We start from the raw sequence: 55,823 nt of genomic DNA on the forward strand, positions 1-55,823 counted from the left end.
CCACCTGGGCTTGATCCTGGCCGCGCATGCGGTGGTGCGCGGCGAAACGCGGATTATGGCGGAAATCCGGATGCCGGGCAAGCTGCGCCGATGCCCGGCACGCACATTACTGGCTCAGGTAGACGAAGCGGCCCTGTTTCACGATCCCCATCACGCTCGCGCGCTGATCGAGCCCCACATGATCCTTGTCGCTCGTGTTGACGACGCCGTTCGGTACGACCAGCTCATGCGCGCGTTCCAGCTCGCGGCGCAGCGCCGCGCGAAACGCCGGCGTGCCGGGCTGCGCGGCTTTCAGCGCGCGGCCGACCGCGTCGGCGAGGCGCGGGTACACGCCCGCCGCATCGCCCGCGAACTGCGTGACGGTGCCGGCGCCGTACTTCGCCTCGTACGCATCGACGAACGCGAGCGCGGCCTGGCGGGCCGGGTGGTCGGCCGGCAGCGTGCGCGCGACGACCACCGGCTGGGTCGGGAACAGCGTCCCGTCGACGTCCTTGCCGCCAAGCTTGATGAATTCCGGCGTCGCGATCCCGTGCGTCTGGTAGATCGGCCCCTTGTAGCCGCGCTCGATCAGCGTGCGCTGCGGCAGCACGGTCGGCGTGCCCGCGCCGGCGATCAGGATCGCGTCGGGCTTCGCCGCGATCAGCTTCAGCGCCTGGCCCGTGACGCTCGCGTCGGTGCGGTTGAAGCGCTCGGTCGCGATCACGCGGATCTTGCGCAGGTCCGCGAAGCGCGTGAATTCGTTGAGCCAGCTGTCGCCGTAGCTGTCCGCGAAGCCGATGAAGCCGACCGTCTTCACGCCGTGGTTGGCCATGTAGCGCGTCATCACGTCGGCCATCGCGCGGTCGCTCTGCGCCATCTTGAACGCCCAGGTCCGCGCGCCTTCCTGCGGCTCGACGATCGAGCCGGAGCCGACCAGCGTGATCATCGGCGTCTGCGCGGCGGCCACCGCGTCGAGCGCCGCGAGCGCGGCCGGCGTGATGTTCGGGCCGACCACGACGTCGACGTGATCCTCGTCGACCAGCTTGCGGATGTTGCGCACCGCGGCGCCCGGGTCGGATGCGTCGTCGAGCACCGTGACCTGCACGGGCTGTCCGGCAATCGTCTTCGGCCACATCAGAATCGCGTTCTTGCTCGTGATGCCGATCGCGGCGGCCGGGCCGGTCGACGACAGGTCGACGCCGACCTTCAGGTCGGCATGCGCGGCCGCGCAGGCCAGCACGAGGGCGGCGCCGGCGGCCTGGCGGGTGCGGCGCAACAGGGCGGGAAGCGTCATGCGGGAATCTCCATCTCCGTCGGGCAACGAAAAGGGGCGCAATGCGCGCCCCCGTGTTCATACCTGTCCGTCAAAGCTCGTACGATTCGGCTTCGCCCTTGAGCGCCTGCTCGATCAGCTTGCGGTTCAGCGTCGGCGACAGCAGTTCGACGAGCGTATACACATAGCTGCGCAGGTAGGCGCCCTGCTTGAGCGCGACGCGCGTCACGTTGCTGCCGAACAGGTGGCCGACCGGAATCAGCCGCAGGCCGCGGTCGCGCTCGGGGTTGAACGCGATGTCGGCCATGATGCCGACGCCGAGGCCGAGCTCGACATAGGTCTTGATCACGTCGGCGTCGATCGCCTCGAGCACGATGTCCGGCGACAGCCCGCGCAGCGCGAACGCATGGTTGATCTTCTTGCGGCCAGCGAACGCGTCGTCGTACGTGATCAGCGGGTACTGCGCGAGATCGTCCAGCGTGACCGGCTTGCGTTCGAGCAGCGGGTGGTCGGCCGGCACGACGGCCGCGTGGTGCCACTGGAAGCAGGGCAGCGACACGAGTTCCTTGTAGTCGGAGATCGCCTCGGTCGCGATCGCGAGATCGGCCTGGTCGTGGATCACCATCTCGGCCACCTGCGTCGGGCTGCCTTGCAGGATCGACAGGTGCACCTTCGGGAAGCGCTTCTTGAACTCGGCGATCGCGGCCGGCAGCGAGTAGCGGGCCTGCGTGTGGGTCGCCGCGATGGTCAGGTTGCCCTGGTCCTGCGCCGCATAATCCTTCCCGACCCTTTTGAGGCTTTCAACCTCCTGAAGAATCCGCTCGACCGACGCGAGGATGATCCGGCCCGGCTCGGTGAGCGAGCGCACGCGCTTGCCGTGCCGCGTGAAGATCTCGACGCCCAGCTCGTCCTCGAGCTCGATGATCGCCTTCGATACCCCCGGTTGCGACGTGTAGAGCGCCTTGGCGGCCTCGGTGAGGTTGAAATTCTGCCGGACGGCCTCGCGCACGAAGCGAAATTGGTGCAGGTTCATTTATAACCCTTCCGCATATCAACAGAATTTTTTAGTCGTTTGAAATATAAGGCGAGTTTATTACGATTCACCGGAGTTTTTCAAATATGGATATCTGTTTTCGTCATTAGCAATCCAGCCGGCAGCGGATGCGGCGGTGCGGCGGAACGGAGATTCGGGCGCGACGTGGCTAGGACGTCGCGCGGTCACCACGAAAACCCTGGGGTCCCCGAATGTATCAGTACGACCAATACGACCAGACGATCGTCGACGAGCGAGTCGCGCAGTACCGCGATCAGGTGCGCCGCCGGCTGTCGGGCGAGTTGAGCGAAGACGAATTCCGTCCGCTGCGTCTGCAGAACGGCCTGTACATGCAGCGCCACGCGTACATGCACCGCATTGCGATTCCGTACGGCAACCTGCGCAGCGACCAGCTCCGGATGCTGGCGCGCATCGCCCGCGAACACGACCGCGGCTACGGCCATTTCTCGACGCGCTCGAACATCCAGTTCAACTGGGTGCAGCTCGAAGAGACGCCCGAGATCCTCGCGAAGCTCGCGTCGGTGCAGATGCACGCGATCCAGACGTCGGGCAACTGCATCCGCAACATCACGGCCGACCAGTTCGCCGGCGTCGCGCAGGACGAAGAGATCGATCCGCGCCCGTGGGCCGAGATCCTGCGCCAGTGGTCGACGTTCCACCCCGAATTCGCGTGGCTGCCGCGCAAGTTCAAGATCGCGGTGTCGGGCTCGAAGCGTGACCGTGCGGCCGTGCAGATCCACGACCTCGGCGTGTACCTGAAGAAGAACGCGCAGGGCGAAGTGGTCGCGAGCATCCTCGCGGGCGGCGGCCTTGGCCGTACGCCGATCATCGGCGCGGTGATCAAGGAAGACCTGCCGTGGCAGCACCTGCTCACGTACTGCGAAGCCGTGCTGCGCGTGTACAACCGTTACGGCCGCCGCGACAACCTGTACAAGGCGCGGATCAAGATCCTCGTGAAGGCGCTGTCGCCGGCGAAGTTCGCGCAGCAGGTCGAGGAAGAATGGCAGCACCTGAAGGACGGCCCGTCGACGCTCACGCAGGCCGAGCTCGATCGCGTGTCGCAGTACTTCAAGCCGCCGGTCTACGAGAAGCTGGCCGACACCGACGCGTCGTTCGAACAGCACCTGCTCGAGAACAAGGCGTTCGCGCGCTGGGTCGAGCGTAACGTCGCGCCGCACAAGGTGCCGGGTTACGCAGCCGTCACGCTGTCGCTGAAGGATCACCGCGTGGCGCCGGGCGATGCGACCGACGCGCAGATGGATCTGGTCGCCGACTGGGCCGACGCGTACTCGTACGGCGAGCTGCGCGTGTCGCACGAGCAGAACCTGATTCTCGCGAACGTGAAGAAGCGCGACCTGTTCGCGCTGTGGGAAAAGGCGAAGGCGGCCGGTTTCGCGACGCCGAACATCGGCCTGCTGACCGACATCATCGCGTGCCCGGGCGGCGACTTCTGCTCGCTCGCGAACGCGAAGTCGATCCCGATCGCGCTGGCGATCCAGCAGCGTTTCGACGATCTCGACTACGTGTACGACCTCGGCGAACTGTCGCTGAACATTTCCGGTTGCATGAACTCGTGCGGTCACCACCACGTCGGCAACATCGGCATCCTCGGCGTCGACAAGGACGGCGCCGAGTGGTACCAGGTGTCGCTCGGCGGCGAGCAGGGCACGGGCCAGAACGGCGCGCGCCTCGGCCGCGTGATCGGGCCGTCGTTCTCGGCCGAGGAAGTGCCCGACGTGATCGCGAAGCTGATCGATACGTTCGTCGAGGCGCGCCTCGACGGCGAGCGCTTCGTCGACACGTACGACCGCATCGGCATCGCGCCGTTCAAGGAGCGCGTGTATGCGGCGCGCCAGGCAGTGAACGCGTAACCAACGGGGTAGAAGGAATTTGCAGATGGCTTCGATTATCAAGAACCGCGCAGTGATCGACGATGCATGGCAGGTCATGCGCGCGGCGGAAGACGGTGCGCTGCCCGCGGTCGACGCGTTGCCGGCCGGCAAGGTGCTGGTGCCGTTCGCGTTGTGGCAGGCCGAGCGTGCCGCGCTCGTCGCCGCGAAGACGAAGGACGAACTCGGCGTGTGGCTCGCGCCGGACAGCGAGCCGGCCGATCTCGTGGCCGACTTCGACGCGATCTCGCTGATCGCGGTGGATTTCCCGCGCTTCGCGGACGGCCGCGGCTATAGCATCGCGCGCCTGCTGCGCGAGCGTCATGGCTGGACCGGCGAGCTGCGCGCGATCGGCGACGTGCTGCGCGACCAGTTGCTGTACATGTCGCGTTGCGGCTTCGACGCGTTCGCGGTGCGTGCCGACAAGGACATCCACGACGCGCTGAATGCGTTCACCGAATTCACGCAGCGTTACCAGGGCGCATTCGACGAGCCGGCGCCGCTGTTCCGCCGCCGCGAGGCCGCGTCCGACGCCAAGGTGAGCGCATGAGCACCGCGACCGCCACCGCGCTGACGCCGGAACTCGCCGCGAAGGTCGAGCGCCTCGACGCGCTGCTCGCGCAGATCGGCGAGCGTCACGACAAGGTGAAGTTCGCGAGCAGCCTCGCCGCAGAAGACATGCTGCTCACCCACGCGATCCTGTCGAAGGGCGTGCCGATCGGCATCTTCTCGCTGAACACGGGCCGCCTGCACGCGGAAACGCTCGGCATGATCGACCGGGTGCGCGAGCGCTACGGCTACGAGATCGAGCAGTTCCATCCGCAGCAGGACGCGGTCGACCGGTACGTTGCCGAGCACGGCCTGAATGCGTTCTACGAGAGCGTCGAGCTGCGCAAGTCGTGCTGCCACATCCGCAAGGTCGAGCCGCTGAACCGTGCGCTGGCCGACGTCGGCGCGTGGGTGACGGGCCAGCGCCGCGAGCAGTCGGTCACGCGCGCGGAGCTGCACGAGGAAGAACAGGACGAAGCGCGCGGGATCGCGAAGTACAACCCGCTCGCCGACTGGACGGAAGCCGACGTGTGGGCGTACCTTAAGGCGTTTGACGTGCCGGTCAATCCGCTGCATGCGCGCGGCTACCCGAGCATCGGCTGCGAGCCGTGTACGCGTGCGATCCGCCCCGGCGAGGACAGCCGCGCGGGCCGCTGGTGGTGGGAGTCGCGCGACACGAAGGAATGCGGGCTGCACGTCACGACGATCACGCCGATTCCCGCGAATGCCGAAGCCGGCGCCGCGCACTGAAAGCCGACAAGAAACTGAATATTGCGTCGCCCGCGACAGCGGGCGGCACGAACCCAGAAGAGAAGGACTGAAATCATGAGCACGACGCTCGAGCAATCCGCCTTTGCCCCGCCCACCGGCGCCGACAGCCGCATGGGCCACCTCGACTGGCTCGAAGCCGAGTCGATCCACATCCTGCGCGAACTGGTTGCCGAATGCAGCAAGCCGGCACTGCTGTTCTCGGGCGGCAAGGACTCGGTCGTCGTGCTGCACCTCGCGCTGAAGGCGTTCGGCCTCGGCGCGAACCGCAAGACGACGCTGCCGTTCCCGCTCGTGCACATCGACACGGGCCACAACTACGAGGAAGTGATCGACTTCCGCGACCGTCGTGCGCAAGAGCTCGGCGCCGAGCTGGTGGTCGGCCATGTCGAGGATTCGATCAAGCGCGGCACGGTCGTGCTGCGCCGCGAAACCGATTCGCGCAACGCCGCGCAGGCCGTCACGCTGCTGGAAACGATCGAGCAGCACGGTTACACGGCGCTGATCGGCGGCGCGCGCCGCGACGAAGAGAAGGCGCGCGCGAAGGAGCGCATCTTCTCGTTCCGTGACGAATTCGGCCAGTGGGACCCGAAGGCGCAGCGCCCGGAGCTGTGGAGCCTGTACAACGCCCGCCTGCACAAGGGCGAGCACCTGCGCGTGTTCCCGATCTCGAACTGGACCGAGCTCGACGTGTGGCAGTACATCGCGCGCGAAAACCTCGAATTGCCGTCGATCTACTACGCGCACCAGCGCGAGATCGTGCGCCGCAACGGGCTGCTCGTGCCGGTCACGCCGCTCACGCCGATGCGTGACGGCGAGACGAGCGAGCTGGCGCAGGTGCGCTTCCGCACGGTCGGCGACATCAGCTGCACGTGCCCGGTCGAGAGCGACGCGGACGACGTCGAGAAGATCATCGCCGAGACGGCGGTGACCGAGATCACCGAGCGCGGCGCGACCCGGATGGACGATCAGGCCTCCGAAGCCGCGATGGAACAGCGCAAGAAGCAAGGTTATTTCTGAAGCACACGAGGACATTCACATCATGAGCATCATCGAGAACACCGAAGACCTCGGCGTGTTGCGCTTCATCACCGCGGGCAGCGTCGACGACGGCAAGAGCACGCTGATCGGCCGCCTGCTGTACGACAGCAAGGCCGTGCTGTCCGACCAGCTGTCCGCGCTGTCGCGCGCGAAGAACAAGCGCACGGTCGGCGACGAACTGGACCTCGCGCTGCTGACGGACGGTCTGGAAGCCGAGCGCGAGCAGGGCATCACGATCGACGTCGCGTACCGCTACTTCGCGACCGCGAAGCGCAAGTTCATCATCGCCGACACGCCGGGCCACGAGCAGTACACGCGCAACATGGTGACGGGCGCGTCGACCGCGCACGCGGCGATCATCCTGGTCGACGCGACGCGCATCACGGTCGAGAACGGCGTCGTGCAACTCCTGCCGCAGACCAAGCGCCACAGCGCGATCGTCAAGCTGCTCGGGTTGCAGCACGTGATCGTCGCGATCAACAAGATGGACCTCGTCGACTACAGCGAGGCGCGCTTCAACGAGATCCGCGACGCGTACGTCGCGCTCGCGAAGCAGCTCGGCCTGACCGACGTGCGCTTCGTGCCGGTGTCGGCGCTCAAGGGCGACAACATCGTCGGCGCGAGCGAGCGCATGCCGTGGTACGCGGGCGAGCCGCTCCTCGACGTGCTCGAATCGCTGCCGGTCGAGACGCAGGCGCATGACGCGCTGCGCTTCCCGGTGCAGTGGGTCGCGCGCCAGGACGGCAGCTCGGCCGACGATTTCCGCGGCTACATGGGCCGGATCGAGTCGGGCGAAGTGAAGGTCGGCGACGAGATCGTCGTGCTGCCGTCGAACCGCACCGCGACGGTGGCCGAGATCGTCGCGCCGGTGCCGGGCGGCACCGCATCGGTCGCGCACGCGTTCGCGGGTCAGACCGTGACGATCCGTCTCGAACAGGACGTCGACGTGTCGCGCGGCGACATGCTCGTCACGACCGCCGAGCCGGTCGAGCCGGCCAAGAAGCTCGAGGCCGACCTGTGCTGGTTCGACGAGGCGCCGCTGTCGCCGCAGCGCAAGTACCTGCTGAAGCAGACCACCAGCACGGTGTTCGCGAAGATCGGCGCGGTCAAGCAGGTGCTCGACGTGCATACGCTGTCGCACGCGACCGACCGTCAGGAACTGAAGATGAACGACATCGGCCGCGTGGCGCTGACGCTGCAGAAGCCGATCGTCTGCGACACCTACGATGCGCATCCCGGTACGGGCGCGTTCGTGCTGATCGACGAGGCGACCCACCACACGGTCGCCGCGGGCATGATCCGCGCGTTCTCGGCGTAATCGTCAATCGGCGCGGCGGCGAACCGGCCGCCGCGGCAGGACTCTAACGAAGCGACAGACATGGGCAAGGTGTATCTGATCGGAGCAGGGCCGGGCGCCGCGGACCTCATCACGGTGCGCGGCATGCGGCTGCTCGAGCAGGCCGACGTCGTGCTGCACGACGCGCTCGTCGAGCCCGCGATGCTCGACTACGCGCCGAACGCGCGCAAGATCGCGGTCGGCAAGCGCTGCGGGCAGCGCTCGACCGCGCAGCATTTCATCAACAAGCAGATCGTCGACGCGGCGCGCGAGCACGCGTGCGTCGTGCGGCTGAAGGGTGGCGATCCGATGCTGTTCGGCCGCGCCGAAGAGGAAATGCGCGCGCTCGAGGCGGCCGGCATCGACTACGAGGTCGTGCCGGGCATCACCGCGGCGCTGGCCGGCGCGGCGACGCTCAAGCGTTCGCTCACGTTGCGCGGCGTGTCGCGCAGCGTCGCGTTCGCGACGCACAGCCGCGCGCCGGGCAGCGACGAGATCCGCGAAGCCGCGCGTGCCGATTCGATCGTCTACTACATGGGCCGCGACAGCGCGCCCGGCATCGCGCAGGAACTGATCGACGCCGGCCGTGCGCCCGCGACGCCGGTGGCGATCGTCGAGGCCTGCAGCACCGCGCGCGAACGCACGCTGACGCTCACGCTCGCGCAGATGGCGGCCGGCGACGCGCAGGCGTGGCTCGATCCGGCGGAACCGAGCCTGCTGATGATCGGCGATGCATTCGCCGAACGCGCACGGCTGGCGCAGGCGGGTGCTCCGGTGCGCAATGCCGCCTGAGCGCGGCTCGAACGCGGTCCGAAACGAAAAAAGCGCTGGCAACCGCCAGCGCTTTTTCTTTGGCTGCGCGGAAAGCGCGGCCTACGCGTCGCCGCCGAGTTGCCCGATGCAATAGCGCGCGACCGCGTCGAGCACGCCGTCGTCTTCGCCGACGGCCGTTGCGCAGCGGATCTCGACGCCCGGATGCGCGGCGCGGCATGCGTCGACGAGCTGCGGCAGGTCGCGGCGCACATGGCCGCCCTGGCCGAAGAATACGGGCACCACGGTGATGCGCGTGCAGCCGGCCGCGACTTGCGCGGCCACGGCGTCACCGAGCGACGGCGTCATCAGTTCGAGGAAGGCGAGCGACACCTGCGCGGCAGGGGAGCCGGCGCCGCGCAGCCGCGCGGCGAGCCGCTCGAACGGCTCGGCCCAGCGCGGGTCGCGGGCGCCGTGGCCGAACAGGACGATACCGTGCGAATGCATGTCGAAGCCTCCGTCGCGACGCGGCGCTCAGTGCCGGTCGACCCACTTGAGCGCGAACAGGCCTAGCGCGAGATAGATGAGGCCCGGCGTCGCCGCGGTGAGCGGCGCGGGCCACGTGTTCAGCGTGCCGATGTGCGAGAACAGCGTGTTGAGCAGCTGGAAGCTCATGCCGAGCATGATGCCGCCGAACACCTTCACGCCGACCACGCCGGCGCGCGTATGCAGGTACGCGAACGGCAGCGACAGCACGAGCATCACGAACACCGCGAACGGATACAGCAGCTTGCGCCACAGTGCGATGTCGTAGCGCTGCGTGTCCTGCTGGTTCTCGCGCAAGTGCTGGATGTAGCGGAACAGGTTGATGATCGACATGCGCTCCGGCGACACGAGCAGCACCGACAGGATCTGCGGCGTCAGGTCGGAGCGCAGCCGGTATTCGGGCAGCGACACCTGCTGCGACCGGTACACGGGGTTCAGCGCATCGGCCGGCTGGCCGCTGATCGGCTTGATCGGCGTCAGCTCCGTCTCGGTGACGCCCTTCAGCAGCCAGTGGCCGGGCGGCTCGTAGCGGCCCGTCTGCGCGATGCGCACGTTCCGCAGCTGGAATTTCGAGTCGAATTCGTAGATGCGCACGTTGCTGATCGTCGAGTCGGGCGACAGGCTGCCGACGTTGACGAAGCGCGTGACCTGCTCGCCGTTCTCGCGGGCCGCGAGCGTGTCCTTCACCCACACGCCCGACTGGAAGTTCGACGACACCGATGCGCCGAGCGCCTGCAGCCGCACGCGTTCGGACAACTGGTCGGCGTACGGGCCGACGAATTCGCCGATCAGGTAGGTGACGATCACGAGCGGCACGCCGATCTTCAGCAGCGAGCGCAGCGCCTGGTTGGTCGCGAGGCCCGACACGCGGAAGATCGTGAATTCCGAGTTCGCGGCCATCTGCGCGAACACGTAGATCGCGCTGATCAGCGCGGCGACCGGGATGATCTCGTAGAAGCGCGACGGCGTCTGCAGCGCGACGCGCAGCACCGCGTAGCCGAACTTGTAGTTGCCGTGCCCGACCGAGTTCAGCTCGCTGATCAGGTCGAAGAAGAAGAACAGACCCGAGAACGCGAACAGGATGAAGATGAACGTGATGTAGATCTGTCGCGCGAAGTACTTTTCATAGAGCCGCATCGATCATGCTCCCGAGCGGCCGAACAGCGCGCGTGTCAACAACGGACGATTGCGCACGCGCAACCAGAAAATGAACGCGACGATCGCCGCGACGATGACGTGCAGCCCGACGAGCCCGACGCCGAACGACATCTTGCCCTGCTCGATCTGCGCCTGCACGACGTTCAGCAGGTTCGAGTACGTGAGGTAGATCAGCACGGCCATCACGAGGTTGATCGTGCGGCTGCGGCGCGGGTTCTGGTACGAGAGCGGGATGCCGAGCACCATCAGGTTGATCGCGATCAGCGGCAGCCCCGCGCGCCACGCGAATTCCGCGAGGTTGTCGCGCGTCGGGTTGCGCAACAGGTCGGGCGTGGGCGTGCTGTTGGTGGTCTGCACGTTGGTGACGGGCTTGCTCGTGATCTTCACGCCGTAGCGCTCGAACTCCATGATCTTGAAGTTCGGCTGGCCGGGCGTGCCGTCGTAGCGGCGGCCGTCCTCGAGGACGACGAAGCGATCGCCGTCCTTCGAGGTTTCCGTATGGCCCGTCTGCGACACGACCACGTTGACCTTGCCGTTTTCCGTCGACGTGACGAACACGTTCTGGACCTTGCTCTGGTCCGGCGACATCTTCTCGATGAAGAACACGCGATGGTTCGCGGCCGATTCGCGGAACTGGCCCGGCGCGAGCAGCGAGATTTCGTCGCGCTGCTGGAAGCGCGCCTTGATCATCTTGCTCTGCTGGTTCGACCACGGCCAGCCGACGAACGCGAAGAAGGTGATCAGCAGGATGATCGGCGCGGCGAACACGCCGATCGGTTTGATGAGGCGCGTGAGGCTCACGCCGGACGCGAGCCACACCACCATTTCGGAGTCCCGGTACCACCGGGTCAGCACGAACAGGATCGACACGAACAGCGTGACGACGAGCATCACGGCGAGATAGCCGATCACGGTCAGGCCGATCAGCACGAGCACGTCCCGCGGATCGATTTCGCCGGACGCGGCGTAGCCGACGATGCGAATCATCATCGTCGTGAGCATGATCGTGAGCAGCACCATGAACACGGCGCCAGCCGTATACGCAAGCTCGCGCTGGAGGGAGCGTTCGAAGATCATTCTTGATGAGAAGAGGGCGGGAGGCTGCGCACGCGTGGTGGAGCGCTCGCGCCGCCACGGGAAAAATAGCGGATAATTGCGGCTTTCATCCTTAGCCCAGATTTTATCCGAGGACAAGCGCGATGGACTTTAGCATAAAAGGCTGTGATTGGAGCAAAGGCGAGGCCAAGGGGTTCCTGACCGGGAAGTCCGACTGCATCGTGCTCGGCATCTTCGAGGCGCAGACCCTGTCGGGCGCGGCGCTCGACATCGACACGGCCACCAAGGGACTGATCTCGCGCGTGGTGAAGGCCGGCGACATGGACGGCAAGCGCGGCAAGACGCTGTTCCTGCACGAAGTGTCGGGCATCGGCGCGTCGCGCGTGCTGCTGGTCGGGCTCGGCAAGCAGGATGCTTTCAATCAGAAAGCCTATAACGATGCGGTGACGGCCGCCTGGCGCGCGCTGCTGGCGACCAAGGTCGTCCAGGTCACGTTCTCGCTCGCGCAACTGCCGGTCGACGAGCGCAGCTCCGACTGGGGCGTGCGCGCCGCGATCCTCGCGCTGCGCAACGAGACCTACCGCTTCACGCAGATGAAGAGCAAGCCGGAACCGGCGTCGCACACGCTCAAGCGCGTCGTGTTCAGCGTCGACCCGGCGGACGAAAAGGCCGCGAAGGTCGCGGTCAAGCAGGCCGTCGCGCTTGCGAACGGGATGGATCTCACCCGCGACCTCGGCAACCTGCCGGGCAACGTCTGCACGCCGACCTATCTCGGCAACACCGCGAAGAAGATCGCGAAGGATTGGGGCCTGAAGGCCGAAGTCCTCGGGCTCAAGCAGATCCAGGCGCTGAAGATGGGGTCGTTCCTGTCGGTCGCGCGCGCGTCGGTCGAGCCGCCGCAGTTCATCGTGCTGCACTACCAGGGCGCCGCCGCGAAGGCCGCGCCGGTCGTGCTGGTCGGCAAGGGCATCACGTTCGATACGGGCGGCATCTCGCTGAAGCCGGGCGAGGGCATGGACGAGATGAAGTACGACATGTGCGGCGCGGGCTCGGTGCTCGGCACGATTCGCGCGGTCGCCGAGATGGGCCTGAAGATCAACGTCGTCGCGATCGTGCCGACCTGCGAGAACATGCCGGGCGGCAATGCGACGAAGCCGGGCGACATCGTCACCAGCATGAAGGGGCTGACGATCGAGGTGCTGAACACCGACGCCGAAGGCCGCCTGATCCTGTGCGACGCACTCACGTACGCCGAGCGTTTCAAGCCGGCCGCCGTGATCGACGTCGCGACGCTGACGGGCGCCTGCGTGATCGCGCTGGGCGGCCACAACAGCGGGCTGTTCTCGACGAACGACGCGCTCGCGGGCGAACTGCTCGACGCGTCGCGCGAGGCGAACGACCCGGCATGGCGCATGCCGCTCGACGACGAGTACCAGGATCAGCTGAAGTCGAATTTCGCGGATCTCGCGAACATCGGCGGGCGCCCGGCCGGCGCCGTGACGGCCGCGTGCTTCCTGTCGCGCTTCACCGAGAGCTACCCGTGGGCCCACCTCGACATCGCGGGCACCGCGTGGAAGGGCGGTGCCGCGAAGGGCGCGACGGGCCGTCCGGTGCCGTTGCTCGCGCAGTTCCTGATCGACCGCGCCGGCCAGTGATGGCGGGGCTGACGACGCTGCGGGTGCGCGGGCCATGACGCGGATCGATTTCCACTCGAACGTCGGCGATTCGCTCGCGTACGCGTGCCGGCTGCTGCGCAAGGCCTATCAGGCCGGGCAGCCGGTCGTCGTGCTCGCGGAGCCCGCGCGCCTGCGCGCGCTCGACGAGCGGCTCTGGACGTTCTCGCCGCTCGATTTCATCCCGCATTGCGGCGTCGACAGCGAGCATGCAGCCGGCACGCCGATCGTGCTGGCCGCCGATCTCGATCGCGCGCCGCATCATCACGTGCTGCTGAACCTCGGCGCGACCGTGCCCGCGCAGTTCGCCCGCTTCGAGCGCCTGCTCGAAGTGGTCGGCAACGCGCCGGACGAGCTGGCCGCGGGCCGCGCCCGCTACCGGTTCTACCGCGACCGCGGCTACGCGCTGAACAACTACAAGCAGGGCGGCTAGCCGCAACCGTCGACGGAGTGTTCCCGTGACAGAAGCCGATTCATCCTCGATCCCGACACTGACCGACGTGCTGGTGCCGGGCAAGCCGGCGTCGGCGCGTTCGTCCGCGTCCGCCGCCGCCGCGCCGCACGACCGCGCGGCGATTCCGGTGCTCACCGACGTGATCGCACCGGGCGCCGCCGCTGCCGCGCCGGCCGATTCCCGTCAAACCGAAGCCGACCCCGATTCCGTCGTGGTCGAACGCGTCCCGACGCCGCACGTGCCGGCCGTCGAGCTGCCGGGCGACGTGGCGACGCCGGCCGCGGCGGGGGAGACCGATGCGCCGGCCGAACCCGGCGCCGCGGAGCGCGTGGTCGCCGAAGAGGCCGGGGCGACGATGGCGCCGCTGCGCTCGTCGCTGGTCAATGACGACCTGCCGCAGCCCACGTTCGCCGCGATGGCGCACGAAGCGGCCGGGCACGCGCCCGATACGGCGATGCCGGAGGCGGTCCTGCCGAGCGCAGCGCCGCAGCCGGACGCGCAGGCCGCGGACGGGCTGACGCCGGAAGATGCACAGCACATCGCCGAACGGCTGCGCAATCGCCTGACGAATTATCTGACCGGGGCCGGGCGCGAGGCCATCGAAGCGCGTTGTCGCGATGCGCTGCACGAGCATTCGGCCTGGCTGGTCGGCCAGGTCACGCGCGAAGTCGCGCTCGCGCTGGAAACCGAGGTGATGGACTGGGTGCGCGATGCGGTCGATGAAGAGATCGCCCGTCGTCGCGCCGGTCATTCCGGCTGAACGGGCCATCGTTCGCGAACGGGGAGCAGGTGCGGTAAGCGCCTGTGAAGCCGCCGGGAAGGCGCTGGCCAGTCGTTACAGGGCTGCCTTCTTGCGGCGCCCTGCACACGACGGGGGGGCGCCGCGCCGCTATCCGGTTCAGCGTACCGACAGCACCCACTGCGCGAGCGTGTGCGCTTCGGTGCTCGTCAGTTGCGTATTGGCGGGCATCGGCACGCTGCCCCACACGCCGACGCTGCCTTTCACGATCGATTGCGCGAGGTAATCGACCGCATCGCCACGCGCCGCGTACTTGCCGGCGATGTCGCGAAACGCCGGGCCCATCAGCGGCTTGCCGATCGCATGGCAGGCCATGCAGTTCCTGCGCTGCGCCAGGGCGAGCCCGTCGGCCTGGTCGGCACGCGCCGCCGCCGCGCTGCCGGTCAGCAGCATCGCGAGCAGCACGCGCAATATCGTCTGTTTCATGCGGTTCTCCGCCGGCGGGGACGGCCGGCTTCATGGTCCGCGCATTATAGAAGCAAAGGGGAAGCAGGTTTTGCGCGTTCCCCAGGCGGCCCCCGTTTATCGGGGCCGCATGCGATGGTGTCCCTGCCTCAGCCCGTGACCGCCCCCTGGTTCGCCGGCCGCGCGAGCGCCGCGAATTTGGCGAGCACCCCGCGCGTATAGCGCGGCGCCGGTTGCCGCCACGCGGCGCGGCGGCGTGCGAGTTCCGGCTCGTCGACGTTCAGTTGCAGCAGCAGCCGGTGCGCGTCGATCGTGATCGAATCGCCTTCCTGCACCAGCGCGATCGTGCCGCCGACGAACGCCTCCGGCGCGACGTGGCCGACCACCATGCCCCAGGTGCCGCCCGAGAAGCGGCCGTCCGTGATGAAGCCGACCGATTCGCCGAGCCCCTTGCCGATGATCGCGGAAGTCGGCGCGAGCATTTCCGGCATGCCGGGGCCGCCCTGCGGGCCCAGGTAGCGCAGCACGAGGATGTCGCCCGCGCGGATCCGGTCGCCGAGGATCGCATCCATCGCGCTCTGCTCGTCGTCGAACACGCGCGCCGGGCCGGTGATCACCGGGTTCTTCAGGCCGGTGATTTTCGCGACCGCACCGTCTTCCGCGAGATTGCCCTTCAGGATCGCCAGGTGGCCTTCCTTGTACAGCGCGCGGTCGATCGGGAAGATCACGTGCTGATCCGCGCGCGGCACGCTCGGCACGTCCTTCAGCTCGTCGGCGATCGTGCGGCCGGTGATCGTCATGCAGTCGCCGTGCAGCAGCCCCGCATCGAGCAGGATCTTCAGCACCTGCGGAATCCCGCCGGCCCGGTGCAGGTCGGTCGCGACGTACTTTCCGGACGGCTTCAGGTCGCAGATCACCGGCACGCGCTTGCGGATGCGCTCGAAGTCGTCGATCGTCCAGTCGACCTCGGCCGCGTGCGCGATCGCGAGATAGTGCAGCACCGCGTTGGTCGAGCCGCCGGTGGCCATGATCAGCGACACCGCGTTCTCGATCGATTCCTTCGTGATGATGTCGCGCGGCTTCAGGTCGCGCTTCACCGCCTCGACCAGCACGCGCGCCGATTCGGCGGCCGAATCGACTTTCTCCTGGTCGGGGTTCGCCATCGTCGACGAATACAGCAGCGACATCCCGAGCGCCTCGAACGACGAGCTCATCGTGTTCGCGGTGTACATGCCGCCGCACGAACCCGACGTCGGGCACGCGTTCTTCTCGACGCCTTCGAAATCCTCCTGCGACATCCGGCCCGCGGTGAATTCGCCGACGGCCTCGAACGACGACACGATCGTCAGGTCGCGGCCTTTCCAGTTGCCCGGGCGGATCGTGCCGCCGTACACGTAGATGCCCGGCACGTTCAGGCGCGCGAGCGCGATCATGCCGCCCGGCATGTTCTTGTCGCAGCCGCCGACCACCACCACGCCGTCCATCCACTGGCCCTGCACGCAGGTCTCGATGCAGTCGGCGATCACTTCGCGCGACACGAGCGAATACTTCATCCCTTCGGTGCCCATCGACATGCCGTCCGAAATCGTCGGCGTGCCGAAGATCTGCGGATTCGCGCCGGCCGCCTTCACGGCATCCACGGCCGCGTCCGACAGGCGCTGCAGGCCGGAATTGCACGGCGTGATCGTCGAGTGGCCGTTCGCGATGCCGACCATCGGTTTGTCGAAATCGTCCTTCTGGTAGCCGAGGGCGTAATACATCGAGCGGTTCGGCGAACGGGCCACGCCTTGCGTGATGTGCTTCGAGCGGCGGTTGTACGACATGGGGGACTCCATCGTTGTATGGGCGTCACCCTGAAGGGCGCGCCGGTTCGGATCGAACAAGCATGGAGTTTCCCGATTGGGATGTCCAATATATTATTTGTCGCCTATTAAGTCGTTTTTCGAATGAGTCGAACATGGCCGATCCGATCCCCGACCTGCGCCAGTGGCGCTATTTCGCGACCGTCGCCGACGAGCGCCACTTCGGTCGCGCGGCCGAGCGCCTGTCGATGACGCAGCCGCCGCTGTCGCAGGCGATCCGCGCGCTCGAGGACGCGTTGGGCGTCGCGCTGTTCGTGCGCACCAAGCGCTCGGTGGCGCTGACGGCGGTCGGCGCGGCGTTGTTGCCGGACGTGCACCGGCTGCTGGCGTCGGCCGATGCACTGCCGCCGCTCGCGCGACGGCTCGCACGCGGGGAGGCCGGCTCGCTGTCGCTCGCATTCGTGTCGACCGCCGATTACGGGCTGTTGCCGTCTTTGCTGCGTGCGTTCGGCGCGCGCTACCCGCAGGTGCGGTTGCAGCTCGCCGAAGCGACGAGCGACGTGCAGATCGACGAACTCGTCGCCGGGCGCATCGACGCCGGGCTCGTCATTCCGCCCGTGCCGCCGCGTCACGCGGCCGGGCTGTCGTACCTGCCGGTCGTGCGCGAGCCGCTGGTGGTCGCGATGCCGGCCGGGGCGTCCGATGCGCCCGAGGACGCGCCCGTGCAGCTTGCCGATGTCGCCGCGTTGCCGCTCGTGATCTTTCCGCGCCGTTTGGCGCCCGGCTTTTATGACATCATTACGGGCTGCTACGGCGCGGCGGGGGCAACCCCGCGCATCGGCCAGGAGGCGATCCAGATGCAGACGATCGTCAGCCTCGTGTCGGCCGGCATGGGCGTCGCACTGGTGCCGCAATCGCTGCGTAACCTGCGGCGCACCGGCGTGGTCTACCGGCCGCTCGCCGGCTCTGCGCCGGTCGTCGAGACGGGGCTCGTGTGGCGCACCGGCGACGTGAGCCCCGTGCTCGCCGGTTTCATCGACGTCGTGCGCGCACAAGGTCTTGCCGCGTGACGTGAACGATGGCGCGCGGGCGCCGTCCAACGCGCGGTGCTGCGCGTGCGACGGCCGTACCGTATTCGAAAACTTCTTCGCTAACCCATGATCATTCACCCGAATTTCGACCCCGTTGCGATCCATCTCGGGCCGCTGGCCGTGCGCTGGTACGGCCTCATGTATCTCGTCGGCTTCATCGCGGCGATCGTCGTCGGCCGGATCCGCCTGAAGCTGCCGTACGTCGCGGCGCAGGGCTGGACCGCGAAGGACATCGACGACATGATGTTCTACGGCGTGCTGGGCACCGTGCTCGGCGGCCGGCTCGGCTACGTGCTGTTCTACAAGGCCGATTTCTACTTCTCGCACCCGCTCGACGTGTTCAAGGTGTGGGAAGGCGGCATGTCGTTTCACGGCGGCTTCCTCGGCGTGACGCTCGCGATGATGCTGTTCGCGTGGCAGCGCAAGCGGCACTGGCTGCAGGTCACCGATTTCGTCGCGCCGATGGTGCCGACCGGGCTCGCGGCGGGGCGGCTCGGCAACTTCATCAACGGCGAACTGTGGGGCCGCGTGACCGATCCGACGGCGCCGTGGGCGATGCTGTTCCCGGGCGCGATGCGCGACGATGCGGCATGGCTGCCGAAGCACCCGGCACTCGTCGAGAAGTGGCATCTCGCCGACGTGTTCATGCAATACCAGATGCTGCCGCGCCATCCTTCGCAGCTCTATGAAATCGCGCTCGAAGGTATCGCACTGTTCTTCGTGCTGTTCCTGTTCGCGCGCAAGCCGCGGCCGACGGGCGCGATATCGGCACTGTTCCTGATCGGTTATGGCCTCGCGCGCTTCACGGTCGAGTTCGCGCGCGAACCCGACGACTTCCTCGGTCTGCTGGCGCTCGGCCTGTCGATGGGGCAGTGGCTGTCGCTGCCGATGATCGTCGCGGGGATCGCGATGATGGTCTGGGCGTATCGCCGCCGCGCGGCGAACGCGAATGCGGCTGCATGAAGTGATTACGTGACGCGGTATCGATGCACGCGTGATCGGCGCGTGCATCGGCTGCGCGGATGTACATGAAAAACGCCGGCCCTCGGGCCGGCGTTTTCGTTTCCGACAACTGCGCGACGCGCGTTACTTCATCTGCACGGAGCCGTTGACGGTGACCGACACGGTGGCCTTGCCGCCTTCGACCGCGATCGGCGCGCTCATCTTCGCGCTGTCCATCGGCGCCGCGGCCATCGCCATCATGCGCGTGTACGGCTGCACGTTGCGGCCGCTGCCGACGTTCACGTCGCGGATCGTGTAGCTGCTGTAGCCGAATGCCTTCGCGGCTTCGTCCGCGCGGGCGCGGAACGACTTGATCGCTTCCGTCGTGAGCTTCTGCTCGGCCGCGCGCTGTGCTTCCGGCGACAACGAGAACTCGACGTTCGCGACCTGCATCAGGTTCGACAACTGGCCTGCCAGCTTCGACGCCGCGGCGAAATCGCGCGATTCGAGCGCGACCTCGGTGCGGCCGCGCCATGCGGAGATCTTGCCGTCGCGATCGGTGCTCGGATACACGGAGAACGCACCCGTATGCGCGGTGACGCCCGACACGCCCTTCGCCTGCGACAGCGCCGCGTCCGCGCGCTGGTTCAGCTGCGCGGTGAGGCTGCCCGGATCCTTGGCCTGCTGCTCGTAGAACAGCGTGATGTGAATGATGTCCTGCGGCACGTCGGCACTGGCCTGCGACGAAAGCGACAGCACGCCCGCCGGCTCCGGAAAGTGCGGGTTCGCCGTCTGGGCGTGCGCGGCGGGCGACGCGAGCGTCAGCGCGACGGGAACGGCGGCGGCAAGGGCGAGCGACAGCGCGAGTGCGGATTTCTTGGTCATTGTTGGACTCCTTGTGCGAGGGCGCACACGCGGATCACGCGTGCACGACGCGGGCGTACCGCGCGACGAAAAAAACGACAGCCGGCCCGATCGGCCGACAGCGGTTGCTTAGGCCGTGCGAACCGGCCGCGAGTTCCGTCGCGGCAGCGTGTACTGACCAGATTTGACCTTTGGCGCGCGGCCTACTTCATCAACTTTTCGGTGATGAAGCGCCATTCCGCCCGCGTGACCGGCGTGATCGACAGCCGGTTGCCGCGGGCGAGCACGCGCATGTCGGCCAGCTCGTCGTGCTCGCGCAGCGCGGCGAGCGGCACGAGCGGCGACTTCTTCACGAAGCGCACGTCGACGAGCAGCCAGCGTGGCGCTTCCTGCGTCGATTTCGGATCGTAATAGGGGCTTTTCGGATCGAACTGCGTGGGATCGGGGTAGGGCGTCGACGATACTTCGGCGAGGCCCGCGATGCCCGGCTCGGGGCAGCTCGAGTGATAGAACAGCACGCCGTCGCCGATCTTCATCGTGTCGCGCATGAAATTGCGCGCCTGATAGTTGCGCACGCCGGTCCACGGCAGCGAGCGCTGCGGTGCGTTGGCGAGATCGTCGATGCTTGCTTCGTCCGGTTCGGACTTCATCAGCCAGTATTGCATGGATCGTAATCGACGCAGAATGGGCATGAGGGTCTGTTTGCATGCGGAACGCGCATGCGTTGCCACGAGGACGGCCGTTCTCGTGGCAACCCAAACTAAAAATTCAATCCACGGGAATGCCCGAAATCGCCCGTATGGCGGCGTCGCTCGTCACTTGTTTGGCTCGGCCAAACGGCGCTCCTCGCTTCTTGCCTGCGCCCCGCAAGGACGTCCCCTCGGGGGACGAGCGATTTCGGGCATTCGCATGCGCGTTCCGCATGCAAACAGACCCTCAAAAGGAAACGGCATCGGAAGTTCCCGATGCCGTTGGATAGGCCCCCGCCTTGGCCGCTAGGCCGGCATCCTGAACCTGAGGTTCAGAATTGGTCGCAGTTAGCAGCACTTCGGGTACATCAGACAGAGTGACGCGCGCGCCCGTGCTACAAATTTCCGCAACCGTGCACATGGCATTGGTTCAAGGAATATATGACCTTGGCGAACCAGGCAGGGAAGCTGACTGAACTGTGATTCGATGCGCCAATTTGACCACCGTTGACCGTCGAGATCAAGGGGAATCGACGCATCGTTTGAAACGTTACTGCGTCTCGTGCTGTGCGAGCACCGCACCGAGTTGTTCGTTCATCTGGTGCATTGTACGACGGATTTCCTCCGCCGGAAATGCTTCACCATGCCGCACGCTCGTTTGCAGCCGCAGCAATTCCGATGCGAGCGACAGCGCCGCCATCACCGCGATGCGATCGGTGCCGCGTACCGAGCTGTTCGAGCGGATTTTCGACATTTCGGCGTCGACGCGCGCGACCGCTTCGAGCAGCGCCGCTTCGGTCTCGGCCGAACAGGCGAGCCGATAGGGCTGACCGAGAATCGAGACTTCGATCTGCTTGGTGCTCATGCATGTTCTCCGTGGCTGGCCGCGTCATCGCCATCCGTGCGCGCCTGCGCATCCAGCAGGTCGAGCTGGTTGTCGGCTTGCTCCGCGCTCTTCGAGCGCGGCAGCTTTTCGAGAATCGCGTTCAGTTTCACCTGGGCGTCGTCGATCTTCGCCGACAGCGTGTCGCGCTCGGCCGCGAGCGCATTGCGTTCGTCGCGCAGCTGCGCGAGTTCCGCGCGGACCGTGTCCGCTTCCGCGCGCAATTGCGCGACCTGCTCCTCGAGCGCGAGCCGTTCCGAGTGATAGCGCTTGTTCAGCGAAATCAGACGGCCAATATTTTGAGATAGGGTTTCGAGTTCGTTGAGCATTTGCTGCGTCCTCTAAAGACCCAGCATTTTAGCGCGGAATAACGCGCAATCCGACATCTGTAACGTTTCCAGTCGTAACACCCCTGCTTCTTGCCGCGAATAGGCGCGTCCCGCGTGTCTCCGGACGCTTCCTTGACGCTCGCGCGACCGGCTCCTAAACTGGCGCCGCCTCGGTGCTCGCGCGCAGGACGCGCGGTTAAACGGGAAGCAGGGTGCGGGCTCCGCGAGCGCGTCAACCTGCGCTGCCCCCGCAACGGTAAGCGGCCGCGTCGCATGACGCAGGCCGGCTCGGGCGCGTTTCGCGTGCAGGTCGCACGCGGGCGCGGGCCACTGCGCGTCATCGCGCGGGAAGGCGAGCCGGACCGCCGCCAGCCCGGATACCGGCCGAGACGGGGAGCCCGCACGGGCTCCATGACGCGCGGCCTGCGGGGAAGCGGGGCGCGCAATGCTTCACGGAACGTTCTTCGATGCCGACCCCAATCGTCCGCCACGCGCCCCCGTCGCGCCCGGCCGGCCCCTGCAAGCGGATGCGCCGTGCGTCGGGCGCGCGGCCGTGCGCCGCATGAGCGCCGCACGCGCCACTGTCATCTGGGCCGCGCTGGCCGCCGTGGTCGCATTGCTGTTCGTCGCGTCGCTGTCGATCGGCAGCGTGCCGATGTCGCCGTGGCAGGCACTCGCGTCGCTCGTGCCGCACGGCGGCGATACCCTGTTTGCCGATATCGTCCGCACGCTGCGCCTGCCGCGCGCGCTCGCGGGTTTCGCGTGCGGCGCGCTGCTCGCGCTGGCCGGCGCGTTGTTGCAAGTGCTGCTGCGCAATCCGCTCGCGGAGCCGTACGTGCTGGGCGTGTCCGGCGGCGCGGCCGGCTTCGCGCTCGTCGCGATGATCGCGGGCGGCGCGTGGTGGCTCGTCGACGCATCCGCGTTCGCCGGTTCGCTCGTCTCGGTCGCGCTCGTGCTCGGTCTCGCCAGACGCGAGCTGTGGCGCGGCGAATCGCGCGACGCATCGCCGCGGCTGCTGCTCACCGGCGTCGTGATCGCGGCGGGATGGGGCGCGCTCGTCACGCTGTTGCTGTCGCTCGCGCCCGATGCGCGGCTGCGCGGCATCATCTTCTGGCTGACGGGCGACCTGAACGGCGCGACGGCGCCGTGGTTCGCGTGGGGCGCGCTGTTGCTGAGCGCGTGCGTCGCGCTGCCGGCCGCGTCGCAACTGAACGTGCTGCTGCGCGGCGACGCGACCGCGCAGGCGCTCGGCGTGCCGGTCGCGCGGCTGCGCGTGCGGATCTATCTCGTCGCGTCGCTGGCCGCCGCCGCTGCCGTGACGACGGCCGGCACGATCGGCTTCGTCGGGCTCGTCGTGCCGCATGCGCTGCGGCTCGCGTTCGGCAACGACCAGCGGATGCTGCTGCCGGCCGCGATGCTCGCGGGCGGTGGCGGCGTGATGGCGGCCGACCTGCTCGCGCGCACCGCGATCGCGCCCGCGCAACTGCCGGTCGGCGTGATGACCGCGTTGATCGGCGTGCCGGTGTTCCTGTGGATGTTGCTGAGGAGGCCGATGCGATGACGGGCGCCACATCGTACGCCGCCGCCGGCGACATGCACTACAGGGCCGTCGACCTGACATTGAAGGCCGGCGCGCGCACGCTGCTCGATCGCTTCACGCACGCGTTCCGCCCCGGCGAGATCTGGTGCGTCGCCGGCCCGAACGGCGCGGGCAAGACGACGCTGCTCGCCACGCTCGCGGGATTGCAGCCGCCCGCTGGCGGACACGTCGAGATCGACGGCCGGCCGCTTGCCGCGTGGCGTCCCGAGCACCTCGCGCAGCGCCGCGCGCTGATGCCGCAGCAATTGCACGATGCGTTCAGCGCGACGGTGTTCGACACGGTGCTGCTCAACCGCTTTCCGTATCTCGGCAGCTGGGGCTGGGAGCGCGACGACGACCGCGCGGCCGCGCGCGATGCGCTGGCGACGTTCGACCTGAGCCCGCTCGCGGCGCGCGACGTGATGTCGCTGTCGGGCGGCGAGCGGCAGCGGGTCGCGCTGGCCGCGACGCTGTGCCAGGATGCGCCGCTGATGCTGCTCGACGAACCGCTCGCGCATCTCGACCTGCATCACCAGATCGACTGCCTGACCGCGCTCGCCGCGTGGCTCGCGGCAGGCCCGCGCACGGTGGTGTTTTCGTGTCACGACCTGAATCTCGCGCGGCGTTTCGCGACGCATGCGCTGCTGCTCGACGGCCGCGGCCAAGCGTGGGCCGGCCGCGTGCACGACGTGCTGACGCCCGAGCGCGCGAGCGACGCGTTCGGCTATCCGCTCGTGCTGATCCGCGAGAACGGCCGCGATGCGCTGCTGCCCGCATGGCCTGCGCGACAATGACGTTTCCCGTTCCGATTTTTCCGATGCGCGGCGCATGCCGCGCGCACGACACGGCTCCTCGATGACGACTCCGACCCAATTCCCGCCCGCGATCGCGCCGCTCGACGACGCACTGCGCAAGCGTCTCCAACATGTGATCGACCACAAGACCAAGCCACCCGGCAGCCTCGGTCAGCTCGAGGCGGTCGCGCTGCAGATCGGCCTGATCCAGCACACCGAGCGGCCGGTCGTGCAGCGGCCCGCGACGATCGTGTTCGCGGGCGACCACGGGATCGCGGCCGAGGGCGTCAGTCCTTATCCGCAGGCGGTGACCGCGCAGATGGTCGCGAACTTCCTGGCCGGCGGTGCGGCGATCAACGCGTTTTCGGGTGTCGCGCAGAGCACGCTCGAGATCGTCGATGCGGGCGTCGCGTCGCCGCTGCCGCTGTCGGACCGGCTGGTGTCGCTGCCGGTCGCGCGCGGCACGCGCAACTTCGCGGCGCAGCCGGCGATGACGCGCGACGAGGCGATGGCCGCGCTGGCCGCCGGCGCGGCGCGCGTTCGCCTGCACGCGTCGCTCGGCACGAACGTGATCGGCTTCGGCGAGATGGGGATCGCGAACACGTCGTCGGCCGCGTGCCTGATGAGCCGTCTGCTCGACGTGCCGATCGACGCATGCGTCGGCCGCGGCACGGGGCTCGACGATCAGGGCCTCGCGCACAAGCGCGCGGTGCTCGGCCGCGCGCTCGTCAAGCATTCGCATGCGATCGCGCCGCTCGACGTGCTCGCGACGTTCGGCGGCTTCGAGATCGCGATGATGACGGGCGCGTACCTCGCGGCCGCGAGCGAGCGGATGACGATCCTCGTCGACGGCTTCATCGCGACCGCCGCGCTGCTCGTCGCCGAGCGCATCGCGCCCGGCGTGCGCGACTACTGCGTGTTCTCGCATACGTCGCACGAGGCCGGCCATCGGCGCATGCTCGAGCATTTCGGCGCGAAGCCGCTGCTCGCGCTCGACCTGCGGCTCGGCGAAGGCACGGGCGCCGCGCTCGCGCTGCCGCTGGTGCGCGCGGCGGCCGCGTTCCTGAGCGAGATGGCGAGTTTCGAATCCGCCGGTGTCGACAATCGTGACGCCTGAGCGCGCGCGCGGCATGCGGGCCGAACTGCGCTACTTCTTCGTCGCGCTCGGCTATTTCACGCGCGTGCCCGTGCCGCGCTCGATCGGCTATGCGGCCGGCGATCTCGACCAGGCCGCGCGCTATTTCCCGCTCGTCGGCGCTTGCGTCGGCGCATGGGGCGCGCTGGTCTATCTCGTCGCGCTGCGCGCGCTGCCACCGTCGATCGCGGTCGGGCTGTCGATGGCCGCGACGCTGCTCGCGACCGGCGCCTTCCACGAAGACGGCCTCGCCGACAGTTGCGACGCGTTCGGCGGCGGCTACACGCGCGACGACGTGCTGCGCATCATGCACGATTCGCGGATCGGCACGTTCGGTGCGGTCGCGCTCGTGATCGCGCTCGGGCTGAAATGGCAGGCGCTGACGTCGATGCTGCCGCTGCGCGCCGCATGGACGATGATCGCCGCGCATGCGGCGAGCCGCGCGATGGCCGTGAGCCTGCTGATGACGCTCGACTACGTGCGGCCCGAAGGCAAGGCGAAGCCGGTCGCGCAACGGATGGGCGCACGCGCGGCGTGCGTCGCGGCGGTGTTCGGACTGCCGTGGCTGTTCTGGCCGGACTGGCGCATGGGCGCTGCCGCATGCGTGGCGCTCGTCGTGGTGCGCGCGTGGCTGGCCCGCTACTTCTTGAAGCGGATCGGCGGTTATACGGGCGACTGTCTCGGTTTCGCGCAGCAATTGGGCGAATTGGCGATCTATCTCGTGGTGCTCGGATGGACATCGTCCTGATCCGCCATCCGGCCGTCGGCATCGAGCCGGGCATCTGCTACGGGCGCAGCGACGTGCCGCTCGCCGAATCGGCCGATGGCGGCGCGCAGGCCGTGCGTACGCATCTGTCGACACTCGGCGCGCCGTTGCCCGAACAGGTCTGGACGAGCCCGCTGACGCGTTGCGCGTCGATTGCCGAACGGCTCGCGCGGGCACTCGACGTGCCGCTGCGGCGCGATGCCGACTGGCAGGAAATGGATTTCGGCGCGTGGGAAATGCAGCGCTGGGACGATATCGACCGTGCGGCGCTCGATGCATGGGCGGCCGACCTGATGCATGCGTGCGCGCACGGCGGCGAAAGCGTGGCGCGATTCGCCGCGCGGATTGCGCGGCAGGCCGATGCGATGGCGAAGCTCGACGGCCCGCAATGGGTCGTCACGCATGCGGGCGTGATCCGCGCATTCGCGTCGCATCTATTGCGTGTGCCGCTCGATACGCTGCTGTCGCGGCCGGTGCCGACGGGCGGGGCCGTCTGGCTGCGCGCGGACGACGACGCACATGCAGCGGAAGTCGTGCACTGGGACGCGTAGGCACGGTTGCGTCTGCAGATGACCGACGCCGCGCAGGACCGATCCGTCGCGCTCGCCCGGCGCATCCGATATCGACGCGCGATGCACCCGCCCGCCGCCGGACATCAGCGCGCCGGCCGCCGCGCACGCGCGGCATCCAGGTCCTCGCACAGCGCGGCCGCGCCCTGCGCGATGCGCGGCGACGGCCGCGTCAGCAGATCGCCGTCGATCGCGAACAGGTTGTTGCGCGCCACGGCCGTCAGCGCGGGCCACGCACGCCAGCGCGCGAGGCTCGGCAGCGGTTCGTTCGAACGGGTCGCCCCGGCGCTCGTTATCACGATCGCTTCCGGATTCGCCGCGAGCACGGCTTCGTCGGTCACGGTCGGCGCGAGCGGCTTGAGCGACGCAAATACGTTGCGGCCGCCGCAGAGTTCGAACACTTCGTTGATCAGGTGCGTGCCGTTGAGCGTCGTCAGCGGGCGGTCCCACACCTGGAAGAACATCGAGACGGGCGGGCGTGCCGCGTAGCGTGCGCGTAGTGCCGCGATGTCGCGCATGAAGGCGGCCGCGGCGGCATCGGCGGTCGGTTGGGTGCCGAGCAGCGTGCCGAGCCGGCGCAGCGACGACGACACGTCGTCGAGATGCTTCGGTTCACTGAAGAACAGCGGAATGTGCAGCGCGCGCAGCGCGTCGGTCTGCCGCTCGGCGTTGCCGTGCCGCCAGACGACGATCAGGTCGGGCTTCAGCGCGGCGATGCGTTCGAGGTCGAGCGCCTTGTTGTCGCCGACGCGCGGCACCGCTTGCGCGGCGGGCGGATAGTCGCTGTACGTGACGGTGCCGACGAGCTTCGCACCGCCGCCGGCCGCGTAGACGAGTTCGGTCGCGTGCGGGGCGAGACTGATCACGCGTTGGGCAGGCGCGGGTAACGTGACCGTATTGCCGGCGTCGTCGCGCGTCGTGACGTCGGCGTGGACGAGCGGTGCGTGAGCGAGCGCGGCCAGCAGCGCGGCCGGCACGAGCCGGCTGAACACGCGCGGACTCATGCCGAGGCCCGCTGCAGCAGCGGCACGCAATGCGCGAGCGCGTCGCCGAGGCGCTGCCATTCGGCTTCGCTCGCCGGCAGGCCGATGCGTACGCTCGACGGCGCCGGGAAGTGCCGCGTCCAGATTCCGTGTGCCGCAAGCGCGGCATGCAGCGCGGAGGCGCGCGGGTCGTCGCTCCAGCTGAAGAGCGGCGTCGCGCGAACCGCGAAGCCGTGCGCGCGCAGCAGTGCGGCCAAACGTTCGCCGTTGGCCGCGAGCCGCTCGCGGGCGGCAGCTTGCCATGCGCGATCGGCGAACGCCGCGGCGACCGCGTGGCGCGCGGGGCCGCCGACCGTCCACGCGCCTAGCGTGTCGCGCAACGCGACGATCTGAGTCGGGCACGCGAGCACGAAGCCCGCGCGAATCCCGGCGAGCCCGAAGAACTTGCCGACCGAGCGCAGCACGACGAGCCCCGGACGATCGGCGTGCGGCGCGAGCGATGGGGCGGCGCCCGTGTCGGCGAACGCTTCGTCGACGATCAGCGTACCGCCGCGTGCCGCCAGTTGCGCATGCCAGCCGAGCAGGCGCGCGGTCGGCACGAATTCGGCGGTCGGATTGTTCGGATTCCCGACAATGACGTGACGCAGCGTCGCGGGCAGCGTATCCGCGTGGATGTCGAGCGCGACGACGCGATGGCCGTGGCGCGCGAACGCGGGTGCGTATTCGCCGTACGCGAGCGCCGCGACGCCGGCGTCGCCGGCCGGCAGCAACGCCGGCAACGCGCGGATCGCGGCCTGGCTGCCGGCGACCGGCAGCACGTGCGCGGGATCGGGCGCGTGGTAGTACTGCGCGGCGCAGGCCGCGAGGCCGTCGCCGTCGTCGGGCAGCCGGCGCCAGGCGTTGGCCGGCACGGGGGGCACCGGGTAGCCGACCGGATTGATGCCGGTCGACAGATCGAGCCACGCGTCGTACGGAATGCCGTGGCGGCGGGCGGCTTCATGCAGGTTGCCGCCGTGCGCGATGGATGAATCAGACATGATGGGTGGCCATGACGAGTGCGCCGCTCGCGACCAGCAGCGCGAGCCACAGCGCGAGCGTGCGCGTGACGAGCGACAGCGCGGCGACGATGTGAAGGGCGGTGGCCGTGGCCCCGGTGCCGAGCACCGGGCGATCCTCGATTTCGCCGTGATAGACGGCCGGGCCGCCGAGCTGCACGTTCAAGCTGCCGGCGCCCGCGGCCATCACGGGGCCCGCGTTCGGGCTGTCCCAGTGGCGCGCCTGCGTGCGCCAGCAGCGCCATGCGGCGGCCGTGTCGCCGAGCAGCGCGTAGCTCGCGGCGGTGAGCCGCGCGGGCATCCAGTTCAGCGCGTCGTCGAGGCGCGCGGCGGCCCAGCCGAAGGTCAGGAAGCGCGGCGTGCGGTAGCCCCACATTGCGTCGAGCGTGTTCGCGAGCCGGAACAGCAATGCGCCGGGGCCGCCCGCGACGACGAACCAGAAGAGCGCGCCGAAGATCGCGTCGTTGCCGTTTTCGAGCGCCGATTCGACGGCCGCGCGCGACAGCGCACCTTCGTCCGCGTTGCTGGTGTCGCGCGACACGATGCGCGCGGTCAGCGCACGTGCCGCGTCGAGGTCGCGCCGCAGCAGCGCGGCAGCGATCGGCGCGACGTGTTCGGCGAGGCTCTTCGCGCCGAGCGCGAACCACAGCAGCGCGACGTGCAGCGCAGCGGCGAACGGCCAGGGCAGCACGGCGACGAGCCATGCCGCGACGGCCACCGGCGGCACGACCGCCGCGAGCCACGCGGCGACGCCGATCACACGGCCGCGCCGGCCCGTGTTCAACGCGGCTTCGATGCGCGCGGCGAGGCGGCCGAACGCGACGAGCGGATGCCAGCCGGCCGGCTCGCCGATGGCGCGGTCGACGATCGCGGCCGCGACCGCGAGCATCGCGACGACCGGCAGCGACAGCATCAGCATGACCGGGCTCCCGCCTTGAGGTCGAGCGGCAGCCCGGCAACCAGCAGCGTGACGCGCGTCGCGAGCGCGGCGACGCGCTGGTTCAGGCGCCCGAGCTCGTCGACGTAGCGGCGCGTGACCGACCCGAGCGGCACGACGCCGAGCCCGATCTCGTTGCTGACGACGATCACCTTCGCGCGTGCGCCGCGCAACGCGTGCTCGAGCCGCTCGACCTGCGCCGCGTAGTGCGCATCGTCGAGCGGTTCGCCGTCGGCGGGGCACAGCAGGTTCGTGAGCCACAGCGTCAGGCAGTCGACGAGCAGGCACGCGTGCGGATCGTCGAGCCGCGCGAGCGTGCCCGCGAGATCGATGGGCGCGTCGGCGAACCCCCATTCGGCCGGCCGGCGCGCGCGGTGATGCGCGATGCGCTGCGCGAATTCGGCATCGGCATCGGCGGCGGTGGCGGTCGCGATGTAGGTAACGGGGCGGCCGCTGTCGGCGGCGAGCCGCTCGGCATGCGCGCTCTTGCCCGAGCGCGCGCCGCCGAGGACGAAGGTGAGGTCGTGCGGAATCATCGCGTGATTGTAACGGCGCGCACGACCCGGCGCGGGCGATAATGCCGCCTTTGCTTCGCGACGACCTTTGACACGATGAATGCACCCGAGCCGCGGCCGCGCGGCACGCTGATGATCCAGGGCACGACGTCCGACGCGGGCAAGAGCACGCTCGTCGCGGGCCTGTGCCGCCTCGCGCGCCGCGGCGGCGCGCGCGTGGCCCCGTTCAAGCCGCAGAACATGGCGCTCAACAGCGCGGTGACGGCCGATGGCGGCGAGATCGGCCGTGCGCAGGCGCTGCAGGCGCTGGCCGCCGGCGTTGCGCCGCATACGGATTTCAATCCGGTGCTGCTGAAACCGACGAGCGACCGCGGCGCGCAGGTGATCATTCACGGCAAGGCGCGCATGAACCTCGACGCGCGGGCGTATCACGACTACAAGCCGGTCGCGTTCGATGCGGTGCTCGAATCGTACGCGCGCCTGCGCGCCGGTTACGACACGGTGATCGTCGAAGGCGCCGGCAGTCCGGCCGAGATCAACCTGCGCGATGGCGACATCGCGAACATGGGGTTTGCCGAGCGGGTCGACTGCCCGGTCGTGCTCGTCGCCGACATCGATCGCGGCGGCGTGTTCGCGCATCTGGTCGGCACGCTCGCATGTCTGTCGGACAGCGAGCGCGCACGTGTGCGCGGCTTCGTGATCAACCGCTTCCGCGGCGACCTCAAGCTGCTCGAACCAGGGCTCGACTGGCTGCGCGCGCGGATGGGCAAGCCGGTGTTCGGCGTGCTGCCGTATCTGCACGGGCTGCTGCTCGACGCGGAGGACATGCTGCCCGCGCAGGCGCGCAGCGCCGCCGCACGGGGCGATGCCGGCGTGCTGCGCGTGGTGGTGCCCGCGCTGCCGCGCATCAGCAACCACACCGATTTCGATCCGCTACGCGCGCATCCGCAGGTCGAATTCACGTACTGGAAGAGCGGCCCCGTGCCCGACGCCGACCTGCTGATCCTGCCCGGTTCGAAGAGCGTGCAGCGCGACCTCGCGTGGCTGCGCGACGCGGGCTGGGACGCGCTGATCCGGCGCCATCTGCGCTACGGCGGCAAGGTGATCGGCATCTGCGGCGGCATGCAGATGCTCGGCCGCACGCTCGACGATCCGCTCGGCCTCGAAGGCGCACCCGGCAGCGTGCCGGGGCTCGGGCTGCTCGATTTCGACACGACGCTGCAACCCGACAAGACGCTGAAGAACGTGACCGGGCAACTCGCGCTGCCGGGCGCGGCCGCCGTGCGCGGCTACGAGATTCACATGGGCGACACGCGCGGGCCGGCGCTCGAGACGCCCGCGCTGATGCTGGCCGCCGATGCCGCGCGGGACGGCGTGCGGGAGGGCGTGCGTCCCGACGGCGCGCTGTCGGCCGACGGCCAGATTCTCGCGACCTACGTGCACGGGCTGTTCGACGCGCCCGACGCCTGCGCGGCGCTGCTCGCGTGGGCGGGGCTCGACGGCGCGGCCCGCATCGACTACCCGGCGCTGCGCGAGGCTTCGCTGGAACGGCTGGCCGACACGTTCGCCGCGCACCTCGACCTCGACGCGCTGTACGCCGAGTTTCGTTGAGGCCGGCCCTCGCTTTTTCCGCTCGATCGCGTACAACAGAGGAGGGCGGAGGTCCGCCCGAAGGAGGGCGACGAGAGGGCTCGACGGTGGTGGGGCGTCCTGCTCGCGGTGCTGCTGGGCGTGTCGGCGGTGGCGCAGGCGTGCGATTCGTATGCGCCGGGCGGTGGCCAGTCCGGCGGCGACGCCACGCAAGGCAAGAGCGGTTACTGAGCGGGATGCGGGGCATGATCGGTCATGCTCTTTTTTGCGATTCAATTCGTTCTTAAATGGAATCAATTTAAGCGAGATTGCGTGTTTATCGGCTGAATCGATTCGAATAGAGTGCGATTCACTCCCATCCACTCACGAAGGAATCCGTCATGAACGCCAACCGCCTGAACGATTTCGCCGCGACGCTGCTGCGCGTCGCCCTCGGCGTGCTGTACCTCGCGCACGTCGCACAGAAGGTCTTTGTTTTCACGTTGCCCGGCACCGTGCAGTTCTTCGCGTCGATCGGCCTGCCGGGCTGGCTCGCCTACCTGACCACGTTCGTCGAACTGGCGGGCGGCCTGGCGCTGCTCGCGGGGGTCCGCGTGCGCATCGCCGCGCTGGTGCTGCTGCCGTTCATGCTCGGCGCGGTCGCCGCGCATCTGCCGAACGGCTGGAGCTTCGCATCGCCGCACGGCGGCTGGGAATATCCGGCGTTCTGGGCCGTCACGCTGGCCGTGCAGGCCCTGCTGGGCGGCGGCGCGTTCGCGCTCGGCACGCGGGAGGCCGCGCTCCAGCGCGCATGACCTGACGGAAAGCCGACGAAACCGGCACGCGGTTCGGCGTGACCGGTTCCGGTGACACCCCGTTTGCCGATATCATCGCTCCCTGTATCCGCAATCGAGCGGCGCCTGCCATACGGCCGGCGCCGCGCGGCTTTTTCGGGGGAATTCATGACGGTCATCGTGGTGGCGAATCCGAAGGGCGGCGTGGGCAAGAGCACGCTGTCCACCAATCTAGCCGGCTATTTCGCGGCGCAAGGCGCATGGGTCGCGCTGGCCGACCTGGACCGGCAGCAGTCCGCGCATGCGTGGCTCGACCTGCGGCCGGCTGGCTTGCCGGCGATCGAGGCGTGGGAACTCGATCCGGAGGCGCCGTCGAAGCCGCCGCGCGGGCTGGAATATGCGGTGATCGATACGCCGGCCGGCCTGCACGGCACGCGGCTCAACGTCGCGCTGCAACTGGCCGACAAGGTGATCGTGCCGCTGCAGCCGTCGATGTTCGATATTCTCGCGACCCAGCAGTTTCTGGAGCGCCTCGCCGGCGAGAAGGCCGTGCGCAAGGGCAGCGTCGAGGTCGGGATCGTCGGGATGCGGGTCGACGCGCGCACGCGCTCGTCCGACCAGCTGCACCGGTTCGTCGAGGGGCTCGGCCTGCCGGTGCTCGGCTACGTGCGCGACACGCAGAACTACGTGCAGATCGCCGCGCACGGCCTGACGCTGTGGGACGTCGCGAAAAGCCGCGTCGAGAAGGATCTCGAACAGTGGCGGCCGATCGTCGAATGGGCCGAACGCCGCGCGCCGAAGGCCGAGAAGGCCGCCAAGGCAGCGTCCTGAACGCCCGGCCGTCCGGCCGATGCGACCTCCAATGAGAAAGGGCCGGATCCCGTCGCGCACGGTATCCGGCCCTTCGGTCGCCAGCGGCATCGCTGCACCGCGCGCCACGGCACGCGGGCATGCCGCTCAGGTCACGTCCAGTTCTGCGTCGGCACGTGATCGCGGTGGCCCTTGATCTTGTTGCCTTCGTCGATGAACACGAGCTTCGGCTTCCAGCCGGCCTGCAGCTCGGCTTCGTCGACCATCGCGAACGCCGCGATGATCACGAGGTCGCCGAGCTGCGCGCGGCGCGCGGCCGAGCCGTTCAGCGAGATCATCCCGCTGCCGCGCTCGCCCTTGATCGCGTACGTCGAGAAACGCTCGCCGTTGTTGATGTTCCAGATGTCGATCCGTTCGTTTTCGATGAGGCCCGCCGCTTCGAGCAGGTCTTCGTCGATCGCGCACGAACCTTCGTAGTGCAGTTCGCAGTGCGTGACCGCCGCGCGGTGGATCTTCGATTTGAGCATGTGGCGCTGCATGGTGTCTCCGTGATGCGTCGTGAGAGGCGCGGGCGGGCCGCCCGTCAGATTTCCAGGTTGTCGATGAGGCGCGTCGCGCCGAGTTTCGCGGCCGCGAGCACGACGAGCGGCTCGCCGGCTTCGAGTTCGGCGGCGCTCGGTGCGACCAGGTTCGCGCGGCGGCGGATCGCGATGTAGTCGGGCGCCCAGCCGCGTTCGGCCAGGTGCGTGTGCGCGTGCTGCTCGAGCTTGCCGAGGTCGCGCTCGCCGCCGAGCACGCTGTCGCGCACGCGCTGCAGCGTTTTCGCCAGCTCGGGCGCTTCCCTGCGCTCGTCGGGCGTCAGGTAGCGGTTGCGCGACGACAGCGCGAGGCCGTCCTCGTCCCGCACGGTCTCGGCCGCGATGATCTCGACCGGCAGCGCGAGCTGCTGGCACATGCGGCGCACGATCATCAACTGCTGGTAATCCTTCTTGCCGAACACGGCGACGCGCGGCTGCACGCACGACATCAGTTTCGTGACGACCGTGCACACGCCGGCGAAGAAGCCGGGCCGGAACTCGCCTTCGAGAATCCCGCCGAGATCGTCCGGCGGCAGCACGCGGTATTCCTGCGGCTCAGGGTACATGTCGCGCTCGGTCGGCGCGAACAGCACGTATACGTTTTCCTGCTGCAGCTTCTCGATATCGTCCTGGAGCGTGCGCGGGTACTTGTCGAAATCCTCGTTCGGGCCGAATTGCAGCCGGTTGACGAAGATGCTCGCCACGACCGGGTCGCCGTGCTGGCGCGCGAGGCGCATCAGCGACAGGTGCCCTTCGTGCAGGTTGCCCATGGTCGGCACGAACGCCGTGCGGTTCTGTCCGCGCAGCTGGTCGCGCAGTTCCTGGATCGAGCTGATGACTTTCATGATCGGGTAGCGGGTTCCTCGCGCAGGCGCGCGTTGGCGCCGCAGCAGCGGCGTCGGGGTCGAAGCGGAGAACGCCGGCGCGCGGGCGGCGCATCGGGCGTCGGCGGATTGTAGAGGATTTGGCCGCGCGACGCATCGATAAAAGAACGATCGTTCACTTTTTGTCGAGGCTTGCCGGATACGTGTCGGATACGCGCCGGACGGCCACCCGCCGCGGCGAAGCGGCGAGCGTCGGAGCGAACCGGGAACGGGAGGCGACGGGGCGGCCCTTATGCGGGCAGGTACGCGAGACGCACGTAGATCGGCGCGAACGGCTCGGCCTGCGTGATCTCGAGCAGCGATTCGCGCGCGAGTTCGAGCATCGCGATGAAGTTCACGACGACGACCGGCACGCCGCGCGACGTGTCGAACAGGTCGGCGAACTCCATGAAGCGCGCGTTCTGCAGCCGGCGCAGGATCAGGCTCATGTGTTCGCGCACCGACAGCTCCTCGCGGGAGATTTTGTGGTGCTGGACGAGCTTCGCGCGCTTGAGCACGTCGGCCCACGCGGCGCGCAGGTCGTCCGAATTCACGTCGGGAAAGCGCGGCGTGACGCTTTGCTCGATGTACACCTCGGCGCGCAGGAAATCGCGGCCGAGCTGCGGCAGCTGGTCGAGCCGCTGCGCGGCGAGCTTCATCTGCTCGTACTCGAGCAGCCGGCGCACGAGTTCGGCGCGCGGGTCCTCGGCTTCCTCGCCGGTGTCGGCCTTCTTGACCGGCAGCAGCATCCGCGACTTGATCTCGATCAGCATCGCGGCCATCAGCAGGTACTCGGCCGCGAGCTCGAGGTTCGACGCGCGGATCTGGTCGACGTAGCCGAGGTATTGCGCGGTGACCTGCGCCATCGGGATGTCGAGCACGTTGAAGTTCTGCTTGCGGATCAGGTACAGCAGCAGGTCGAGCGGGCCTTCGAACGTCTCGAGGAACACCTCGAGCGCATCGGGCGGGATGTAGAGGTCCTGCGGCAGCTTGAAGAGCGGCTCGCCGTACAGGCGTGCGAACGCCGCGACACCGTCGACCGTGTCGGGCGTCGAATCGGCGCCCGCGGGCGCGGCGATCGCGTCGTCCTGCCGGGCGGCGCTGGCCTCGTCGGCGGCGCTCACGTCGTCAGAAGTTCTGGTAGTAGACGTACGGCGTTTGCTTCACGCGCGACTCCTGCTGCTCGGCGCGCTCTTCGAGATCGATCGGCTGCTTGTCCCACAGCAGGGAACGGCCCTTGCGCTGCTCTTCTTCGAGCGTCGGCTTCTGCTGCTTGAGCTGGTTCAGGAACTGCGTGACGTCGGACTGGTACGGCATGGCTGGATCTTCCGTTTCGGGCGGCGCACGACGCGCCGGATTCGCGATGGCGGGATTTTACCGCATCACGGGGAACAGCCGGCGCCAATCGCGCGTCGAAACCGCGGGCCGGTGCCTAGCACTCTTTCACAATCGTTTGGCTGTGACGCCCGCGCCCTGTGGTCAAATACAGGGTTTTCCACGAAACCGTGACAATCCAGGACGGCGAGGTCATATTTGGCGGGGCAGTCGAACCAGCAAGCACACACGGCGCATGACGCAGGCCCGCGCGCGGCACGCGCTCGCGCCGGCGCCGCGGCCCGCGTCGCGCGGGCGGCCCTCGCGGGTTGCCTGGCCGCGTGCTTCGCGGTGCCGGCCCACGCGAAGTACGACGTCGACATCGACGCGCCGCGCTCGATCCGCAAGCTCCTCAAGACCCATCTCGACATCGCGCGCTTCGCGAAGCGCGACGACATCAGCGACGACCAGTTCGACTTCCTCGTGACCGCCACGCCGCAGCAGGTGCGCGACCTGGCCGCGACGGCCGGCTATTTCTCGCCGGTCGTGCGCACCGACGTGCGCACGCGCGACGGCAAGCGCGACGTGCGCATCGCCGTCGACCCGGGCAAGCAGACCGTCGTGTCGACGGTCGACCTGACGTTCAAGGGGCCGGTCGAGACCGAGGATCCGAAGCAGGAGACCGCCACCCGTTTCGCGTTCTCGATGAAGCCGGGCGACCCGTTCACGCAGTCCGACTGGGACAGCGCGAAGGGCGCGGCGCTGCGGCAACTGCAGGCGCGCCGCTATCTCGGCGCGAAGATCGCGTCGTCCGAGGCGCGCATCGATCCGCGCACGCAGCGTGCGACGCTCGCGGTCACGTTCGACAGCGGCCCGACGTTCACGATCGGCAAGGTTGATGTCGACGGCGTGCGTCGTTATCCGGAAAAGATCGTCACGAACGTCAATCCGTTGTCGGAAGGCGAGATCTACGACGTGCAGCGGATCGCGGAATTGCAGCGGCAGCTGCAGAACACGCCGTACTACGCGAGCGTCGCGATCGACGTCGGCGACGATACGTCGAAGCCCGAGCGCACGCCCGTGCACGTGAAGGTCAGCGAGTTCCCGTACAACAACATCCGCGGCGGCGTCGGCTTCGCCACCGATACGGGGCCGCACGTACAAGGCTCCTATACGTATCTCGACACGTTCGGCGCCGCGTGGCCGCTGACTGTCTCGGGCCGGCTCGACCAGATCCAGCAGTACGGGCAGGTCCAGCTGTCGATGCCGCCGGGCGAGAAGGGCTGGACCAACAGCGTGCTCGCGTCGTACACGAACACCAACGTGTCGGACACCCGCATCTACAGCGCGCGGGTCGGCGTGCAGCGTACGCGCACCGGGCAGTTCATCGACTATTCGTATTCGCTGATGTACTACCAGGATCGGCTCGACCAGAACGGCGCGGGGCCGACCACGAGCCGCGCGCTCGTGCCGCAATGGGCGTGGACCCGCCGCAACGTCGACGATCCGCTGTTTCCGCGCTCGGGCAACCTGATTCATGCGGAGGCCGGCTTCGCGGTCAAGGGCGTGCTGGCCGACGAGACCTTCATCCGCGGCTACGCGCGCGGGCAGCAATACCTGCCGATCGGCAAGCGCGACCTGTTCGTGTTCCGCGCGGAGCTCGGCGGCGTGTTTACGAGCGGCAGCTCGACCGGCGTGCCGGCGTCGCTGCTGTTCCGCGCCGGCGGCTCGAACTCGGTGCGCGGCTACGGCTACCAGAGCATCGGCAACAGCGTCGACGGCTCCGTTCTGCCGACCAAGTACCTGATGACGGGTACGGCCGAATACCAGCACTGGTTCAACCGCGACTGGGGCGCTGCGACGTTCTTCGACATCGGCACCGCGACCGATGCGTGGGGCGAGCGCGTGTTCTACCCGGGCGTGGGCGTCGGTGCGCGCTGGCGCAGCCCGGTCGGCCCGATCAACGTCGACGTCGCGTACGGCCTGCGCAACCACAGCGTGCGCCCGTACCTGACGCTCGGCATCGCTTTCTGAACCTGCCGCCCTATTGACGACCTGACGACCCGCACGACGAACCGCATGACGAAGGACCCGAACGACACGCCGCCGCCTCACGATCCGGATTCGCCCGACGGTGCGCCCGACACGCCGCCGCGCGCGCCGCGCCGTGGCCGTGCGTGGCGTGTCGTCGCGTGGACGCTTGCGACGGTCGTGCTGCTCGTCGTGCTGGCAGTGGGGCTCGTGGCCGGCGCGGTGACGACCGAGCGCGGGACGCGACTCGCGTGGCAGGTGGCCGGCAAGGTGCTCGGGACACGGCTCGCGGGCACGCTCGAAGGCGGCTCGCTCGCGACCGGCGTGCGGTTGCGCGGGTTCGCGTGGACCAGCCCCGACGGCACCGGCACCGAGGTCCGCATCGACCGGCTCGACGGCCGCTGGGCACTGACGCGTGCGCCGTGGCGGCTGTCCATCGCCTATCTGCGCGCCGGCACGATCGACGTGCGGATCGCGCCGGGGCCGTCGACACCGAGTACGACGCCGCAGGACCTGAGCCTGCCGCTGCAGGTGCGGATCGACGACCTGCGCGTCGATCGCCTCGCGATTCACGAAGGCGGCTCGACGACGCAGCTCGACCATCTCGCGCTGAACGGCCGCAGCGACGGCCGTCACCATGAACTCGTGCTCGACGGCGTCGATACGCCGTACGGCGCGCTGACCGCGCGCGCGAAGCTCGACGGCGTGAAGCCGTTCGCGCTGACCGGTGAAGCGACCTACGCGGGCAAGCTGTCGGACGAGCCGGTCGACGCGCGGGCCCGCGTGTCGGGCTCGCTCGAGGCGCTCGTCGCCGACGTCGACGCGAGCGGGATGAAGCTGAACGGGCGCGCGCACGTCGAGGCCGCGCCATTCGGCACGGTGCCCCTCACGCGCGCGTCGCTCGCGTTCGACCACGTGAACCCGCAGGCACTGTCGCCCGGTGCGCCCGCGGCCGATCTCGCGGTGCGCGCCGAACTCGCACCGGTGACCGCGCCGGCAGGCTCGGCGCCCGCGAAGGGCTTCGCGGTGACGGGCCCGGTGTCGATCGTCAACGCGAAACCCGGTACGCTCGGCGACCATCTGCTGCCGGTGATCGACGCGCATGCGACCGTGCATCTCGACGCGCACGCGCAACGGATCGACGGCCTCGCGCTGAAGCTGATCCGCGACGGCAGCGTGACGGGCGGCGGCACGCTCACGGGCGGCAAGGGCCGCTTCGATCTGAAGGTCGCGAACCTCGACCTGAACGCGTTCGTCGCCGAACTGCGGCCGATGCGCCTCGGCGGCCCGCTCGGCGTGACGCTCGCGGGCGACGTGACGACCGTCGATTTCAACCTGAACGATCCGAAGCTCGCGCTGGGCGCGCGCGCCAAGGTCGCGCTCACGCAGCAGCAGACCGTGCTGACCGATACGCGCGTGACTGCGGCCAAGGGACGCATCGACCTGACGGGCGTGTTCCGCCACGACGCGCACTCGAGCTATGACGCGAAGGCGACGCTGACCGCGTTCGATCCGCTGCTGCTCGCCGCGATGAGTGCGCCGAAGGCGGGCGGCGGCAAGGCGCCGGCGAAGGCCGCCAAGGCCCCGGCCAAGCGCGGCGAAACGCGCGTGTCGGGCACGCTGACCGCGTCGGGCGCGTTCGCGCCGCAGGTCTCGACGAAAGCGACCTTCAAGCTCGCCGACAGCCTGTACGACGGCGTGCCGCTGACCGGCGCCGGCGTCGTGCAGCTCGCCGGCTCGCGCATCCTGCCGAGCAACGCGAACCTGTCGATCGCCGGCAACCACGTCGACCTGCGCGGCAGCTTCGGCGCACCCGGCGACCGGCTGCGCTTCGTCGTCGACGCGCCGCAGCTCGACCGCCTCGGCTTCGGCATCGAAGGGCTCGTGCAGGCGCAGGGCGACCTGACCGGCAGCTTCGCGCATCCGAACGTGACGGCGACCTACAAGGCCGAGCACGTCGTCGTCGGCTCGAACCGGATCGGCACCGCCCAGGGCCGCGCGGACATCCGCGACGGCGCGCACGGCGCGCTCGTGTTCACGGCCGACGCGGCCGACATCGCGCTCGGCTCGTTCAAGCTGAAGTCGTTGCGCGCGAACCTCGACGGCACGCGCGCGAAGCACACGCTCGACGCATCGGCGCTCGGGATGGCCAGCGGCCGCGTGATCGACCTGACGCTCGCGGCGAACGGCGGCGTGGTCGAGAACCGCGACGGCATGCGCTGGGACGGCACCGTCACGCGTCTCGCGAATCGCGGCACGCCGGCGCTCGCGCTGCAGGCGCCGTTGACGATATCGGCCGGCGCCGGTCGTGTGACGCTCGGCGCGACGCGGTTCACGCTCGAAGGCGCGGCGATCGACCTGAAATCGTTCGTGTTCGATCGCGGCCAGATGCGCTCGGCGGGCACCGTGACCGGTGCATCGGTCGCGCGTTTCCTCGAGGTGCGCCAGGCGCTGACCGGCCAGCGGCCGCCGGTGCGGACCGACGTCGTGCTCGATGCCGACTGGGATTTCTCGCTCGGTGCGAACGCGACGGGCCACGTGCAGGTGAAGCGCCGCGGCGGCGACGTGACGATCGAGAGCGGGCGCGGCATCGCGTCGCTCGGCCTGACCGATCTGTCCGCCCGGGCGAGCTTCGCGCCCGGCAACCGGCTCAACGTGACGGCGCTCGCGAAGGCGAGCCGGATCGGCACGCTCGACGCGAACGTCACGGTGCCGTTCGCGTTGCGCGACGGCGTGTTCGGCATCGTCGACGACGGTCCGCTGTCGGGCCGCATCGATGCCGACATCCCGGCGCTGAAGACCACCGGCAACCTGTTCGGGCCGAGCTACCTGCTCGGCGGGCGCGCGGCGCTGAAGCTGACGGTTTCCGGCACGCCGGTGAAACCGAACCTGTCGGGGACGCTGACGGGCGACGAGCTGTCCGCGACGCTGATCGACCAGGGCGTGCAGCTGAAGGACGGCATCGTGCGCGTGAAGCTGTCGGACAACCTCGTCGAATTCCAGCAGGTCGAATTTCACGGCGGCGACGGCACGCTGCGCGCGCTCGGCCGCGTGCGCCTCGACGGCGAGGCGCCGGACCTGACCGCGAGCATCGTCGCGGACAAGCTCGAACTGTTCGCGGCGCCCGATCGCAAGCTGTCGCTGTCGGGCAAGGCCACCGTCGCGAACGACGGGCCGCGCGGCGCGCTGTCGATCGACGGCAAGTTCGTGGTCGACCGCGCGCTGTTCGACCTGCCCGAGCAATCGGCGCCGCACCTGTCGGACGACGTCGTGATCGTGCAGCCGGACGGCACGGTGCGCGGCGAGACGCCGACCGGCACCGCGGTCGCGAAGCCGAAGGCGGTCGAGGACAAGCCGGCGCCATCGCTCGCGCCGCGCGCGAACATCGACGTCGGGCTCGGCAACAACTTCCGCTTCAAGGGGCACGGCGCGGATCTGGGGCTGCGCGGCACGATCACCGTGATGAGCGCGCCGGGCGTGCCGCTGCGCGCGGTCGGCAACGTGCGTGTGACCGAAGGTTCGACGTACACGACGTTCGGCCGCAAGCTCGCGATCGAGAACGGCTTCTTCACGTTCAACGGCCCGGTATCGAACCCGGGCGTCAACATTCTCGCGATGCGGCGCAACCAGGAGGTCGAGGCCGGCGTGCAGGTGACGGGCACGATCCAGTCGCCGACCGTCAAGCTCGTGTCGGAGCCGAACGTCACCGACAACGAAAAGCTGTCGTGGCTGCTGTTCGGGCACGGCACCGACCAGGGCAACAACGTCGGCCAGCAGGGCGCGATGACGGCGGCGCTCGGGCTGCTCGGCAGCGTGACCGGCAAGCGCGTCGCGCAGACCTTCGGCCTCGACGAGGTGTCGGTCGGCCGTAGCGAAGTCGGCCTGACCGATCCGCAGGTCGTGCTGGTGTCGAAGGCGATCAACGAGCGGTTCGTGCTCGGCTTCGAGCAGGGGCTGCAATCGGCGAGCAACGCGTTCAAGGCGACGATCAACCTGACGCGCTTCTGGTCGGTGTCCGCGTACGGCGGCACGTTCCAGGGCGTCGACCTGAACTACACGCGGCGCTTCGATCGCTGGTTCGGGCAGCGGTGACGGCGGATGCGGCTTACCGGGCAGCGATAAAAAAGCCCCGCACGATTCGACATCGTGCGGGGCTTTTTGCGGCGGCAGCAGTGCGTTCTGCTTACTTCACGCGCATGCCGGGCTTCGCGCCGCTGTGCGGTTCGAGGATGTAGAGGCCCGGTTCCGCCTTCTCGTCGGTGGCCGACGCGGCGAGCACCATCCCTTCGGACAGGCCGAACTTCATCTTGCGCGGCGCGAGATTCGCGACCATCACGGTCAGCTTGCCGACGAGCTGCTCGGGCTGGTACGCGGACTTGATGCCCGAGAACACGTTGCGGGTCTTTTCCTCGCCGACGTCGAGCGTGAGCTGCAGCAGCTTGTCCGACCCTTCGACCGCCTGGCACGCGACGATCTTCGCGATGCGCAGGTCGATCTTCGCGAAATCGTCGATCGAGATCGGCGCGTCGTCGGCGCCGTTCACGACGGCCGGCTTCGCGTTCGCCTTGGCGTTGCTCTTCGCGTCCTTCGCAGCATTGGCGCCGCCGGCGGCCGCGCCGGCTGCATCGGCCTGCAGCGAATCGCGGTTCGCGGCGAGCAGCGCTTCGATCTGCTTCGCATCGACGCGCGTCATCAGGTGCTGGTACGCCTTGATCGGCTGCGCCGACGACAGCGGCTTCGCGGCATCGGCCCACGCGAGCGGCGCGATCCCGAAGAACGCCTCGACCGCTGCGGCGACGCGCGGCATCACCGGCTTCAGCGCGAGCGACAGCAGGCGGAAGGCCTCGAGGCTCACGCTGCAGGTTTCGTGCAGCGCGACCGCGTTGGCCGGATCCTTCGCGAGATCCCACGGCTTCGCGCCGTCGACGTATGCGTTCACTTCGTCCGCGAGCTCCATCGTGTGGCGCAGCGCGCGGCCGTATTCGCGCGCTTCGTAGCTCGCGGCGATCTGTGGAATCGCATCGCGCAGCTTCGCGACGAGCGGATGATTCATCGCGCTGTCCTGCACGCGGCCGTCGAAACGCTTGATCAGGAAGCCGGCCGCGCGGCTCGCGATGTTCACATACTTGCCGACGAGATCGCTGTTCACGCGCGCCTGGAAGTCGTCGAGGTTCAGGTCGATGTCTTCCATCGTCGCGTTCAGCTTCGCGGCGAAGTAGTAGCGCAGCCACTCCGGGTTCAGGCCGGTGTCGATGTAGCTCTGCGCGGTGATGAACGTGCCGCGCGATTTCGACATCTTCGCGCCGTCGACGGTCAGGAAGCCGTGCGCGAACACGTTGGTCGGCGTGCGGTGGCCCGAGAACTCGAGCATCGCGGGCCAGAACAGCGTGTGGAAGTACAGGATGTCCTTGCCGATGAAGTGGTACTGCTCGGCCTTCGAGCCGGGACGGATCCACGCATCGAAATCGATGCCGTTGCGCTCGCACAGGTTCTTGAAGCTCGCGTAGTAGCCGACCGGCGCATCGAGCCACACGTAGAAATACTTGCCGGGCGCGCCCGGGATCTCGAAGCCGAAGTACGGCGCGTCACGCGAGATGTCCCAGTCGGCGAGCTTGGCTTCGCCCGCGTCGCCGAGCCATTCGCGCATCTTGTTGGTCGCTTCGGGCTGCGCGAGGCCGCTCACCCATTCGCGCAGGAACGATTCGCAGCGCGGGTCGGACAGGCGGAAGAAGTAGTGCTTCGAGGTCTTGCGCACCGGCGTCGCGCCGGACACGACCGAATACGGGTTCAGCAGTTCGGTCGGCAGGTAGGTCGAGCCGCACACTTCGCAGTTGTCGCCGTACTGGTCCTTCGCGTGGCACTTCGGACACTCGCCCTTGATGAAGCGGTCCGGCAGGAACATTTCCTTGACCGGATCGTACGCCTGCTCGATTTCGCGCTCGGCGATCAGGCCGGCTTCCTGCAGCGCGAGATAGATCTTCTCGCTCAGCACGCGGTTCTCGTCCGAATCGGTCGAGTAGAAGTTGTCGAACGACACGCCGAAGCTGTCGAAGTCGCGCTTGTGCTCGGTCCACACGCGGTCGATCAGCTGCTTCGGGGTCAGGCCTTCCTTCTCCGCGCGCAGCATGATCGGCGTGCCGTGCGTATCGTCGGCGCCGATGTAGTAGACCTCATGGCCATGCATTCGCAGCGCCCGCACCCAGATGTCGGTCTGGATGTACTCGACCAGGTGGCCGATGTGGATCTGCCCGTTGGCATAGGGCAGTGCGGACGTAACGAGGATCTGGCGGCTGCCTTGCGGCGCCGCAGCCTGCACGGAAGTGAGGTCGGATGCGGACATAGGGTCTGGAGAAGAACAGCGGGAAAAACGACGGGAAACTGCGATTCTAGCAGGGGCGCGGGCCAGCGCGGCGGGCCGGCGCCGCGGACCGGGCGGCGGAAGGGGTGAGGCCGCACACGCGGCATGCCGGGCGACGTTGTGCTGCAGCGCAGCACGAATTCTCCGGGCAAAAAAAACCGGGGCGGATACGGCCCCGGAGCAACAACGACAAGAGGAGAATGGTGACGCGCCGGCAACACCAGCCGCGTACCGTAAATACTGACCACGGCCTGCGACAGAAGTTCGAAAATTTTTTCGATTTGTTACCGGCCCCGCCCAAAGCCTTGCCAGGCGGGGCTGTGCGGGCAGGCTGCCCGCACGATTCCTCTCGTGGTCGCGCTTACTGATGCTGTTGCGGTGCGCGCAGGTAGATCTCGACGCGGCGGTTCTGTGCGCGGCCGGCTTCGGTCGCGTTGTCCGCGATCGGGTTCGATGCGCCCATGCCTTGCGCCGACAGGCGGCCGCCGTTCACGCCGCGCTGCACGAGCGCGTTCACGACGCTTTGCGCGCGATTCTGCGACAGCGTCTGGTTCAGCTGGGCCGAGCCCGTGCTGTCCGTGTAGCCGACGATCGATGCCGTCACTTGCGGGTTCTGGTTCAGCGTCGTCGCGAGGTCGTTCAGCAGCGGCGTGAACGCCGGCGTGATCGCGTACTGGTTCGTCGCGAACGTGACCGAGCTCGGCACGTTCAGCTTCAGCGAGCCGTCCGGCTGCTCGGTCACCTGCGTGCCCGTCTGCGCTGCCGACGGTGCGAGCTTGTTCTTGATCGCTTGCCAGTTGTAACCCGTCACGCCACCGACCAGTGCGCCGACGCCCGCGCCGATCGCCGCGCCCTTGCCGCCACCGGCCAGCGCGCCGATCCCCGCGCCCAGCGCCGCACCCGTGCCGGTGCCGACGGCCGTATTGTTGCCTTGCTGCGTGGCGCAGCCTGCCAGCAGTGCGCCGGCGAGTGCGAATACGGACAGGCGAGTCGCGATTTTCATGTTCATCTTGGATTCCTCTCTTGGTTGAACGAGTCGACAACGACGACAAACAACAGTTACGGCTCCCTGCGCGGGCCGTCCGAAAAAGGAAGGCCGGCCTGCGCTCGCGGCAGCCGCCGAGGCGGTCGCATGCCCTGTCCGTCAGCGTGGCTGTTCGGACAGCGCGACGCGTCAGCCTCTACAATATAGGCGGTTAGTGGCCGATTTGGCCCTATAGCGTGCCGCACGCGAAGAGTGCGCCGGGTCGCGCGTTCGCGCAATGGCGTGCAACAGATTCTTTCACTTTTCCCGATTTTCGCAGCGTAATTTGATATTTTTTGACGTTTGCGCGCGAGAAAAACGTTTTCACGGAGTTTCGATGAGCATTGACCGGGCACAAGTCGACGCCGCGCTGGCGGCAGTCGTCGACCCCAATACCGGCCGCCCGTACGCGGCGAACAAGGGCGTGCGCAACGTCGCGATCGACGGCGATGTCGTGGCGCTCGACGTGGTGCTCGGTTATCCGGCGCGCAGCCAGCACGACGACGTGCGTGCACGCGTCGCCGCGGCGCTCCAGGCCGTGCCGGGCGTGCGCGACGCGCGCGTCGCCGTGTCGCAGGAGATCGTCGCGCATACGGTGCAGCGCGGCGTGAAGCTGTTGCCGAATGTGAAGAACATCGTCGCGGTCGCGTCGGGCAAGGGCGGCGTCGGCAAGAGCACGACGGCCGTGAACCTCGCGCTGGCGCTGGCCGCGGAAGGCGCGTCGGTCGGCATTCTCGACGCCGACATCTACGGCCCGTCGCTGCCGACGATGCTGGGCATCCACGGCCAGCGCCCCGAGTCGCCCGACAACCAGTCGATGAACCCGCTGGTCGGCCACGGGCTGCAGGCGAACTCGATCGGCTTCCTGATCGAGGAAGACAACCCGATGGTGTGGCGCGGCCCGATGGCGACGTCGGCCCTCGAGCAGCTGCTGCGCCAGACCAACTGGCGCGAGCTCGACTACCTGATCGTCGACATGCCGCCCGGCACGGGCGACATCCAGCTCACGCTCGCGCAGCGCGTGCCCGTCACCGGCGCGGTGATCGTCACGACGCCGCAGGACATCGCGCTGCTGGACGCGAAGAAGGGGCTGAAGATGTTCGAGAAGGTCGGGATTCCGATCCTCGGCATCGTCGAGAACATGAGCATCCACATCTGCTCGAACTGCGGCCACGAAGAGCACATCTTCGGCGCGGGCGGGGCGGAGCGGATGGCGCAGGATTACGGCGTGAACGTGCTCGGCAGCCTGCCGCTCGACATCGCGATCCGCGAGCGCGCCGACAGCGGCACGCCGACGGTCGCGGCCGAGCCGGACGGCGCGCTCGCGCGTCGTTACCGCGACATCGCGCGCGGGGTGGCGCTGGCGATTGCCGAGCGATCGCGCGACATGACGTCGAAGTTCCCGTCGATCGTTGTTCAAAATACGTAAAACCCTTGCGGGGCGGGGCCTCACGCTGTTTACGGCGCCGCGAGGCGCGGTATCATGGCGACTTTTCCCGGGTCCCTTTACCCGCCCGGCGCGGCCGCCGTGTCAAACGGCCGTCAGCCGGCATGAGGATCGAATGAAACAACGACATCACGGCGTGCGCGCCGGCCGCGCGCAGCGCGCGCTGCTGGCCGCCGCCGCGCTGGGCCTGCTGGCCGGCTGTACCTCCTTTTCCTCGTCGCACGAAAAACGGGCCGACGCCCAGCTGCAGTCGACGGTCGGCTCGCAGGCGCGCGGTGCGGTGACGTTCGTCGAGCGCCCGGACGGCGTGCAGGTCACCTACAACCTGGTCGGCCTGCCGCCGAACAGCGATCACGCGCTGCAGGTGCACGAACGCGGCGACTGCAACGCGGGCGACGGCTCGAGCGCCGGCCAGGTGTTCGCGCCGGCCGCCGACCGGCTGCGCGCCGGCGCGCGCGTTGCCGGCGATCTCGGCAACATCCATGCGGATGCGAACGGCGTCGCGGCCGGCTTCATCGTCGCACCCGATTTGGCCCTCGATGGCGTGCGCTCGGCGATGAACCGTGCGGCGCTGGTGCATCGCGACGCGAGCGACCCGGCGTTTGCGCAGCATGGCGCGGGGCCCGCGCTGGCCTGCGGCGTGATCCGTTGACGGCCGCCGCGTGCGCGAGCCGATGATCGCGTAAAATGTCCGCCTTTCCCGGCCGCCGCCTTGCGCGAGCGGCCCTCCCTGACCGTCACGCAGCGTTTCCAGGCGCCCTGATATGAAACGACCCCAACGCTCACTTCGTTCGCTGTCCCCCGAGGGGACGGCCAGCCTCCTCGGGACGGCCCTGCGGAGGCTGGCATGAGCATCAAGTCCGACAAATGGATTCGGCGCATGGCCGAAGAGCACAAGATGATCGAGCCGTTCGTGCCCGATCAGGTCCGCGCGTCCGAGGACGGCCGCCGGATCGTCAGCTACGGCACGTCGAGCTACGGCTACGACATCCGCTGCGCGGACGAATTCAAGATCTTCACCAACATCAACTCGACGATCGTCGATCCGAAGAACTTCGACGAGGGTTCGTTTGTCGATTTCAAGGGCGACGTGTGCATCATCCCGCCGAACTCGTTCGCGCTGGCCCGCACCGTCGAATATTTCCGCATCCCGCGCACCGTGCTCACCGTCTGCCTCGGCAAGTCGACCTACGCGCGCTGCGGGATCATCGTCAACGTGACGCCGTTCGAACCCGAGTGGGAAGGCTACGTCACGCTGGAATTCTCGAACACCACGCCGTTGCCCGCGAAGATCTACGCGAACGAAGGCGTCGCGCAGGTGCTCTTCTTCGAAAGCGACGAGGTGTGCGACGTGTCGTACGCCGATCGCGGCGGCAAGTATCAGGGGCAGCGCGGTGTCACGCTGCCGAAAACCTGATCTGGTTGCATAACGTCTCACCAGTTTCCGGGTGACCGCTGCGCGTGACGCGCCGCGGTCGTTCTTTTTGGAGAATCGCCCATGAAGTTTCGTTTCCCCGTCGTCATCATCGACGAAGATTTCCGCTCCGAGAACATCTCGGGCTCCGGCATCCGGGCGTTGGCCGAAGCGATCGAGAAGGAGGGCGTCGAAGTCCTCGGCCTCACGAGCTACGGCGATCTGACGTCGTTCGCGCAGCAATCGAGCCGCGCGTCGTGCTTCATCCTGTCGATCGACGACGACGAACTCATGCTCGGCGAAACCGGCCCGGACGGCGAGCTGCCCGAGCTCGCGACCGCGATCATCGAGCTGCGCGCGTTCGTCACCGAAGTGCGCCGCCGCAACGCGGACATCCCGATCTTCCTGTACGGCGAGACGCGCACGTCGCGCCATCTGCCGAACGACATCCTGCGCGAACTGCACGGCTTCATCCACATGTTCGAGGACACGCCGGAATTCGTCGCGCGCCACATCATCCGTGAAGCGAAGGTTTATCTCGATTCGCTCGCGCCGCCGTTCTTCAAGGAGCTCGTCAAGTACGCGGACGAAGGCTCGTACTCGTGGCACTGCCCGGGCCACTCGGGCGGCGTCGCGTTCCTGAAGAACCCGCTCGGCCAGATGTTCCACCAGTTCTTCGGCGAGAACATGCTGCGCGCGGACGTGTGCAACGCGGTGGACGAACTCGGCCAGCTGCTCGACCACACCGGCCCGGTCGCGGCGTCCGAACGCAATGCGGCGCGCATCTTCAGCGCCGACCACCTGTTCTTCGTGACCAACGGCACGTCGACGTCGAACAAGATCGTCTGGCACGCGACGGTCGCGCCCGGCGACATCGTGCTGGTCGACCGCAACTGCCACAAGTCGATCCTGCACGCGATCACGATGACGGGCGCGATCCCCGTGTTCCTCACGCCGACGCGCAACCATTTCGGCATCATCGGGCCGATCCCGCGCGACGAATTCAAGCCGGAGAACATCCGCAAGAAGATCGAGGCGAACCCGTTCGCGCGCGAGGCGCTGCGCGAGAACCCGGACATGAAGCCGCGCATCCTGACGATCACGCAAAGCACGTACGACGGCGTGGTCTACAACGTCGAGATGATCAAGGACCTGCTCGGCGACCTGCTCGACACGCTGCACTTCGACGAAGCGTGGCTGCCGCACGCGACGTTCCACGATTTCTACCGCGACATGCACGCGATCGGCGACGGCCGGCCGCGCACGGGCGCGCTCGTGTTCGCGACGCACTCGACGCACAAGCTGCTCGCGGGCATCTCGCAGGCGTCGCAGATCGTCGTGCAGGATTCGGAGAACCGCACGTTCGACAAGCACCGCTTCAACGAGGCGTACCTGATGCACACGTCGACGAGCCCGCAGTACGCGATCATCGCGTCGTGCGACGTCGCGGCCGCGATGATGGAGCCGCCGGGCGGCACCGCGCTCGTCGAGGAATCGATCGCCGAGGCGATCGACTTCCGTCGCGCGATGCGCAAGGTCGACGCCGAATACGGCGACGACTGGTTCTTCAGCGTGTGGGGCCCGGACAACCTGTCCGAGGAAGGCATCGGTTCGCGCGAGGACTGGATGCTGAAGCCGAACGACCACTGGCACGGCTTCGGCCCGCTCGCGGAAGGCTTCAACATGCTCGACCCGATCAAGGCGACGATCATCACGCCGGGGCTCGACGTCGACGGCGAGTTCGGCGAGACCGGCATTCCGGCCGCGATCGTCACGAAGTACCTGGCCGAGCACGGGATCATCGTCGAGAAGACCGGCCTGTACTCGTTCTTCATCATGTTCACGATCGGCATCACGAAGGGCCGCTGGAACTCGATGGTGACCGAGCTGCAGCAGTTCAAGGACGACTACGACAACAACCAGCCGCTGTGGCGCGTGCTGCCGGAATTCGTCGCGCAGCATCCGCGCTACGAGCGTGTCGGCCTGCGCGACCTGTGCACGCAGATCCACGACGTGTACCGCGCGAACGACATCGCCCGCCTGACGACGGAGATGTACCTGTCGGACATGGAGCCGGCGATGAAGCCGTCGGACGCGTTCGCGAAGCTCGCGCACCGCAAGATCGACCGCGTGCCGCTCGACGAGCTCGAAGGCCGCGTGACGAGCATCCTGCTCACGCCGTACCCGCCGGGTATTCCGCTGCTGATTCCGGGCGAGCGCTTCAACAAGACGATCGTGAACTACCTGCGGTTCGCGCGCGACTTCAACGAGCGCTTCCCGGGCTTCCACACCGACATCCACGGCCTCGTCGCGGAAGAGGTGAACGGCCGCGTCGAGTACTTCGTCGACTGCGTGCGCGACTGATGGCGACGCACGGACGACTCCGGGCGATGCGCGCGGCGCTGGCCGCGCTCGTCGTCTGGACGGCAGGATTGGCGGGGCTCGCGGGCGCGGGCGTCGCCCATGCGGAAGTCGCGGCGGCCGACCCGATCGACGTCGCGATGCGGCAGTGTCTCGCGCGGCGCGACCGGTCGTCGCCGGCCGGCCAGATCCAGTGCATGGGCGAAGCGCAGCAGCAGTGGCAGACAGTGATGGACGGCGCGTACCAGCGCCTGTTGAAGGACGCGCCGGCCGACGCGAAGCGCGGCTGGCAGGACAGCCAGCGCCGCTGGCTCACGTGGCGCAAGGACGAAGTGCTGCTGCTGAAGGCCGTGTACGACACGACGCGCGGCACCGCGTATGCGATGTCGAGCGCCGACCTGCAGCTGCAGCCGGTGCGCGATCGCGCGCTGGCGTTGCGCGGGGCGGCCGATCGCTATGCGCCGCCGCCCGCCGCCGTGCCGGTTGCGGCGACGAGCGGTGCGCAGGGCGGTGCGGCTGCGGCGGCCGCGCCGGCCGGTACGAAGCCGGCGAACGCGCCGCGCGAGCCGGCGGTGCGCCGCGTGCGACCGTGCGTGCAGGATGCCGCGTGCGAGCATGCGCTGTTCGACCTGAACCGCTATTACCAGAAGCTGCGCCGCAAGATGCCCGCGCATTCGGCCGGGACGCTCGTGCGCGCGCAGCGCGCGTGGGTGGCGTTCCGCGATGCGACGGCGCCGCTCGTCGGCGAGGATGGCCGCGTCGACCTGATCGGCGCGCGCATCGCGACGATGAAGCGGCTGTCGGAGACGGCCGGCAACCGGTAACGGCGCGCCGCTTTCGAGTGGGCGACACGACGGAACGGGCACCCTCGGGTGCCCGTTTTGCATGGCGCGGTGGGCTGCCTACGCGGGCTGCGACGTGCCTTGCAACCCGAACCACGACGGCACGAGCGCGATCGCGTCGTCGAGCGACGCAAGCACGTGCAGGCTCAGCGCGACGATCTCGGGCGTCGGCGCCTTCAGATCGGGCACGGTGACGACCGCCGCGCCTGCGCCTGCGGCCGACTGCGCGCCGAAGTCGCTGTCCTCGAACGCGACGCACGCGTGGGCCGGCACGCCGAGGCGCTCGGCCGCGAGCCGGTAGACGGCCGGGTCGGGCTTGCCGCGCGCGACTTCGTCGCCGCCCGCGATCGCGCGGAAGAACGGCAGCACGCCGACCGCGCCGAGCCGCGCGCGGATCACGTCGCCCGCGGACGACGACGCGACCGCGCACGGAATGCCGGCCTGCGCGAGCGCGTCGAGCAGCGCGAATGCGCCGGGTTTCAGCGGAAACTTCGGATGCGGCTCGGGCGCCGCGAGCTGTTCGCGCACGCGGATGCGCACCGCGTCGAACGTAGCGGGGTCGCCGATCAGCCGTGCCAGGATCACCTGGCCTTCGGCGAACGAACGGCCGACGATCTGCAGGTAATCGATCTCGGTCAGCACGACGCCGTGCGCATTCGACACGTCGATCCACGTGTTCATGATGGTCCGCTCGGAATCGACGAGCAGGCCGTCCATGTCGAAGAGCGCGGCGGAAAAGGTCATCGGGGGCGTCCGTGAAGCGGGGAAGGCGACGGGCGGCGCGCTGGCTGCCCGAATGAAAAACGGACGCCGAAGGCGTCCGTCCGGAACCGCAGGCCGTTACTTGCCGAGCGCGGCGCGGGCCGCCTTGACGGCCGCACGCACCTGGTCGGGCGCGGTGCCGCCCGGATGGTTGCGGCTCGCGACCGAACCCTCGAGCGTCAGGTAGCCGAACACGTCGTCGCCGATCAGGTGCGCGACGTTCGGCAGTTCCTGCTTCATTTCGTCGAGCGTCAGGTCGGCGAGGTCGATGCCGCGGTCGTCGCAGATCTTCACCGCGTGCGCGACCGCTTCGTGCGCGTCGCGGAACGGCAGGCCGCGCTTCACGAGGTAGTCGGCGAGGTCGGTGGCGGTCGAGAAGCCCTGCAGTGCGGCCGCGCGCATCGCGTCCGGCTTCACGGTGATGCCGGCAACCATCTCGGCGAAGATCCGCAGCGTGTCGGCGACGGTGTCGACCGTATCGAACAGCGGTTCCTTGTCTTCCTGGTTGTCTTTGTTGTACGCGAGCGGCTGGCCCTTCATCAGCGTGAGGAGCGCCATCAGGTGGCCGTTCACGCGGCCGGTCTTGCCGCGTGCGAGCTCGGGCACGTCCGGGTTCTTCTTCTGCGGCATGATCGAGCTGCCGGTGCAGAAGCGGTCGGCGATGTCGATGAAGCCGACGCGCGGGCTCATCCACAGCACGAGTTCCTCGGAGAAGCGCGACACGTGCGTCATCACGAGCGCGGACGCGGCCGTGAATTCGATCGCGAAGTCGCGATCGGACACTGCGTCGAGCGAGTTCGCGCAGATGCCGTCGAAGCCGAGCGTCTTCGCGACCGCGTGACGGTCGATCGGGTAGCTCGTGCCCGCGAGCGCGGCCGCGCCGAGCGGCAGGCGGTTCACGCGGGTGCGGCAGTCGCGCATGCGTTCCGCGTCGCGCGTGAACATCTCGACGTACGCGAGCAGGTGGTGGCCGAACGTGACGGGCTGCGCGACCTGCAGGTGCGTGAAGCCCGGCATGATCGTGTCGGCGTTCTGTTCCGCGAGATCGATCAGCGCGCCGCGCAGGTCGTTCAGCAGGCCGCCGATGCGGTCGATTTCGCCGCGCAGCCACAGGCGGATGTCGGTCGCGACCTGGTCGTTGCGCGAACGGCCCGTGTGCAGGCGCTTGCCGGCATCGCCGATCAGCGCGGTCAGGCGCGCCTCGATGTTCAGGTGGACGTCTTCCAGGTCGAGCTGCCATTCGAATTCGCCACGCTCGATCTCGCCCTTGATCTGCGCCATCCCGCGTTCGATCGCGGCCAGGTCGTCGGCGCTGATGATCTTCTGCGCGGCGAGCATGTTCGCGTGCGCGAGCGAGCCGGCGATGTCGACGAGCGCGAGGCGCTTGTCGAAAAACACCGACGACGTGTAGCGCTTGACCAGCTCCGACATCGGTTCCGAGAAGCGGGCCGACCAGGCCTCGCCCTTTTTGTGCAGTTGGGACGTCATGGCGATTCTTCGAAGGGGAGTTGGGCGGCTGGGCGCCGCCGAGGGAATCTTGCGATTCTAACATTCGCGACGCGGGCGGCCGGCGCGCGCTACCGCGGGCCGCAGGTCAGCGGGCCGATGCGCGGCAGCGTGCCGTCGTCCGGCCGCCGGTACGCGAATTCGACGGTGCAGTCGCGGCCGCCGCCGGAGATCTGCAGGTGGTTGTTCGCGACGAGGCCGTCGACGAAGGTCAGGCCGTCGTAGCCGACGATCGTGCGCTGGCCGCTTTCGACGTGGCGGACCTCGAGCCCCGGCGGAAGCGGCGTGCCGTCCGGCGCGCGCAGTGCGATCGACGCGGCGCTGTAGCGTGTGACGGCGAAGTGCGCGAGCACGCCGGAGCGGGCCTGCGGCACGACGTCGAGCGTCGTGTCGGCGATCCGCGCGTCGGCCGGCAGCGCGCTGCCGTCGATCGCGACGCGATTGTTCTGGTACGCATTCAGGTCGGGCACCAGCAGGTAGCCGGCCCGGTCCGTCGCGCCGATCAGCCGGTTCTGGTGCAGCACGGGCACGCGCCCCGTGTCGGTCGAGACGAGCGCGAAGCCGTCGTCGACGCGGCGCGCCGTCATCCCCCGGCCGTCCATCAGCACGAACGCGCCCGTGACGTCGACCGCCGCGTTGCTGCGCCCGTCGAACGATTGCGCGAGCAGCGTGACCTGGCCGGCGCGGCCGAGATACTGCAGCTGACCCTGCCCGTAGCGCGTGCCCGCGTTGGTGCCGGCCTGCACGTTCCAGCCGAAGCCGCCGCCGTAGTCGGGCGGCCGCGATGCATTGAGCGTGTAGGTCGATTCGCCGTTCTGCCGCCCGGCGTTCGCGGAGACGGACGTGTTGCCGCCGAGCCCGATGCTCAGGCTCGCGAAGAAGCCGCGCGCGTCGCGTTGCCGGAAGTCCTGGAAGCCGCTGAACGCGATCGAGGTCAGCCCGCCGAGATTGACGAGATAAGCGATCGAGCCGATCCGCGACGCGGCGATGCCCGGATACTTGAGGGCCAGATAGCTGAACGACAGCGTTTGCGCGCGCAGGAACGGGAACGATACCGTCACGCGATCGGTGGCGCGCGAGACGGGCACGCCTTCGCGGCTGCCCAGGTCGACGTAGTCGCCGAATGCGCGCAGCGTCTGTGCGTCGATCGAGAAGCGCGACGTCACGTACTGGTAGCCGACGCCCGCCTGCACGCCGGTCCTGCCCGGCGCGCTGAGCGCCAGCGACGCGTTCGCCACGCCGCGTTCGCCGAGGCGCGCGAGCACGCCGGCGCCGGCGTTGTAGACGCCGGCCGTTGCTTCCCCGTGCGCTTCGACGGTCAGCCGCTCGCTGATCCCGTAGCGCAGCGAGCCGCTCGCCGCCGGTGTGCGCGCGTAGTCGAACGAATCGGTGCCGTACGCGCGGCGCAGGAAACCGGCTTCGAGCGAATGGCTGACGAGGCCGGGGGCCAGCAGGCGCGTATCGACGTACAGCGGAATCGACGTCGCGATCGAGCGGCCGAGCGCGTCGCGCGTGACGACCGTCGCGTTGCCCGCGCCGGTGATGCCCGGCACGCTGTTGATCACGAACGGCCCGCTCGGCACGTCGCCGCTGAACTGGCGCACGTTGTTCACGTACAGGTCGACCGACGTCGGCACGACCGCGCTGCCGGACAGCGCGGGCACCGGAAACGTGACGAGGTCGGGGCGCAGGCCGAAATTGCTGCGCCACTGCACGCCGCCCAGGCGCAGCGAGCGCGTCCAAGACAGCGACGACGAAATCGTGTCGCCGATCTGGGTCGTCGTGAGCGTGCGGGGATTCGAACGGGTCCATGACGTGTCGTAGCGCACGTAGCGCCGACGGTCGTCGTACAGGTACGCGATGCCGGTGCTGCTGAGTACGCCGGCCGGATCGAAATAGCGCGCCTCGCTCCAGACCGCGAGCGGTGCGCGCGCGATGGTTTGCGCGTAGGCATCGTAATTCAGCACGAAGCCGCGGCCGGACGTGGCCGGCGGCGCGGCGGCGAGCGCGCGCGTATCGAACGTGTGCGGAATGCGCAGTGCGTCGGGCACGCGCAGGTCGAGCGTTTGCCGGCCGGCGTCGTAAGCGTAGTGCAGCCCCGCGAGCGTATCGAGTGCGACGAGCGTGTTCGACGGTGCGTTCGCGGGGCCGCCGGTCGCGATGCCCAGATCGTTCAGGTCGGCGGAGGCCGCGTACAGCCGCCCGTCGATCTGCCGGAACCGGGCGATCCGGTGCGTCGGTTCGCCATTGAGCGACACGTCGAGATACAACCCGTCGGCTTGCGCCGCGGCGTCGGACACGGCGGTGGGCGGTACCGGCTGCGCGCATGCGGCGAGTGCGCGCAGCGCCAGTATCAACGCCAGCGCGAGCGGCGCGGCGGTGGGCCGGGCCGGCCCGGCGTGTCGCACGGGGCAGTCGGTCCGGAGGGTCTTGCTCGGCGGCGGCACGGGCAACGTCGTGCGATCCTGCTCGGGGGGCTCAGGGCGG

At 68.6% G+C, this 55,823-nt stretch carries 51 protein-coding genes, 1 tRNA gene, 1 other RNA gene and 1 riboswitch (2 of these 54 only partly in view); of the genes, 26 read left to right on the forward strand and 27 right to left on the reverse strand.

From position 1 onward, the window contains the following. The 3 genes from H0X91_RS12965 to H0X91_RS12975 all read right to left on the reverse strand — a co-directional run. Positions 1-10: transfer RNA gene (locus H0X91_RS12965), tRNA-Leu, on the reverse strand; it reaches 75 nt to the left of the window's first position. A gap of 96 nt (positions 11-106) precedes the next feature. Then, positions 107-1,273, reverse strand: coding sequence for an ABC transporter substrate-binding protein (locus H0X91_RS12970; protein ID WP_048989032.1), 1,167 nt, complete (start codon positions 1,271-1,273; stop codon positions 107-109). Between the two features lie 70 nt (positions 1,274-1,343). Next, positions 1,344-2,285, reverse strand: coding sequence for a CysB family HTH-type transcriptional regulator (locus H0X91_RS12975; RefSeq protein WP_006478072.1), 942 nt, complete (start codon positions 2,283-2,285; stop codon positions 1,344-1,346). A 212-nt stretch (positions 2,286-2,497) separates the two neighbouring features. On the opposite strand from H0X91_RS12975, the gene H0X91_RS12980 reads away from it, so the two are divergent. The 6 genes from H0X91_RS12980 (at position 2,498) to cobA (ending at position 8,681) form a co-directional block, all read left to right on the forward strand. Beyond that, positions 2,498-4,177: a nitrite/sulfite reductase gene (locus tag H0X91_RS12980; protein WP_006484802.1), complete on the forward strand. Its 1,680-nt coding sequence runs from the start codon at positions 2,498-2,500 to the stop codon at positions 4,175-4,177. Positions 4,178-4,202: 25 nt separating this feature from the next. Next, entirely contained in the window at positions 4,203-4,745 is a 543-nt protein-coding gene (locus H0X91_RS12985) for a DUF934 domain-containing protein (RefSeq protein ID WP_084750591.1), read from the forward strand. Beyond that, the gene (locus H0X91_RS12990) at positions 4,742-5,494 is read left to right on the forward strand and encodes a phosphoadenylyl-sulfate reductase (RefSeq protein ID WP_006496123.1); all 753 of its coding nucleotides are present in this window, start codon (positions 4,742-4,744) and stop codon (positions 5,492-5,494) included. Before H0X91_RS12985 ends, H0X91_RS12990 begins: the two co-directional genes overlap by 4 nt. A 75-nt stretch (positions 5,495-5,569) precedes the next feature. Then, entirely contained in the window at positions 5,570-6,532 is a 963-nt protein-coding gene (gene cysD / locus H0X91_RS12995) for a sulfate adenylyltransferase subunit CysD (RefSeq protein ID WP_006478076.1), read from the forward strand. 22 nt (positions 6,533-6,554) lie between these two features. Then, a complete protein-coding gene (locus tag H0X91_RS13000) occupies positions 6,555-7,871 on the forward strand; it encodes a sulfate adenylyltransferase subunit 1 (protein ID WP_034201452.1) in 1,317 nt (438 codons plus the stop codon). Between the two features lie 60 nt (positions 7,872-7,931). Beyond that, positions 7,932-8,681: a uroporphyrinogen-III C-methyltransferase gene (cobA, locus tag H0X91_RS13005; protein WP_006484807.1), complete on the forward strand. Its 750-nt coding sequence runs from the start codon at positions 7,932-7,934 to the stop codon at positions 8,679-8,681. 81 nt (positions 8,682-8,762) lie between these two features. Here the strand turns inward: cobA and H0X91_RS13010 are convergent, their stop codons facing one another. From H0X91_RS13010 to lptF, 3 genes are read right to left on the reverse strand one after another with little or no spacing between them, the layout of a single operon-like run. Next, positions 8,763-9,146 carry a sirohydrochlorin chelatase gene (locus H0X91_RS13010; RefSeq protein WP_058901720.1) on the reverse strand — a complete coding sequence of 128 codons (384 nt, stop codon included), beginning with the start codon at positions 9,144-9,146 and terminating at the stop codon, positions 8,763-8,765. 27 nt (positions 9,147-9,173) lie between these two features. After that, a complete protein-coding gene (gene lptG, locus H0X91_RS13015; RefSeq protein WP_006496121.1) occupies positions 9,174-10,322 on the reverse strand; it encodes an LPS export ABC transporter permease LptG in 1,149 nt (382 codons plus the stop codon). 3 nt (positions 10,323-10,325) lie between these two features. Continuing rightward, the gene (gene lptF, locus H0X91_RS13020; protein ID WP_006484800.1) at positions 10,326-11,420 is read right to left on the reverse strand and encodes an LPS export ABC transporter permease LptF; all 1,095 of its coding nucleotides are present in this window, start codon (positions 11,418-11,420) and stop codon (positions 10,326-10,328) included. Positions 11,421-11,542: 122 nt separating this feature from the next. On the opposite strand from lptF, the gene H0X91_RS13025 reads away from it, so the two are divergent. From H0X91_RS13025 to H0X91_RS13035, 3 genes are read left to right on the forward strand one after another with little or no spacing between them, the layout of a single operon-like run. After that, entirely contained in the window at positions 11,543-13,054 is a 1,512-nt protein-coding gene (locus H0X91_RS13025; RefSeq protein WP_006484797.1) for a leucyl aminopeptidase, read from the forward strand. A gap of 34 nt (positions 13,055-13,088) precedes the next feature. After that, positions 13,089-13,505: a DNA polymerase III subunit chi gene (locus tag H0X91_RS13030; protein ID WP_006496120.1), complete on the forward strand. Its 417-nt coding sequence runs from the start codon at positions 13,089-13,091 to the stop codon at positions 13,503-13,505. Positions 13,506-13,530: 25 nt separating this feature from the next. Next, complete coding sequence (locus H0X91_RS13035; protein ID WP_006496119.1) at positions 13,531-14,286, forward strand: DUF2486 family protein; 756 nt, start codon at positions 13,531-13,533, stop codon at positions 14,284-14,286. Between the two features lie 138 nt (positions 14,287-14,424). On the opposite strand, the gene H0X91_RS13040 is transcribed toward H0X91_RS13035, so the two are convergent. Then, a complete protein-coding gene (locus H0X91_RS13040) occupies positions 14,425-14,751 on the reverse strand; it encodes a c-type cytochrome (RefSeq protein ID WP_006484446.1) in 327 nt (108 codons plus the stop codon). A gap of 128 nt (positions 14,752-14,879) precedes the next feature. Beyond that, positions 14,880-16,553, reverse strand: coding sequence for a dihydroxy-acid dehydratase (gene ilvD / locus H0X91_RS13045; RefSeq protein ID WP_058901718.1), 1,674 nt, complete (start codon positions 16,551-16,553; stop codon positions 14,880-14,882). 134 nt (positions 16,554-16,687) lie between these two features. Between ilvD and H0X91_RS13050 the strand changes: the two genes are divergently transcribed. Then, on the forward strand, positions 16,688-17,602 hold the full coding sequence (locus H0X91_RS13050; protein ID WP_006484440.1) for a LysR substrate-binding domain-containing protein: 915 nt from the start codon (positions 16,688-16,690) through the stop codon (positions 17,600-17,602). Positions 17,603-17,689: 87 nt separating this feature from the next. Continuing rightward, positions 17,690-18,586 carry a prolipoprotein diacylglyceryl transferase gene (gene lgt / locus H0X91_RS13055; RefSeq protein WP_077055734.1) on the forward strand — a complete coding sequence of 299 codons (897 nt, stop codon included), beginning with the start codon at positions 17,690-17,692 and terminating at the stop codon, positions 18,584-18,586. A 123-nt stretch (positions 18,587-18,709) separates the two neighbouring features. On the opposite strand, the gene H0X91_RS13060 is transcribed toward lgt, so the two are convergent. The 5 genes from H0X91_RS13060 to H0X91_RS13080 form a co-directional block, all read right to left on the reverse strand. Next, positions 18,710-19,450, reverse strand: a complete 741-nt coding sequence (locus tag H0X91_RS13060) for an SIMPL domain-containing protein (RefSeq protein ID WP_006484449.1) — start codon at positions 19,448-19,450, stop codon at positions 18,710-18,712. Positions 19,451-19,632: 182 nt separating this feature from the next. Further along, positions 19,633-20,094, reverse strand: a complete 462-nt coding sequence (locus tag H0X91_RS13065) for an EVE domain-containing protein (RefSeq protein WP_006478090.1) — start codon at positions 20,092-20,094, stop codon at positions 19,633-19,635. A 311-nt stretch (positions 20,095-20,405) separates the two neighbouring features. Then, positions 20,406-20,587, reverse strand: a non-coding RNA gene (gene ssrS / locus H0X91_RS13070) — 6S RNA. An 81-nt stretch (positions 20,588-20,668) separates the two neighbouring features. Further along, complete coding sequence (locus H0X91_RS13075) at positions 20,669-20,983, reverse strand: cell division protein ZapA (RefSeq protein ID WP_006478091.1); 315 nt, start codon at positions 20,981-20,983, stop codon at positions 20,669-20,671. Then, positions 20,980-21,330 carry an ATPase gene (locus H0X91_RS13080; RefSeq protein ID WP_006478092.1) on the reverse strand — a complete coding sequence of 117 codons (351 nt, stop codon included), beginning with the start codon at positions 21,328-21,330 and terminating at the stop codon, positions 20,980-20,982. The genes H0X91_RS13075 and H0X91_RS13080 overlap by 4 nt, the downstream gene beginning before the upstream one ends. Positions 21,331-21,484: 154 nt before the next feature. Next, positions 21,485-21,733, forward strand: a riboswitch (cobalamin riboswitch). A gap of 42 nt (positions 21,734-21,775) precedes the next feature. Between H0X91_RS13080 and H0X91_RS13085 the strand changes: the two genes are divergently transcribed. The 5 genes from H0X91_RS13085 to cobC all read left to right on the forward strand — a co-directional run bounded on the left by H0X91_RS13085 (position 21,776) and on the right by cobC (position 26,155). Continuing rightward, complete coding sequence (locus H0X91_RS13085) at positions 21,776-22,891, forward strand: FecCD family ABC transporter permease (protein ID WP_048989041.1); 1,116 nt, start codon at positions 21,776-21,778, stop codon at positions 22,889-22,891. After that, entirely contained in the window at positions 22,888-23,703 is an 816-nt protein-coding gene (locus tag H0X91_RS13090) for an ABC transporter ATP-binding protein (protein ID WP_196433080.1), read from the forward strand. The genes H0X91_RS13085 and H0X91_RS13090 overlap by 4 nt, the downstream gene beginning before the upstream one ends. Before the next feature lie 61 nt (positions 23,704-23,764). Further along, on the forward strand, positions 23,765-24,820 hold the full coding sequence (gene cobT / locus H0X91_RS13095) for a nicotinate-nucleotide--dimethylbenzimidazole phosphoribosyltransferase (protein ID WP_006496112.1): 1,056 nt from the start codon (positions 23,765-23,767) through the stop codon (positions 24,818-24,820). A 13-nt stretch (positions 24,821-24,833) separates the two neighbouring features. Then, the gene (locus H0X91_RS13100) at positions 24,834-25,586 is read left to right on the forward strand and encodes an adenosylcobinamide-GDP ribazoletransferase (protein WP_058901715.1); all 753 of its coding nucleotides are present in this window, start codon (positions 24,834-24,836) and stop codon (positions 25,584-25,586) included. Then, positions 25,571-26,155 carry an alpha-ribazole phosphatase gene (cobC, locus tag H0X91_RS13105; protein ID WP_058901714.1) on the forward strand — a complete coding sequence of 195 codons (585 nt, stop codon included), beginning with the start codon at positions 25,571-25,573 and terminating at the stop codon, positions 26,153-26,155. The genes H0X91_RS13100 and cobC overlap by 16 nt, the downstream gene beginning before the upstream one ends. 104 nt (positions 26,156-26,259) lie before the next feature. Here the strand turns inward: cobC and H0X91_RS13110 are convergent, their stop codons facing one another. The 4 genes from H0X91_RS13110 to cobU are packed head-to-tail and all read right to left on the reverse strand — an operon-like array spanning position 26,260 to position 29,684. Then, positions 26,260-27,177, reverse strand: a complete 918-nt coding sequence (locus H0X91_RS13110; protein WP_196433081.1) for a cobalamin-binding protein — start codon at positions 27,175-27,177, stop codon at positions 26,260-26,262. Further along, entirely contained in the window at positions 27,174-28,193 is a 1,020-nt protein-coding gene (cobD, locus tag H0X91_RS13115) for a threonine-phosphate decarboxylase CobD (protein WP_196433082.1), read from the reverse strand. The genes H0X91_RS13110 and cobD overlap by 4 nt, the downstream gene beginning before the upstream one ends. After that, the gene (cbiB, locus tag H0X91_RS13120) at positions 28,186-29,130 is read right to left on the reverse strand and encodes an adenosylcobinamide-phosphate synthase CbiB (RefSeq protein ID WP_006496108.1); all 945 of its coding nucleotides are present in this window, start codon (positions 29,128-29,130) and stop codon (positions 28,186-28,188) included. The genes cobD and cbiB overlap by 8 nt, the downstream gene beginning before the upstream one ends. Beyond that, positions 29,124-29,684, reverse strand: coding sequence for a bifunctional adenosylcobinamide kinase/adenosylcobinamide-phosphate guanylyltransferase (gene cobU, locus H0X91_RS13125; protein ID WP_006496107.1), 561 nt, complete (start codon positions 29,682-29,684; stop codon positions 29,124-29,126). Before cobU ends, cbiB begins: the two co-directional genes overlap by 7 nt. A 75-nt stretch (positions 29,685-29,759) precedes the next feature. Here cobU and H0X91_RS13130 point away from each other — a divergent pair, with 75 nt between their 5' ends. From H0X91_RS13130 to H0X91_RS13140, 3 genes are all read left to right on the forward strand, one after another. Then, on the forward strand, positions 29,760-31,274 hold the full coding sequence (locus tag H0X91_RS13130; protein ID WP_196433083.1) for a cobyric acid synthase: 1,515 nt from the start codon (positions 29,760-29,762) through the stop codon (positions 31,272-31,274). A 359-nt stretch (positions 31,275-31,633) separates the two neighbouring features. Continuing rightward, a complete protein-coding gene (locus H0X91_RS13135) occupies positions 31,634-32,047 on the forward strand; it encodes a DoxX family protein (RefSeq protein ID WP_058901710.1) in 414 nt (137 codons plus the stop codon). A gap of 147 nt (positions 32,048-32,194) precedes the next feature. Further along, positions 32,195-32,857 carry a ParA family protein gene (locus tag H0X91_RS13140; protein ID WP_058901709.1) on the forward strand — a complete coding sequence of 221 codons (663 nt, stop codon included), beginning with the start codon at positions 32,195-32,197 and terminating at the stop codon, positions 32,855-32,857. Positions 32,858-32,988: 131 nt separating this feature from the next. Here the strand turns inward: H0X91_RS13140 and panD are convergent, their stop codons facing one another. The 4 genes from panD to H0X91_RS13160 all read right to left on the reverse strand — a co-directional run bounded on the left by panD (position 32,989) and on the right by H0X91_RS13160 (position 35,594). Then, a complete protein-coding gene (gene panD, locus H0X91_RS13145) occupies positions 32,989-33,375 on the reverse strand; it encodes an aspartate 1-decarboxylase (RefSeq protein ID WP_006484038.1) in 387 nt (128 codons plus the stop codon). Positions 33,376-33,419: 44 nt separating this feature from the next. After that, positions 33,420-34,259 carry a pantoate--beta-alanine ligase gene (gene panC / locus H0X91_RS13150; RefSeq protein ID WP_058901708.1) on the reverse strand — a complete coding sequence of 280 codons (840 nt, stop codon included), beginning with the start codon at positions 34,257-34,259 and terminating at the stop codon, positions 33,420-33,422. 269 nt (positions 34,260-34,528) lie between these two features. Next, complete coding sequence (locus tag H0X91_RS13155) at positions 34,529-35,401, reverse strand: segregation and condensation protein A (RefSeq protein ID WP_006478106.1); 873 nt, start codon at positions 35,399-35,401, stop codon at positions 34,529-34,531. Between the two features lie 4 nt (positions 35,402-35,405). Next, complete coding sequence (locus H0X91_RS13160) at positions 35,406-35,594, reverse strand: DUF3460 family protein (RefSeq protein WP_006484044.1); 189 nt, start codon at positions 35,592-35,594, stop codon at positions 35,406-35,408. A 216-nt stretch (positions 35,595-35,810) separates the two neighbouring features. On the opposite strand from H0X91_RS13160, the gene H0X91_RS13165 reads away from it, so the two are divergent. Beyond that, the gene (locus H0X91_RS13165) at positions 35,811-37,625 is read left to right on the forward strand and encodes an autotransporter assembly complex protein TamA (protein ID WP_012492817.1); all 1,815 of its coding nucleotides are present in this window, start codon (positions 35,811-35,813) and stop codon (positions 37,623-37,625) included. 45 nt (positions 37,626-37,670) lie between these two features. Next, positions 37,671-41,714, forward strand: a complete 4,044-nt coding sequence (locus H0X91_RS13170) for a translocation/assembly module TamB domain-containing protein (protein ID WP_196433084.1) — start codon at positions 37,671-37,673, stop codon at positions 41,712-41,714. A 91-nt stretch (positions 41,715-41,805) separates the two neighbouring features. Here H0X91_RS13170 and metG read toward each other — a convergent pair whose 3' ends face one another. Both metG and H0X91_RS13180 read right to left on the reverse strand, forming a co-directional pair. After that, positions 41,806-43,962 carry a methionine--tRNA ligase gene (gene metG / locus H0X91_RS13175; protein ID WP_006493649.1) on the reverse strand — a complete coding sequence of 719 codons (2,157 nt, stop codon included), beginning with the start codon at positions 43,960-43,962 and terminating at the stop codon, positions 41,806-41,808. 379 nt (positions 43,963-44,341) lie between these two features. Then, positions 44,342-44,989, reverse strand: a complete 648-nt coding sequence (locus H0X91_RS13180; protein WP_006485420.1) for an OmpA family protein — start codon at positions 44,987-44,989, stop codon at positions 44,342-44,344. Positions 44,990-45,341: 352 nt separating this feature from the next. Here H0X91_RS13180 and apbC point away from each other — a divergent pair, with 352 nt between their 5' ends. From apbC to H0X91_RS13205, 5 genes are all read left to right on the forward strand, one after another. After that, positions 45,342-46,433, forward strand: coding sequence for an iron-sulfur cluster carrier protein ApbC (gene apbC / locus H0X91_RS13185; protein ID WP_006485416.1), 1,092 nt, complete (start codon positions 45,342-45,344; stop codon positions 46,431-46,433). Between the two features lie 133 nt (positions 46,434-46,566). Continuing rightward, on the forward strand, positions 46,567-47,103 hold the full coding sequence (sodC, locus tag H0X91_RS13190) for a superoxide dismutase [Cu-Zn] (protein WP_084750575.1): 537 nt from the start codon (positions 46,567-46,569) through the stop codon (positions 47,101-47,103). Positions 47,104-47,298: 195 nt separating this feature from the next. Then, a complete protein-coding gene (gene dcd / locus H0X91_RS13195; protein WP_006398615.1) occupies positions 47,299-47,868 on the forward strand; it encodes a dCTP deaminase in 570 nt (189 codons plus the stop codon). An 81-nt stretch (positions 47,869-47,949) separates the two neighbouring features. Beyond that, a complete protein-coding gene (locus tag H0X91_RS13200; RefSeq protein WP_006497175.1) occupies positions 47,950-50,229 on the forward strand; it encodes an arginine/lysine/ornithine decarboxylase in 2,280 nt (759 codons plus the stop codon). Continuing rightward, complete coding sequence (locus H0X91_RS13205) at positions 50,229-51,050, forward strand: lysozyme inhibitor LprI family protein (protein ID WP_012492816.1); 822 nt, start codon at positions 50,229-50,231, stop codon at positions 51,048-51,050. The genes H0X91_RS13200 and H0X91_RS13205 overlap by 1 nt, the downstream gene beginning before the upstream one ends. A gap of 78 nt (positions 51,051-51,128) precedes the next feature. Here H0X91_RS13205 and H0X91_RS13210 read toward each other — a convergent pair whose 3' ends face one another. From H0X91_RS13210 to H0X91_RS13225, 4 genes are all read right to left on the reverse strand, one after another. Beyond that, a complete protein-coding gene (locus H0X91_RS13210) occupies positions 51,129-51,812 on the reverse strand; it encodes an HAD family hydrolase (protein ID WP_006497173.1) in 684 nt (227 codons plus the stop codon). A 96-nt stretch (positions 51,813-51,908) separates the two neighbouring features. Continuing rightward, entirely contained in the window at positions 51,909-53,318 is a 1,410-nt protein-coding gene (gene argH / locus H0X91_RS13215) for an argininosuccinate lyase (RefSeq protein WP_006484010.1), read from the reverse strand. An 89-nt stretch (positions 53,319-53,407) separates the two neighbouring features. Next, positions 53,408-55,744 carry a fimbria/pilus outer membrane usher protein gene (locus H0X91_RS13220; RefSeq protein ID WP_084751052.1) on the reverse strand — a complete coding sequence of 779 codons (2,337 nt, stop codon included), beginning with the start codon at positions 55,742-55,744 and terminating at the stop codon, positions 53,408-53,410. 70 nt (positions 55,745-55,814) lie between these two features. After that, a protein-coding gene (locus H0X91_RS13225) for a fimbrial biogenesis chaperone (protein ID WP_006484014.1) crosses the window boundary here: on the reverse strand, positions 55,815-55,823 show its 3' portion. The gene runs 702 nt beyond the window's last position; the window shows 9 of its 711 coding nt (coding positions 703-711); its start codon lies beyond the right edge, outside the window; it ends in the stop codon at positions 55,815-55,817.

Source organism: Burkholderia sp. 9777_1386 (genome assembly GCF_015712265.1).
In the GTDB taxonomy this organism is placed as follows: Bacteria; Pseudomonadota; Gammaproteobacteria; order Burkholderiales; family Burkholderiaceae; genus Burkholderia; species Burkholderia cenocepacia.

What these genes read in the sequence shown, in the direction of transcription:
- H0X91_RS12970 (WP_048989032.1), bottom strand. Translation starts at nt 1,273, where the DNA reads ATGACGCTTCCCGCCCTGTTGCGCCGCACCCGCCAGGCCGCCGGCGCC.
- H0X91_RS12975 (WP_006478072.1), bottom strand. Translation starts at nt 2,285, where the DNA reads ATGAACCTGCACCAATTTCGCTTCGTGCGCGAGGCCGTCCGGCAGAAT.
- H0X91_RS12980 (WP_006484802.1), top strand. Translation starts at nt 2,498, where the DNA reads ATGTATCAGTACGACCAATACGACCAGACGATCGTCGACGAGCGAGTC.
- H0X91_RS12985 (WP_084750591.1), top strand. Translation starts at nt 4,203, where the DNA reads ATGGCTTCGATTATCAAGAACCGCGCAGTGATCGACGATGCATGGCAG.
- H0X91_RS12990 (WP_006496123.1), top strand. Translation starts at nt 4,742, where the DNA reads ATGAGCACCGCGACCGCCACCGCGCTGACGCCGGAACTCGCCGCGAAG.
- cysD (WP_006478076.1), top strand. Translation starts at nt 5,570, where the DNA reads ATGAGCACGACGCTCGAGCAATCCGCCTTTGCCCCGCCCACCGGCGCC.
- H0X91_RS13000 (WP_034201452.1), top strand. Translation starts at nt 6,555, where the DNA reads ATGAGCATCATCGAGAACACCGAAGACCTCGGCGTGTTGCGCTTCATC.
- cobA (WP_006484807.1), top strand. Translation starts at nt 7,932, where the DNA reads ATGGGCAAGGTGTATCTGATCGGAGCAGGGCCGGGCGCCGCGGACCTC.
- H0X91_RS13010 (WP_058901720.1), bottom strand. Translation starts at nt 9,146, where the DNA reads ATGCATTCGCACGGTATCGTCCTGTTCGGCCACGGCGCCCGCGACCCG.
- lptG (WP_006496121.1), bottom strand. Translation starts at nt 10,322, where the DNA reads ATGCGGCTCTATGAAAAGTACTTCGCGCGACAGATCTACATCACGTTC.
- lptF (WP_006484800.1), bottom strand. Translation starts at nt 11,420, where the DNA reads ATGATCTTCGAACGCTCCCTCCAGCGCGAGCTTGCGTATACGGCTGGC.
- H0X91_RS13025 (WP_006484797.1), top strand. Translation starts at nt 11,543, where the DNA reads ATGGACTTTAGCATAAAAGGCTGTGATTGGAGCAAAGGCGAGGCCAAG.
- H0X91_RS13030 (WP_006496120.1), top strand. Translation starts at nt 13,089, where the DNA reads ATGACGCGGATCGATTTCCACTCGAACGTCGGCGATTCGCTCGCGTAC.
- H0X91_RS13040 (WP_006484446.1), bottom strand. Translation starts at nt 14,751, where the DNA reads ATGAAACAGACGATATTGCGCGTGCTGCTCGCGATGCTGCTGACCGGC.
- ilvD (WP_058901718.1), bottom strand. Translation starts at nt 16,553, where the DNA reads ATGTCGTACAACCGCCGCTCGAAGCACATCACGCAAGGCGTGGCCCGT.
- H0X91_RS13050 (WP_006484440.1), top strand. Translation starts at nt 16,688, where the DNA reads ATGGCCGATCCGATCCCCGACCTGCGCCAGTGGCGCTATTTCGCGACC.
- lgt (WP_077055734.1), top strand. Translation starts at nt 17,690, where the DNA reads ATGATCATTCACCCGAATTTCGACCCCGTTGCGATCCATCTCGGGCCG.
- H0X91_RS13060 (WP_006484449.1), bottom strand. Translation starts at nt 19,450, where the DNA reads ATGACCAAGAAATCCGCACTCGCGCTGTCGCTCGCCCTTGCCGCCGCC.
- H0X91_RS13065 (WP_006478090.1), bottom strand. Translation starts at nt 20,094, where the DNA reads ATGCAATACTGGCTGATGAAGTCCGAACCGGACGAAGCAAGCATCGAC.
- H0X91_RS13075 (WP_006478091.1), bottom strand. Translation starts at nt 20,983, where the DNA reads ATGAGCACCAAGCAGATCGAAGTCTCGATTCTCGGTCAGCCCTATCGG.
- H0X91_RS13080 (WP_006478092.1), bottom strand. Translation starts at nt 21,330, where the DNA reads ATGCTCAACGAACTCGAAACCCTATCTCAAAATATTGGCCGTCTGATT.
- H0X91_RS13085 (WP_048989041.1), top strand. Translation starts at nt 21,776, where the DNA reads ATGCTTCACGGAACGTTCTTCGATGCCGACCCCAATCGTCCGCCACGC.
- H0X91_RS13090 (WP_196433080.1), top strand. Translation starts at nt 22,888, where the DNA reads ATGACGGGCGCCACATCGTACGCCGCCGCCGGCGACATGCACTACAGG.
- cobT (WP_006496112.1), top strand. Translation starts at nt 23,765, where the DNA reads ATGACGACTCCGACCCAATTCCCGCCCGCGATCGCGCCGCTCGACGAC.
- H0X91_RS13100 (WP_058901715.1), top strand. Translation starts at nt 24,834, where the DNA reads ATGCGGGCCGAACTGCGCTACTTCTTCGTCGCGCTCGGCTATTTCACG.
- cobC (WP_058901714.1), top strand. Translation starts at nt 25,571, where the DNA reads ATGGACATCGTCCTGATCCGCCATCCGGCCGTCGGCATCGAGCCGGGC.
- H0X91_RS13110 (WP_196433081.1), bottom strand. Translation starts at nt 27,177, where the DNA reads ATGAGTCCGCGCGTGTTCAGCCGGCTCGTGCCGGCCGCGCTGCTGGCC.
- cobD (WP_196433082.1), bottom strand. Translation starts at nt 28,193, where the DNA reads ATGTCTGATTCATCCATCGCGCACGGCGGCAACCTGCATGAAGCCGCC.
- cbiB (WP_006496108.1), bottom strand. Translation starts at nt 29,130, where the DNA reads ATGCTGATGCTGTCGCTGCCGGTCGTCGCGATGCTCGCGGTCGCGGCC.
- cobU (WP_006496107.1), bottom strand. Translation starts at nt 29,684, where the DNA reads ATGATTCCGCACGACCTCACCTTCGTCCTCGGCGGCGCGCGCTCGGGC.
- H0X91_RS13130 (WP_196433083.1), top strand. Translation starts at nt 29,760, where the DNA reads ATGAATGCACCCGAGCCGCGGCCGCGCGGCACGCTGATGATCCAGGGC.
- H0X91_RS13135 (WP_058901710.1), top strand. Translation starts at nt 31,634, where the DNA reads ATGAACGCCAACCGCCTGAACGATTTCGCCGCGACGCTGCTGCGCGTC.
- H0X91_RS13140 (WP_058901709.1), top strand. Translation starts at nt 32,195, where the DNA reads ATGACGGTCATCGTGGTGGCGAATCCGAAGGGCGGCGTGGGCAAGAGC.
- panD (WP_006484038.1), bottom strand. Translation starts at nt 33,375, where the DNA reads ATGCAGCGCCACATGCTCAAATCGAAGATCCACCGCGCGGCGGTCACG.
- panC (WP_058901708.1), bottom strand. Translation starts at nt 34,259, where the DNA reads ATGAAAGTCATCAGCTCGATCCAGGAACTGCGCGACCAGCTGCGCGGA.
- H0X91_RS13160 (WP_006484044.1), bottom strand. Translation starts at nt 35,594, where the DNA reads ATGCCGTACCAGTCCGACGTCACGCAGTTCCTGAACCAGCTCAAGCAG.
- H0X91_RS13170 (WP_196433084.1), top strand. Translation starts at nt 37,671, where the DNA reads ATGACGAAGGACCCGAACGACACGCCGCCGCCTCACGATCCGGATTCG.
- metG (WP_006493649.1), bottom strand. Translation starts at nt 43,962, where the DNA reads ATGTCCGCATCCGACCTCACTTCCGTGCAGGCTGCGGCGCCGCAAGGC.
- H0X91_RS13180 (WP_006485420.1), bottom strand. Translation starts at nt 44,989, where the DNA reads ATGAACATGAAAATCGCGACTCGCCTGTCCGTATTCGCACTCGCCGGC.
- apbC (WP_006485416.1), top strand. Translation starts at nt 45,342, where the DNA reads ATGAGCATTGACCGGGCACAAGTCGACGCCGCGCTGGCGGCAGTCGTC.
- sodC (WP_084750575.1), top strand. Translation starts at nt 46,567, where the DNA reads ATGAAACAACGACATCACGGCGTGCGCGCCGGCCGCGCGCAGCGCGCG.
- dcd (WP_006398615.1), top strand. Translation starts at nt 47,299, where the DNA reads ATGAGCATCAAGTCCGACAAATGGATTCGGCGCATGGCCGAAGAGCAC.
- H0X91_RS13200 (WP_006497175.1), top strand. Translation starts at nt 47,950, where the DNA reads ATGAAGTTTCGTTTCCCCGTCGTCATCATCGACGAAGATTTCCGCTCC.
- H0X91_RS13205 (WP_012492816.1), top strand. Translation starts at nt 50,229, where the DNA reads ATGGCGACGCACGGACGACTCCGGGCGATGCGCGCGGCGCTGGCCGCG.
- H0X91_RS13210 (WP_006497173.1), bottom strand. Translation starts at nt 51,812, where the DNA reads ATGACCTTTTCCGCCGCGCTCTTCGACATGGACGGCCTGCTCGTCGAT.
- argH (WP_006484010.1), bottom strand. Translation starts at nt 53,318, where the DNA reads ATGACGTCCCAACTGCACAAAAAGGGCGAGGCCTGGTCGGCCCGCTTC.